Here is a 56,357-nt window from a genome sequence, read left to right as displayed (position 1 = left end):
CCGGAGGAGTTCTTGCCGTAGATCTCCGATGTGCTGGCGAGGATTACTCTGCGGCCATGGCGGTGAGCGGACCCGATGACCGTTTCTGTGCCTTTGGTGTTGATGGTGAAGGAATTCAGCGGTTGTTCGACGATGAGTTTCACGCCTACGGCTGCCGCCAGGTGCACTACGCAATCACAGTCACTCACCAACTCGTCGACGAGCGCCGCATCCAGCACGGATCCGTGGACGAATTGGAAGTTATCCTGCCCGCGCGCACTTGCCAGGTTCTCCAGGCGCCCGGTGCTGAGGTCATCGAGTACAACGACCGGCTCACCACGTGCCAGCAGTGCATCGACGAGATGGGAGCCGATGAAGCCAGCTCCTCCGGTGACCAGGTATTTCGGACGTTCCATCACGTCGTCACTCCATGTTTGCCGGTGGGGCGTTACCGGGGCATGTGGACCCGGCGACGCATGGCAACGATAGCCAGGGATAACGCAAATAGAATGAATGGAATCCTGCAATTAGCCCATTCGTGCCCCCTTGACGACTGACATGGCTCCATTCGCCTGATGAGTGTCACTCAAGAGATGGACGGGAAGCCGCGTCGAGCGAGTGTCAGGCATATTCCTCCGAAACATTCTGCTTGGCAAGCAGAGAGGAGTCACCGTGTCGGTGGCAACAAAGAAGGTGGTAGTGGTCGGCCAGGGGTACGTGGGCCTTCCACTCGCCGTTCGTGTGGCGGAAGCCGGGCACAACGTCGTGGGTCTCGATGTTGATGAGATGCGCGTCAAGCGTCTGGCCGCCGGCGAGTCGTTCGCCGAGGACGTGACATCCCTTCGCCTACTGGCAGCCCTCAACTCGGGCCGCTATTCCCTGAGTACCGATTACGCCGATGCCGCGGGCTTCGATGTCTGCGTCATCACGGTGCCGACTCCCCTGAAGGACGGTGTCCCCGACCTGAGTTTCGTGGAGACCGCCGCACAGGCAGTCGCCCAGCAACTCCGGCCGGACGCCACGGTGATCCTTGAGTCCACCACGTACCCGTGCACGACCGAGCACGTGGTATGCCCGATCCTGGAGGCGGGCAGCGGGCTCCGGGCGGGCAAGGACTTCTTCCTGGGATACAGCCCGGAACGAATTGACCCGGGAAACCCGACCTGGCGGCTGGAGAACACCCCCAAGGTGGTCTCCGGTTTGAACGACATCTCCCTGCGACATGTCGAGCAGTTCTACGACGACGTCGTGGACCGTACTGTCCCGGTGAGCTCACCGCGCACGGCCGAGCTGACCAAACTCCTGGAGAACACGTTCCGCCATGTCAACATCGCCCTCGTCAACGAGCTTGCGATGTTCTGCAAACCACTCGGCATCGACATTTGGGAAGTGATCGATGCGGCGGCGACCAAGCCTTTCGGCTTCATGCGCTTTCTGCCCGGGCCCGGCGTCGGAGGGCACTGCCTGCCCATTGATCCTTCCTATCTCTCGTGGCAGGTCAAGCAGACGCTTCGGCACGACTTCCGCTTCGTGACACTGGCCAACGACATCAACAGCCACATGCCCGACCATGTGGTGCTGCGCGTTGCCAGAGGGCTCAACGCCCGCCGCAAGCCGGTCAACGGCAGCCAAATCCTGGTCCTCGGGCTCGCCTACAAGAAGAATACCGGCGACATCCGGGAATCCCCTGCCGTTGCCGTGGCTCTCGGACTGAGGCAACTGGGCGCTCACGTCCTGGCGGTGGAACCGCATGTCGACGCTCTTCGGCTGCCCGAGGACATCCTGTGCGTCGAACTCACAGAGGAACAGATCGCGGCAGCCGATGCCGTGGTCATTGCAACTGACCACGACATCTTCGATTACGCAATGGTGGAGAAGGTCGCCGACTATGTGTTCGACGCCTGTAATCGCTGCCGCGCGGAAACCGTTGAGCGCCTCTGAAGGGCCGCCCATGCACTCCGTTGGGGTATGAAAAGGTGAGCATGCATGCCATGTGCCCTGAATCCCTCAGCGCGGCCCTAGGGTGACCGTTCACTCACTCACTTGCTCCGATCGGGGATGACCTTGGATTTGCGCGACTACCTTCGAGTCCTTTCCCGCCGGTGGCGCGTCATCGCCATTGTGGCTTTGCTGGGGACGGCCGCAGGCATCCTGACAAGTGTCGTCGCCACTCCTGAGTACCGGGCAACGACCACGCTGTTCGCTTCCCTCCAGAGTGGTGCCGACACCTCCCAGCTCATTCAGGGGAACTCATTCACCCAGGCGAGAGTCCAGTCCTACACCGACGTAGCGACCAGCCCGGCGGTGACCAAGCCGGTCGTGAAAGCCCTCCGGCTCGATATGACGCCGACCCAGCTGGCTGCGCGGATCTCGGCCGAGGCGCCGCTCAACACGGTGCTGGTCCGTCTGACCGTCACCGACACCCGTGCGGCACGAGCCGCCCGTATCAGCAATGCGGTCGCCACTCGCTTCGCCCAGGTGATCAGGGAGCTGGAACGTCCGGAGAAAAGCAAATCCCCGTCCCCGGTACGACTCACCGTCACCCAGCCTGCCGCGGTGCCGCCCGTGCCTTCGTCCCCGAACACCGCCCTCAATGTTGCGCTCGGTCTGGCGGTGGGCCTGCTTCTCGGGCTGGGGCTGGGCGTCGCAGTTGAGACAGTGGACACGTCGATGCGCGACTCCAAAGCCCTCGCCGAGTGCCTGGAAGGGGCTGGGGGGCCGGCCGTGCTGTCCAGCATCGTGCAGGATCCGCGAGCCGTACGGCAGCCGGTCTCCCTGCGCGACGACAGGCACGGCCTTCGTGCGGAGGGCTTCCGGAAGCTTCGTGTCAATCTGCAGTTCGCGGAAGTGGACCAGCGGCCGAAGGTGATCGCCGTCACCAGCCCGCTGCCCCGTGAGGGCAAGAGCAGCGTGTCGGTCAACCTGGCCGCCACACTGGCCGAAGAGGGGGCAAGGGTATGCCTGATCGACTGCGACCTGCGCCGCCCTTCGATCGCTCCCGCTCTCGGTCTGGTCAGGGACGCCGGGCTCACCACAGTGCTGGTGGGCCGGGCCGAACTGCATCAGGTACTGCAGTCGGCCGGGGCCTTCTCCGTGCTCACCAGTGGGATGATTCCTCCCAACCCGACCCAGCTCCTCGGAAGCACCCATTTCGGCGACTTGCTGCGCATTCTTGCCGAGCAATTCGACCATGTCGTGGTGGACACCCCTCCGGTGCTCCCCTTTGCCGACACCGCAGCGATGGCACCCGCCATTGACGGCTACCTGCTCGTGGCGCGCGCCGGGCGGACAAGCCGGAGCCAGGTCGTCGACGCCCTGCGCATCCTCCAACGCGTCAATGTCCCAGTGTTGGGGGCCGTCCTGAATGGCGCTCCGGCACGAGGGGAGGGCGAAGCATACGGCTATGCGTACAAGTACCGGCCGAAGCAGAGCGCGAAAGCCCGGCTTACCGCGCTCGTGTCGTCGCGCTCGGCGGCAGGGGTCCGCAGCCGAGGACCGGCTGCCAAGGGGCACGGGGCGCCAGTGCCGGTGCCGATGCCGGTCTCGGTCAAGACACGACCGTAGTCATGCGTCTTGCGGTGGTGGTCCCTGTCGCGGTCGTGGCCCTGGCCGGTGGGATGCTCGTCCATTCCTGTGAGAGGGGTGGCGGAGCCGGGGACCGCGGCGCGGGCACACATGCGCGGGCCGCGGCAGCGGCCGAGGTCAAGGTCGAGCAGTTGAGGGTCGAAGTCGTCGAGATCCTGCCCCATGACCCGACGGCCTTCACCCAGGGCCTGGAGATGAGCGGCAGCACGCTGTACGAGGGCACAGGCGTGGTCGGCCGGTCCTCGGTTCGGGCGGGGCCGCTCGGCAAGTCGCCCGCGGTCCGCGCCGAGTTGTCCCCGCCGCTGTTCGGCGAGGGAATCACCGTCATGGGGCCGACTCTGTGGCAGCTCACCTGGCAGAACGGCATCGCGGTCGAACGGGACGCAAGGACGCTGGCCGAGCTCCGCAGGGTCCCTTACCAGGACGAAGGCTGGGGAGTGTGCCACCAGCGGCATCGCGACCGGCTGGTGACGAGCAACGGCTCCTCCCGGCTCACTTTCCGGGACCCCAGAACACTCGCGAAGACGGGGGATGTTGCCGTCACCGCCCATGGGAAGCCTGTGGCGCGGCTGAATGAGCTGGAATGCGTCGGCGACACCGTGTACGCCAACGTCTGGCCTGCCGACCGGATTGTGCGTATCGACGCCAACACCGGCACGGTAACAGGAGACATCGACGCTCCGGCCCTCCTCAGCGCAGCCGAGAAGCAGCATGCGTACGTCATGAACGGTATTGCGGCCGTTCCCGGGACCGATCAGTTCCTGCTCACCGGCAAGTCGTGGCCCAAGATGTTCCGGGTCGCCTTCGTTCCCAAGTGACTCAGCATGCGGGCCGATGCGGCGCTGAGCGGGCATCAGTTGCTGTCGGCCTGTCGACCGGAGCCTGACTCAGTAGCGGACCTCGACCCGGCGACGGCCGGTTTCCGCAGCAGAAGCAGTGCCGCGTCATCGTGGAGCCGGCCGCCCACGTGCGCCAGCAGCTCGTCGTGCAGCGCGGCGACGGTACGGGACGGCTCATCCGACACGTGCCGCGCCACCCGCTCGGTGAGCGGGTAGAACTCACGACTGTGGTTGCGGGCCTCGGTGACGCCGTCGGTGTAGAGAAGCAACTGGTCGCCGTCGGTGAAAGGCAGCACCTGGAGGCTCGGGGTCTCACCGGTGAGGGCGCTCATCCCGAGAGGCGGAGCCGGATGGGTCGGTTCGACAGCCATGACGTCCGATCCGCGCACCAGCAGCGGAGGGGCGTGTCCGCAGTTGACCACCTCCATGCGCCCGGCCCCGGGGTACCCGGCGACCACGGCGGTGACGAAGTCGTCGGGACCGAGGTTGCGCGCCAGGCTCCGCTCGATCCTGCCGACGACATCCAGGAGGTCCGGCTCGTCATAGGCGGCCTCACGGAATACACCGAGCACCAGAGCAGCGGTGCTCACCGCGGGCAGCCCCTTGCCGCGCACATCACCGACGATCAACCTGATCCCGTAAGGGGTGGGCACGAGTGCGTAGAGGTCCCCGCCGATTCGGGCCTCCGCCGCGGCAGCGCTGTAGCGGACAGCCACCTGGAACTGGCCGACAGTGGCAGGCACGGGCTTGAGGAGGGCGTGCTGGGCAGCCTCGGCGACTGAGCGGACGGCTTCCAGTACCCGTTCGCGACGCCCGCGCAGCGCGCTGGCCAGGCTGCTCGCGAGAGTGACGGCGACCAGTGCGGACAGCACAATTGCCTGCTCACGGCCCGGCGCACCGGCACGGTCGCCGAGAACAGCGCCCAGTACCACGGCGATGAAGCCGATACGAAGGACCCCACACGGCCTGCTGGTGGCGGCGGCCAGCGTGGGCCCGACGGCGAGAAGCGGCAACCAAGTCGTCCCGGCTCCGCTGACGAGGGTGAGGAGCGCAACGGCAAAGACGAACAGTGCGGGCACAGCGGCGAGGAGGGCGGCAGTGCGTGGCTGGTCCAGCGTCGCCGTCCCCGAGGCCGGGGCCGCCCCCGGGCGGCCGTACGGCCGGGCCGGTGCCCCACAGGCCCCCCGCTTCGTAAGACTGCAGGTCAGTGGGCGCTCGCGCTGGTCGTCTCTGGCCTGACTCATATACCCGTCCGCAACTCCCTGATCCGTTCCCGACGCCTGAGCGCCCGTTTTGTCCAGGGAACAGTGGTTCGGAGTGAGCCACAAGGGCAGATTTTTCAGATAGTGAGTGAAAGGCCCCTGGTCACGCGGCTCGCTGTCGGGATCAGCCGGGCGAGGACTTGATCGATTCGGGAGAGCCGGTCTGCCGGGACGGAGACACCGAGCGACCCGAGCGTGTGCCCGCTGTATACGGGCACGGCGACGCAGACCGTACCGAGGGCGTACTCCTCCAGGTCCATGACGGCCGGGCCGGCGGACGACGAGTCCAGTCGCCGGAGCAGTTCGGAACGCTGGGTGATGGTGCGGGGCGTGAGCTCGGCGAGGGGGTGCCGGGAGAGGTAGTCGCCGCGGGAGTCGTCGTCCAGCTCGCGCAGGACGCTCTTACCCAGCGCCGTGGCGTGCCCGGCGTCCTCGAATCCCACCCAGGGGTCAACCCGAGGTGCCCGAGGCCCGTCGACGATCTCGGCGACCCGGATCTCGCCCTCCTCGTAAAAGGTCAGGTAGGCGGCGGCCGACAGTTCGTCCCGCAGAGCGACGAGCGTGGGACGGATACGGGTGAGCAGCGCCTGCCCGCGGCTTCCGACGTACAGCGTGTCCAGCTTGTCCCCGATGACGAACCCGCCGTCGTCCAGCTTCCGCAGGTACCCGTCGTGGACCAGCGTCCTCAGCAGGTGATATGCGGTGGCAAGGGGCAGCCCCGCCTCGCGTGCCAGCTGCTTCGCAGGGGCGCCGCCCTCGTGTGCCCCCGCGGCTTCCATCAAGCGGAAGGCTCGCTGCACGGAAGTGATGAGCGTAGGGCCATCCTGAGCACCCACAACACAAGATTGCGCCCGGCGCAGCGCAATCGCAAGATCCCTCGGCCGGCATGGCCGACGTGACAGCCGGGCGGTGTCTGCGGGGGTCATTTCGGCCGGTCTGCGCGGATACCCTCCACCAGCGAGGCCAAGTACTCCCCCGCGCCGAGGGATTCGTGCGTCAGCGCCGCCGCCTGACCGGCCCACAAGTTGACGTACTCCGCCCTTCCCTGGGCTCCGGCTGCCCGGCGGATCGGCTGCATTAGAGCGTTCTGCACCGGGTACGGGGGCACCTCGTCCTCGTAGGCGGCCATGTCGCGGACGAACCGGTTCGGGATCCCGCGTGCGGTCCGGCCCGAGAAGAGCCGGGTGAGCACTGTCCTTCGCGCCTCGGGCCCGCTCAATGCTTGCTTGTGGACGGCACTCGCACCAGATTCCCTGGTCGCCAGGAATCCGGTGCCTATCTGCACGGCGTCGGCGCCCAGGGCGAACGCGGCGGCGATACCTCGTGGGTCGGCGATACCGCCGGCCGCGATGACGGGGACCGACACCGCTTCGGCCACCTGCGGCACCAGCGAGAACGTCCCGACCAGGGACTCCCTCACGGGCCGCAGGAACGCGCCCCGGTGGCCCCCGGCGTCGCTTCCGGATGCCACGACTGCGTCGATTCCGGTCGCCTCCAGAGCGACAGCCTCGTCCACCGTGGTTGCCGTGCCGATCAGCACGATGCCTCGGCCCCTTGCCTCGTCGATCACGCGCTGGGGCGGAATTCCCATCACGAAGCTGATGGCCGGGGGATCCGCCGCCAGCAGGACGTCCACTTGATCATTGAAGTCCGGCCGGGCCCGGACGTCCTCGGCCGATGGTGCGGTGAGGCCGAGTTCGTCGTAGTACGGGCGCAGGCGTTCCGTGTGCCGGGCCAGCTCGGCGGCGTCCGGCCGCACCTCCTCCTCCCCTTCCAGCGGCACCCAGAGGTTCACCGCGAACGGCTGGTCCGTAGCGGCCTTCAGCTCCGCGACCAGGTCCGTGATGGCGTCCGGCGACAGGATGTGTGCCCCGTACGAACCCAGGCCGCCACCCTCGGAAACGGCCGCCGCCAGTGCTACGGAGGACAAACCGCCTCCGAACGGCCCCTGCACGATGGGGTGTTCAATACCCAGCAGGTCGCCGAGCCGTCCGGCACTCATGCCGTCACCGCCAGGGATCGGAACGGACATGGAAGTCCTCCATGATCGTCGGCGAGCCATTTCCCCGCCGCTGCAGGCGACACTAGACGACTGGTCAACTAAACGCCACCCGGTCGTTCGTAGTTGCGGGCCAGGCCGGGTGCGCCCCTTCACCCGCTCGCCGTTCAGGGCCCCCGATTGTGGCCCTCGGCAGCTGAACCGGAGCTGAACCCGGATGGGTGCCGGGCGCCGGGCCGAGGTGGTGCACCCGACGCCAGGGCCTCCCTTCGCGATCTACTTCAGGCCGAGGTCGTTACAGGCGGTCTTGTACTTGGGGGTGCAGATCTCCTGGACGGTGTAGACGCCGTCCAGGATGACGGTGTCCTTGATGTTGTCCCTGGTCAGCGAGATGACCGGGACCAGCACCGAGGGGATGCCCTTGTTGGTCGGACTGTCGACGTCCGCCTGAGCCATGGAGTTGAGCGACATACCCCTGGCGAGCAGGATGGCCATCTCGGCCGCGGCGTTGGCCTCCGGGGCGTACGGCTTGTAGACGCTCATGAACTGCTCACCGGCGACGATGCGCTGCACGGCGGCGAGCTCGGCGTCCTGGCCGGTGACCGGCGGCAGCGGGGAGATGCCGGCGGCCTTCAGGGCGGTGATGATGCCGCCCGCCATGCCGTCGTTGGCGGAGTAGACGCCGACGATCTTGTCCTTGCCGAGGGCCGAGATCGCCGCCTCCATGTTGGCGTTGGCGTTCTCCGGCTTCCACTCCTTCGTGTCGTACTCCTTGCCGACGTTCACCTTGCCGTCGAGCTCGGCGTGCGCGCCCTTCTTGAACTGCGCGGCGTTCGGGTCGGTGATCGCGCCGTTCATCATCACGATCTCGCCCGCCTTGGCGTCGGAGCCCAGCGCCTGCAGCAGCGCCGTGCCCTGGACGTGGCCGACCTCTTCGTTGTCGAACGAGGTGTAGGCGTCGATCGGGCCCTCGGCAAGACGGTCGAAGGCGACGACCGGGATGTTCGCTTCCTTGGCCTTCTTGACCGAGTCGGCGATGGCCTTGGAGTCGACCGCGTCCACGATCAGGGCGTCGACCTTGTCCTCGATCATGGTTTCTACCTGCTGCGTCTGCAGAGCTGCGTCCTGCTTCGCATTGGCGTAGAGGACCTTGCCCTTGCCGTTCGTCAGCTGTCTGATCTTCTCCTCGATGACCGGCTTGTCGAATTTTTCGTAGCGAGCAGCCTGGTTCTCCGGAAGGAGTAGACCGACAGTGATGTCGTCGCTCGTCTTCACTCCCGAGCCCTGGGCGCTGATACAGGCAGCGAGCGAGACGGCCATCGCAGAGGCAGCGACAGCAGCGGCGGCGCGACGCAGATATGCGTTCATCGGTGGAAATCAACCTCCCTGACTGGCCACGTAGTTGCGGCCGAGGTGGCTGGAAGTCAACTCTGCCCCGACAAAAGCGTCAAGAAGTACAATATTAACGAGATAGCAACGGGTCTTGTTCGTTAGTTAAGCGAGGCCGGCGCCGACCGGCAGAGTGTTCCGGGAACTGCTAAGCGGCAATGGCGGGTTGTCGTCGCCCCCTCACCGGCCACACCGACGTACGGGCCGAGCCGGCACCAGCGCACTGGTGTCGCCGAGCGCCGACAGCTCGAGGTGCGGCCTTCAGGTGAGCGGCTCCAGCGGCTGGCCGAAAGGGATGTCCTCGGCCCGCGGCCCGGTCTCAGTCATCGGTGCCGCCCCGCGGGACGCCCCGATGCGACGGCCAGAACGGCCGCCAGGGCGGAGCCCGCCGCGAGCGCGAGGAAGAGGCCACTGGAGCCGCCGAGCCGGCCGGCCAGTGCGGCCCCGGCCCAGGGGGCGAGGGCGGCCGCCACGGTGGCGGGAGCGGTGAGCAGTGCGGACAGGCGGCCGTAGTGGGCCGTTCCCCAGCGGTCGGTGACGGCGGTGGCGTGGAGGAGGGTGAGGTTGCCGCGTACGACTCCGGCGAGGACGGCGAGCAGGATCAGCAGCGGGATCGGGCCGGGGACGAGGGCCAGGGCCGCAGTGGTGGCGCCGCCTGCTGTGATCAGGACAGCCGTGCGGGTGGTGACGCCGGTTCGGCGGGCGAGGGTGGCGTAGAGCGTACGGCCCAGGGTCTGGCCCGCTCCGCCCAGTCCCAGTGCCCAGGCCGCGGTTGTGGGGTCGGCGCCGCGTTCGGTGAGCAGGGGGACCAGTCCGAAGACGACCGCGTACATGGCGAAACCGGAGAACGTGAAGGCGAGTGTGAGCAGGAGGAAGGGTCGGCTGCGGGCGATCGGCGTGCGGCTGGTCGTGGATGCGGCCGGTGGGGCAGGTGGCCAGGGGGCGCGCAGGGCTAGGGCGTGGGCCGGGACGGTGACGGCGGCGAGGATCGCGGCGAGCACGGCGTAGGTGGTGCGCCAGCCGAGGTGGTCGGCGAGCGTGGCGGTGAGGGGTGCGAAGAGCGTGCTGGCGAGGCCGCCTGCGAGCGTGACGATCGTCAGGGCGCGGACGCGGTCGGGGCCCCACCACCGGGTGACGGCCGCGAAAGCCGGCTGGTAGAAGGTGGCGGCCATGGCGGCACCGGCCGCGAGCCAGGCGGCGGTGAACACGTAGAGGTTCGGCGCAGCGGCAATCGCCAGTACGGAGACGACCGCGAGCACGGATCCGGTGGTCATCACGGCGCGGGGGCCTCGGCGGTCGAGGATGCGGCCGACGGGTATTGCGGCGAGGGCAGAGATCAGAAGGGCGCCGGAGAAGGCCGCGGTCGCGGCGCTCGTGGACCAGCCCGTGTCCGCGGTCAGGTGCGGGAGCAGGACGGGGAAGGCGTAGTAGACGATTCCCCAGCTGGTGATCTGGGTGGCGCACAGGGCGGGCAGAGCCGCGCGAGGCCGCGACCGGTCCCCTGTTCCGGTCGCGGCCTTGCTGATGCCGAGGCTGGGCACAGTGGTCAGCAGCCGCCGGACGGGACCGGAGCTCCGACGCCGATCTGGAGGGTGGACGGGGCGGCGCAGCAGCCGCCGCCTTCGCTGTCCGTCCTGGTGGCGTCGGACTCGTCGAACAGGCCCGCGCCGCCGCAGACTCCGGTCTCCGGGAGGGTCAACTCGACGCGTTCGGCTGCCTCTTGGTCTCCGGCGAGGGCTGCGGCGATGGAGCGGACCTGCTCGTAGCCGGTCATGGCGAGGAAGGTGGGGGCGCGGCCGTAGCTCTTCATGCCGACGAGATAGACGTCCTTCTCCGGGTGGGAGAGCTCGTTCACGCCGTGCGGGTAGACGGTGCCGCAGGAGTGGACGTTCGGGTCGATCAGCGGGGCGAGCTCGACCGGCGCCTGGAGGCGCTCGTCGAGGGCGAGGCGGAGCTCGGAGACGTACGACAGGTCGGGGCGGAAGCCGGTGAGGACGATGACCTCGTCGACCGGGTCGAGTCGGCGGCCGTCCTCGGACAGCAGCACCAGCCGGTCGCCGGTCTTCTCGATGGCGGACGTACGGAATCCGGTGACGGCGTCGGCGTATCCGTCGTCCACGGCTGCCTTGGCCGCGAGGCCCAGTTCCCCGCGGGCGGGGAGCTGGTCCGCCTCGCCGCCGCCGAAGGTGGAGCCGCTGATGCCGCGGCGCACGATCCACACCGCGTGGGTGCCCGGGGTTTCCTTCGCCAGGTCGGCCAGGTAGGCCAGGGCGGTGAAGGCGGAGGCGCCGGAGCCGATGACCGCGGTGCGCTTGCCCGCGTAACGGGCGCGTACGGCAGGGTCCTTGAGGTCCGGTACGCGGTAGGAGATACGGTCGGCGGCCGCGCGCTCGCCGAGGGCCGGGAGGCCGTCGCCGCCGATCGGGCCCGGGGTGGACCAGGTGCCGGAGGCGTCGATCACGGCGCGGGCGGCGAGGCGTTCCTCGGTCCCGTCGGCGTTTGTGACGTGCACGGTGAAGGGCTGCTCCGCACGGCCGGCATCCACGACCCGGTCGCGGCCGACGCGCGAGACGCCGGTGACGCCGGCGCCGAAGCGGACCCTGTCGCCCAGCACGTCGGCGAGCGGCTGGAGGTAGCGCTCGGCCCAGTCACCGCCGGACGGGTACGTCGCCCCGTCGGGCGCGGTCCAGCCGGTCGGGGCCAGCAGCTTCTCGGCGGCCGGGTCGACGAGCTCGGCCCAGGTGGAGAAGAGACGTACGTGGCTCCACTCGCGTACGGCACTGCCGGCGGCCGGTCCCGCTTCCAGGACCAGCGGCTCGATGCCGCGCTCGACGAGGTGGGCGGCGGCGGCCAGGCCTACCGGGCCGGCTCCGATCACCACGGTGGGCAGGGTGGCGATGGGCACATGGGCAATCGGCACGGTCACGATGACTCCCCTTTGTTTCGACATCTGTCGATGGCTTATGCCCTCAGCATCCCACCTGTTTCGATGGGCGTCAACATAGACATTTGTCGAATCAGGAGTGGGGCACGCCCCGCTCACCCCGAATACGACGGCACGACGGCTGATGTTCGTACGGATGTCGCCCATGGGCGCAGCGCATCGCCGAGCATGTTCCCGGGCGACAGGCGACTTAGGAGAACGAGAGTGCAGCGTCTACGCACGAAGGGACGCATCCCACTCGCTGCGGCGGCCGCGCTGACGAGCATGCTGCTGGCCGCCTGCGACACGGATGTCTCCCCCGCCATTGACACCTCGTCCTCCGACCCGGCCGCGGCCCGGATCGAGTGCGCCTCACAGGGTCAGCTACCCGGCTCGGGGTCAACAGCCCAGCAGAACGCCATGACGTACTGGATCGAGCAGTACCAACGCGCATGCACAGGAGTGCAGATCAAGTACAACCCCCTGGGCTCGGGCGCCGGCGTGGCCCAGTTCCTCCGGGGGGCGACCAGCTTCGGCGGCTCGGACGGCGCACTGAAGCCCGAAGAGGTCCAGTGGTCGAAGGACGTCTGCGCGGGCGGCAGGGCCATTGACCTTCCGATGGTCGGCGGCCCCATCGCGATCGGCTACAACCTTCAGGACGTGGACGATCTGGTGCTCGACGCCCCGACCCTGGCGAAGATCTTCGACGCGCGGATCACCTCCTGGGACCACCCCGACATCCGGCGGCTGAACCCGGACGTGAAGCTGCCGCCTATCCCCGTCCGCCCCGTGCACCGGTCGGACGACTCCGGCACCACCCAGAATCTCAATGCCTACCTGGCCGGCGCCGCAGGTGGTTCCTGGCCTCACCCGGTGAAGAAGTCCTGGCAGGGCAAGGGCGGTGAATCCGCGAGCGGATCCAGCGGAGTTGTGTCGCAGGTGCAGTCGCTCGACGGCTCGATCGGCTACTTCGAGCTGTCCTTCGCCGCTGCCGGCAAGATCAGTACGGTCAAGATCGACACGGGAGCCTCCCGGCCCGTCGCCCCCACGCCGAAGACCGCCTCCGCCGGCATGGCAGAAGCCAAAATCGCCGGCACGGGCAAGGACCTGACCTTGAAGTTCGACTACGGAACCTCCGCAGAAGGCGCGTATCCGATCGTCCAGGTCACCTACGAGATCGTGTGCGACACAGGGAACCAGCCCGAAACCCTTCCCGCCCTGAAATCCTTCCTGGCTTATACCGCCGGTGAAGAAGGGCAGAAGGCTCTCCCCGAAATCCACTACGCCCCGCTGCCGGACTCGGTCGCCGGCCAGGTGCGTGAGGTCATTCAAACGCTGTCCTGACCGGACGGGGCGTGTCCTGGTGCGCCACACTTATGCCGGTTCTTCTTCAACTGCGGCGCGGCCGGGCCTCCTCCGGACACTCCAGCCGGTACCCGAGCCCCCGCACCGTGTCGATGGTGCAGCAGCTGCCCTCCACCGCGCGGATCCGCTCCCGCAGCCGCTTGATGTGGACGGTCAGGGTGTTGGTGTCGGTGTGCTCCCCGCCCCACAGTTCGCGCAGGATCTGCTGGCGCGAGACGACCCGGTTGGTGTTCTGCATCAGATAGCGCAGCAGCTCGAACTCGCGCAGCGGCAGCCGCAGCACCTGCCCCCGTACGTAGACATGAAGCCCGGCGGGGTCGAGTTCGATGTCCCCGACCTTCAGCCGGGCGGCCGCCTCCGAGGTTGCCCGCGGCAGCAGCGGCAGTATCTCGCCGAGCCGGTAGGGGCGCGCCACCAGGGCGACTGCCCCCGCCGCCAGTGCCGCGGCAGCCTCCTCGGCCAGCTGTGGGCCGACCCCCACCACGACCGGAACCGGATTCAGCCGGCCCAGGAGCTCGGTGACCCGGGCCGCGTCGACCACCGGGAGGGGGGTGCCCAGCAGCACCAGGGCGGGGTGAATCAGACCGGTCTGCAGCAGTACTTCAGCGCCGTCCCGGCAGCCGATGACTTCTATCCCCGCCCTGATCAGGCCGTCGGTCACCTGATCCGCGACCGCCTCGTCGGCTTCTGCCAGCAGGATGGCCGGGGCACCGGGAAGTGCGAAGCGCCTTGCTTGTGGCACTCGTACCTCCTTAGCCGAAGCGACCGGTGATGTAGTCCTCGGTCCGCTGGTCGGCCGGGTTCTCGAAGATCTTCTCCGTGGTGTCGTACTCGACGAGCCGGCCGTGGCGCACACCCGCCTTGTCGACGTCCGCCGTGAAGAAGGCGGTGTAGTCGGAGATACGGGCCGCCTGCTGCATGTTGTGCGTGACGATGACGATCGTGAACTCCGAGGCCAGTTCGGCCATCAGGTCCTCGATCTTGGCGGTGGCGATCGGGTCGAGGGCCGAGCACGGCTCGTCCATCAGGATCACCTCCGGCTTCACCGCGATGGCACGGGCGATGCACAGCCGCTGCTGCTGCCCGCCGGACAGCGCCAGTGCGCCCGCCCTCAGTTTGTCCTTGACCTCGTCCCACAGCGCCGCCCCGGTCAGGGCCTCTTCGACGAGATCGTCGAGGTTGCCCTTCATCCCGTTCACCCTCGGCCCGTACGCGATGTTGTCGTAGATCGACTTCGGGAAGGGGTTGGGCTTCTGGAAGACCATGCCGATGCGGCGCCGGACCTCGATCGGGTCGACCTCGGCGTCGTACAGATTCTCGCCGTGGTACGCGACCTTGCCAGTGACCCTGGCCCCGGCGATCAGGTCGTTCATTCGGTTCAGGCAGCGGATCACGGTCGACTTGCCGCAGCCGGACGGGCCGATCATCGAGGTGATCTGGCGACGGCCGATGGTCAGCGTCACATCGCGTACGGCCTGGTGGTCGCCGTACCAGACGTCCAGGTCGGAGATGTGGAAGACCGGGTCGTCCAGGGAGGGCGCGGGCCGGCCGTGCCGGCGATCGCCGAGCGCGATCGAGAAGCCGTGGCCCTCGGGGGTCTGGTCTTTCGTCATGGTGGTCACCAGCGCTTGCTGTAGTGGTTGCGGAGCCAGATGGCCGTGGCGTTCATCGCGAGCAGGAGGCCCAGCAGGATCACGATGGCCGCGGCAGCCAGGTGGTGGAACTCCTCGCGGGACTGGCTGATCCAGCCGTAGATCTGCACGGGCAGCACGGTGTACGCGCTCTGCAGCCCTTCGGGGTTGAAGGCGACGTACGTGACCGCGCCGAGCATGATCACGGGTGCGGCCTCGCCGATCGCCCGGGACAGGGCGAGGATCGAACCGGTCGCGATGCCGGGGACGGCCGCGGGCAGAACCTGACGGCGTACGGTCTGCCAGCGCGTCGCCCCCAGGGCCAGCGAGGCCTGCCGGATGGACTGCGGTACGGCTCTGATGGCTTCCCGCGCCGAGATGATCACCACCGGCAGCACCAGCAGGGACAGAGTCAGTGACGCCGTCAACACCGTGGTGCCGAGGGCAAGTTGGCGGGCCAGAAGGCCAAGTCCCAGGATGCCGTAGATGATCGAGGGGACCGCGGCGAGGTTCTGGATGTTCAGCTCGATCAGCCGGTTGTACCAGCGGTTCGGATCGGCGTACTCCTCCAGATAGATCGCGGCCATGATCCCGGTGGGCAGGCAGAACAGCGCGGTGAAGGCGATCACCCAGATCGTGCCGAAGATCGCCGACTGGGCGCCGGCGTTCCCGGGACGGCGGATGGAGGGGAAGTTGTTCCACAGCCGGGAGTCCAGCCGCGGCCAGGCCTCCGCCAGGATGTAGATCATCAGCACCGCGAGGAACACGATGCCGGCGGCCAGACAGCAGAACAACAGCCAGCGGAACGCGCTCTCGCCGAGGCGGAAGCGCGGACCCGCGAGCCGGGGGCCCGGCGCCGGGGAGGGTGGTGCGACTCGGTCGCGTACGACGCTCATTCGTACACCTCGCGGTACTTGCGCACCAGGCGGATGCTGATCAGATTCATCACGAAGGTCACCACGAACAGCAGCGCGCCGACGGCGAAGATGGTCTTGTACTCGAAGGACGCCGTCGACACGTCGCCGGACGCCGCACCCGCGATGAAGGCGGTCATCGTCTGCATCTCGTGCAGCGGGTTGAGGGTCAGATCGGGCTTCGCGCCCGCGGCAATCAGCACGATCATTGTCTCGCCGAGCGCGCGGGAGACGCCGAGCACGAAGGCGGCAACGATGCCGGACAGCGCGGCGGGCATGACGACCCGTACGGAGACGGTGCGCTTGCCGGAGCCCAGCGCATAGGCGCCGTCGCGCAGCGCGTGCGGGACGGCCGACATCGCGTCCTCCGCGAGCGAGGCGATGGTCGGCACGATCATCACGCCCATCACCAGCCCTGCGGACAGGGCGTTCTTGACCTCCGGCGGATCGCCGAAGGGCCAGTAGTCCTGCAGCAGCGGGGTGATGAAGGCGAAGGCAAAGAAGCCGTAGACCACAGTGGGGATGCCGGCCAGGATCTCCAGCATCGGCTTGAAGATGCCCCGGCTGTGCCGGCTCGCGTACTCGCTGAGGTAGACGGCCGCGCCCAGCCCGATGGGGATCGCGACGACGAGCGCGATCCCGGTGATCAGGACCGTGGCCGTCAGAAGCGGCAGCACGCCGTACTCGGGACTGGAGAACAGCGCGGTCCACTCGGTGCCGGAGAGGAACTCCCACACCCCGACCTTCTTGAAGAATTCGGCGGTCGGCGGGATGAGCGCCGCCACAATCCCCACCGTCGTGCCGACCGAGACCAGGGCCGCCGTCAACAGCAGTGCCTTGATGGCCCCTTCGCCGTAGCGCGGGCGGGCCCGCCGCAGGGAGCGTGTCCCTGCGGGGGCCGACGGGGTCCACGTGGTCACTGTGCCGACTTCTTCAGGTTCTCGAGGGAGGCCTTGAGCTCCTTCTCCTGCTCGGGGTTGAGCGGGATGAACTTGGCGTCCTTGGCGATCTTCGCGTGGTTCTCGACGTAGTACTCGACGTACGCCTCGACCTCGGGCCGCTCCAGGGCCTTGGCGTTGGGGTAGATGAACAGCGGACGGGACAGCGGCTTGTACGTGCCGGTCTGCGCGGTCTCCACACCGGGCGCGACGCAGCCGTTGCCGCCGTCGATCTTCAGGGCCTTGAGCTTGCCCTGGTTCTCCTCGAAGTAGGAGAAGCCGAAGTAGCCGAGGCCGCCCTTGGAGCCCGAAACGCCCTGGACGGTGACGTTGTCGTCCTCGGTCGGGCTGTAGTCCGTGCGGGATGCCTTCTCTTCGCCGTTGATCTCCTTGGTGAAGTAGTCGAAGGTGCCGGAGTCGGTGCCCGCGCCGAACAGCTTGAGCGGCTCGTTCGGGAACTTCGGGTCGACCTCGTTCCAGTTCTTGACCTTGGAGCCCGGCTCCCAGATCTTCTTCAGCTGCGGGACAGTCAGACAGTCGACCCAGTCGGCGTCCTTGTTCACCACGACGGTCAGCGCGTCATTGGCGACGGTGAACTCCTCGTACTTGATGCCCTTCTTGTCGCAGGCGGCCTTCTCCTCGTCCTTGATGGCGCGGGAGGCGTCGGAGATGTCGGTCTCGCCGTTGCAGAACTTCTCGAAGCCACCGCCGGTGCCCGAAGTGCCCACGGTGACCTGGACCTTGGGCTGCTCCTCGGCGAAGAACTCGGCGGCGGCCGTGCTCAGCGGCGCGACCGTGCTGGAGCCGTCCACCTTGACCTTGCCCGACAGCTCCTTGCTGTCGCCGGAGCCCGAGCCGCTGTCGGCATCCCCGCCCCCGCAGGCGCTCAGTGTGAGGGCTGCGGCAAAGGCCAGCGCTGTCGGCCCGGCGAACCTTCTGGAACCACTGACTGCGTTCACTTTTCTCGATCCTTGAGGTCGGGCCGGTTAAGAAGGCCGGCATTCGAGGGGCCACTGCCAAGGCCCCCTCACACCCTTGGATCGAACTTTGGCTATATGAACTCACGGTGCACGCGCAGTGACGCGACCGAGAATCATAGCCGTGCATCTATATAGATGATCACCTCTATTTGCATGCCAGGCGCATGCAAGAGGGGGCGGAGGCTCATCGCCTCCGCCCCCTCAGGGGTGTCCCTGGGTAAAGCCGTCAGGTCAGCGCGCCGACGGGTGAGCGCAAGATGTCCTGCACCGCTTCCATTCCCTCCCGGTCGACCGAGTACCAGACCCAGGTGCCACGCTTCTCGCGCGTGAGCAGTCCAGCGGTGACCATGGTCTTCAGATGGTGACTGATGGTGGGCTGCCGCAGCCCGAGCTTCTCGGTCAGATTGCAGACGCAAGCCTCGCCGCCTGGCGCCGTCTGGATCAGATGCAGCAGTTGCAACCGGGTGGGGTCGGCGATCGCCTTCAGCACGCGGGCGATGCGCTCGACCTGGTCCCGCTCCACCAGGAGGGCGGTCAGGGAAGGCACACATCCGCCGGTGGGCTCCTCGCCCGATTCCGGGCCCGATGCAGAGACGGTCATCTATGCAGCATACGAAGCAGATTCGCCCGAATACCTGAGCGAAGGTCTCCAGTGCTACCTGTTCACTTGGAGTTCACCTTGCTCCGGACGCCACCGAGGGGCTGCCCAGAACATAGATGACAATCTATTCTTGCTCGTGCGGGCGGCACCAGCACCGGCACCGGGCCCGCCGCAAGGAGGCCCCCATGACCGCTGTCCCGCACGGCGCCGGCGTCCCGCCCCTGCACGACCCCCGCATCCTGCTGGCCCGCGCCGCCCGCCGGATGTCCCGCCGCTACGCCGGCACCTTCGGCACCGAGACGGTCGCGTCGTATCTGGAGGAGTGCCACATGCTGCTGGCCTCGCGCGCCGCCGTAACCGCGTACCTGCCGGTCCTTGCCGAGCGCTTCGCCATCCAGCGCCTCGACGCGATCGCCCGGACCACCGGGCCGGCCCCCAAGACCGCCCCCGAGGTCCTCTTCGTCTGCACGGAGAACGCCGGCCGTTCGCAGCTCGCGGCCGCGCTGCTGCGGCGTACGGCTACTCGTCCCGTACGCATCCACAGCGCGGGCACGCTGCCGGCGGCGTGGATCGACCCGGTGGCGCTGCGGCTGATGGCCGAGGCCGGACTCTCCCCGGGACGGGAGTTCCCCAAGCCACTGGCCCACGAGGTGGTCCACGCGGCGGACATCGTGGTCACCCTGGGCTGCGGCGACGCCTGCCCCGTGTTGCCCGACAGGCGGTACTACGACTGGGCTCTGCCGGACCTGAAGGGCCTGGACATCGAGAGTGCCCGCGCGGTGCGAAACGCCCTGACACAGCGCATTGACCGGCTCGTCTCAGACCTCAGCCTCAGCACATCCAGGTAGAGATATGCCCTGAATGGGACGATACTTCCTCTCCTCCTGGGCAGGGATCGGACCATGCCCATGCTTGTCGGAACCTCGGGATGGCAGTACAAGGACTGGCGCGGCGTTCTCTATCCGCCCAGGCAACCGCAGCGGCTGTGGCTGGAGGAGTACGCCCGGCACTTCGCCACCGTGGAGAACAACAACGCCTTCTACCGGCTTCCCACCACGGAGATCTTCGCCTCCTGGCGGGAGCGGACGCCGGAGGGGTTCGTCATGGCGGTGAAAGCCAGCCGCTATCTGACCCATATGAAGAGGCTGCGCGCCCCCGAGGAGCCGGTGCGCCGGCTGATGGATCACGCCGAGGGCCTGGGCGACCGGCTGGGGCCCGTTCTGCTGCAACTGCCTGCCCACTTCCGGGAGGACATCGAGGCTCTGGACGCCTGCCTGAGGTGCTTTCCCGGCACGGTTCGGGTGGCCGTCGAATTCCGGCACACGTCGTGGTGGGAGGCGGAGCGGGAACTCCGGGCGCTGCTGGAACGGCACGGCAGCGCCCTGTGCTGGGCGGATCGGGGGTCCCGCCCGGTGACGCCACTGTGGCGCACCGCGTCATGGGGGTACGTGCGATTCCACGGCGGCATCTCCGAGCCACCGCCGCGCTACGGCCGCCAAGCGCTGAAGTCCTGGGCCCGACGCATCGCCGACGCATGGCCGGACGAGAACGATGTGTTTGTGTACTTCAACAACGACCTGGGCGGTGCGGCCCTGCTGGACGCTGCGAAGTTCGCCCGGGCAGCGGCCGCGTTGGGCCGGACGGCGAGCCGTACGCCTCCGTCCCTGGCGGCGCGATCCACGTCCTGAGCGGGCCACAGCGAGGCGCCCTGCCGGGATGCAGTCGTGCTGGGGCAGGGCGACGATGGATGTACGGACACACAGCGCTGCGAATCCCTCGCACATCGCGCGATGCCGGCACACACACATGAGGTGGAACGCTCATGAGGGTATTGCTGACGGTCCAATTCGACACCGAGAAAGCAAACAAGGCGATCAAGGACCAGAGCCTGGGCACGACCATGAAGTCGGCCATCGAGCGGCTGAAGCCGGAAGCCGCCTACTTCGGGGCGCAGAACGGAGAACGCACCGGATTCTTTGTCTTCGACCTTCAGGAGCCTTCTCAGATCCCGGCAATCGCCGAGCCTTTCTTCCAGGAACTCGGCGCGAAGGTCACCTTCATACCGGTGATGAACTTCGACGACGTCCAGGCCGGTCTCCAGGCATACGGCTCCGGCTGAGCACACCCCTCTTCGGCACGTACGTGAAAGGCGGAGACCGATGTCGAAATACCTCTTCAGGGCCAAGTTGACGGTCGACGGACTGCAGGGCTTGCTCAAAGAAGGCGGCACTGCGCGCCGTGAGGTCGTCGAACGCATGGTCCAGAGCCTGGGTGGCCGGCTCGAATCAATGCACTGGGCATTCGGCGACGAAGACGTCTATGTCACGGTGGACCTGCCGAGCAATGCCCACGCCGCGGCCATGGGTCTGATCACGTCGGCGGCCGGTGGCGTTCGCACGAGCACGGTCGTGCTGCTGACGCCCGAGGAAATCGACGAAGCGGTCCGCCAGAAGGTGGACTACCGCGCACCCGGCGCCTGACGCGCCACCCCCGTTGAGGGTCTGGCGGCCCTGCGTGTCGTGCTCGTACGACACGCAGGGCCGCCTGCTGCTGCCTGCCGTTGCGGCGCGGCCCCGTCAGATGTGAAGCCCGCGGCAATACCCCAATGCCCCTGATTCTTCGTCATGCCCTGGGCTGACACCGCCTCCTCCGCCAGTCGCACTCACGCATGCCTCCGGGATGATCCCGGCGCCGGAAGGCAACGCACCGCGCGTCCCTGTCCTCTTCGGGCTCGGTAGCACCGAGCCTGAGGAAGGGACGCATCTTGAGTACGAGCCATGCGAGACACGCGGCACTGGCCATCACCGTGATCGGGGCCGTACTGGCGCCCGTGTCACCGGCGTTCGCAGCGGAGCCACCCCGGGTCGACCTCCGGGCGGACGTGAACCGGGACGGGCGGGTGGACGTCGACGGTACGACGGACACCAGCGGTGAGGACAGCTGGTCCCCCGCGAGGGGAGCGGTCTTCCTCCCCAATATCGACGACGACACCAAGCGGTGCGCGGTCAAAGGCCCGGGCGGCAAGCCGCTCCCGGATGCCAAGCTTGCCGCGTGCAACGACGCGGCTGACACCACGGTGAACGGCTCCGCCGACACGGCCGACCTGGCCCGGGTGCGTTCCGTGCCGATGGCGAACCTGCCCGCCACGGCTACGGGCGCCCTGAAGGTCGTGGCCGGCGCCAAGAACACCCGGATCTTCGTCAAACGCTCCACCGGCTGGACCTGGGTCACGGCCAAGACCCGCCTGTCCGCCGCCGAGCTCCGCGCAGGTGTGGAATTCGGGGTCGAGAGCACTGACGTGATACGCGACAACGCCCGCTGGGGCGGTCGCTCCGTGATCCGTCTGACCGTGGCCTCCGGCGGGAAGAGCACCTCCGACGAGGTCACCCTGCGGGTCGCCCCGCTGCTGACGCACCATCACCTGCAGAACGCGCAGCAGTTGCTGGTCACCAAGGTGCCTGGGAAGGACGAATACGCGCGTCGGCAGCAGGCGTTCGTCAAGGGCCTCGCGGCGGAGGTCAAGTCGGCCGGGATCGACAAGCCGTTGGCGACCTTCGACAAGTACGGGGACGTCTGGGCGCAGGACTTCGTCGAGCCCGGCTACGTGAGCATGACCGGCCCCGGTGGGCGCCGGCAGGTGATACGCGTGATGCTGCGGTCGGCGCAGGCGGACCGCCCGGCCGGCCGGGAGCTGTTCGAGAAGCTGCGCGGCAACGGCGTGGGCGTGGTGCAGGTGTCCGGGGTCCGCGACTCGGAGGAGTGGACCCTCAACTCGATGGGGAATCTGGAGACCATCCCTCCGTACGACCACGGCGGCCGGTCCTTCCCCGCCGGGCGCATCATCATGGGCGAGCGCAAGGACAACGGCTCGAAGCCCGCGCAGGTGATGCGGACGCTGCTGAAGTCCCAGGGCTTCCAGGACCCGCTGCTCCTGGACACCTCATGGCTGCATGTGGGGCACGTGGACGAGTTCGTCCAGTTCCTCCCCGCGGACACGCCGCGCGGCTGGAAGATTTCCATCGCCGATCCCGAAGCGGGGCTGCGGCTGCTGCGCGAGGCGCAGCAGGCCGGCCACGGCAAGACGCGGATGTTCTCCGTGCCGGGGAGCAAGGACTTGCCCGCCCCCAAGGAGACCATCGACCAGGCGCTCGCCTCCAAGTGGCTGGTGGCCGACAACACCATGGCCGCGAAGCGGATCGCGGCGAATCTGGAGGTGCTCAAGCGCGAGACGGGTGTGACGGACGCCGAGGTGGTACGGGTGCCCGCCCTGTACACGCGGGGTACGGGAGACGACGAGCGGGGCGACCGCATGCCGCGGCTGTCGCGGATGGGCGCCGGCAAGGTACCGGACGCGGTCCGCGAGTACGGGCAGCAGAAGGAGCTCTCGAGGCACGACGACCGCGCAGCGGGCCCGGAAGCCGTCATGACCAGCGCGTACGTTCCGGGTGCGGTCAACGGGATCCTGCTCGGCCGGGACCGCTACCTGGCCCCGCGGCAATGGGGTCCGGTCATCGGCGGCAAGGACATATTCACCTCCGCCGTGACTGCCGCGTACACCGGGGCGGGCATGAAGGTGTCGTACATCGACGACTGGCACACGTATCACGTCGGCATGGGCGAGGTGCACTGCGGCACGAACACTCTGCGCGATGCCTCTGCCGCATGGTGGAAGCCGTAGCAAGCCGGTAGGTCAGAGCGGTGAACGTCGAGTGCGCATGCCCGTCACGGCGGGCGTGCGCACCACCCCGGCCGGTCAGAGCTCGGCCGGTCAGGGCTCGCGCGGTGGCAGGACGACCTCGGCCCACACCTGCTTGCCGCCGCTGAGCGGCACGGAGCCGTACGACGCCGACACCGCCTCGACCAGCAGGATCCCCCGGCCGCCGGTCGCCTCCCAGTCCATACTCGCCGGTTTGACGGGCGCTCGCGGCGATGTGTCGCTCACCGCCACCCGTAGCCGGTCCCCGGCCAGCATGAGGTCGAGGCGCACCGGGCCCTGGGTGTGCACCAGGGCATTGGTGACCAGCTCGGAGACGGTCAGCAGGACCGTGTCCGACTGCTCCATCACGCGCTCGTCCGTCGCACGCCAGGAACGCAGGGTACGGGAGGTGAAACGGCGCGCGTGCGCGACCGCGTCGGGCAGCCTCCACACCGTCCAGGCCGCCCGGAGCGGCCGGACTCCCAGCCCGTCGTAGCGCAGGAGCAGCAGCGCCACGTCGTCGTCGCGCCGGTTGACCCCGCCGAGCAGCTCATCGGCCATCCGCCCGGCGTCGGAGGGGTCGGCGGTGGAGAGCGCGTCGCACACACGGCGCATGCCGTCATCCAGGTGAAGGCTCGATGACTCGACCAGGCCGTCCGTCAGCAGGGCGAGAACCGCGCCGGGAGCCAGCGCGACCGCGGTCATCGGGAACTGGGCCTCCGCGAGCACTCCCAGCGGAGGCCCGCCTTCGACCTCCACCTCCCGGGTGACGCCTTCCGGGGCACGCAGCAACGGCGGCAGGTGCCCGGCACGGACGCACCAGGCATTGCCCTCCTCCATGTCGATGGCGACATAGCAGCAGGTGGCGAAGAGGTCGGTCTCCATGCCGACGAGCAGGTGATTGGCGCGGGAGACGACCACGTCGGGCGGGTGGCCCTCCACGGCGTAGGCCCTGATCGCCGTACGCATCTGGCCCATGATCGTCGCGGCGACGGCGTTGTGCCCCTGTACGTCCCCGACGACCAGCGCCACATGGTTCTCGGACAGCGGGATCACGTCGTACCAGTCGCCACCCACCTCGAGTCCCACCGTCGCGGGCAGATAGCGGGCGACGGACACCGCGCCGGGCAGTCGCGGAAGCTTGCGCGGCAGCAGGCTGCGCTGAAGCGTCGTGGCGAGCTCGTGCTCGGCGTCGAACGCACGGGCGCGCACCAGGGCCTGCCCCACCATGCCCGCGGTCGCGGTGAGCATGGACCGTTCCTCGGGGCCGAACGCGTGCGGCTCGTCCCATCCGACCAGGCACCCGCCGACCACCCGGCCTTCGGCCGGGATCGGCAGGACGGCGAGGCCGCCGGGGCCGATGCCGAGGAGGCCCGGTTCGAGGTCGGAGCCCGCCGTCCACAGGCTCGCGCGGCCCTCGCGCAGCGCGGCCTCCAGCGTGGGCAGGGCGTAGGCGGGCGCATCGGGCCACTCGGACCGCCATTCGGACCGCCAGAGCTCGGGCCAGGCATCGGGTTCCGGCGGGTCGAGGACCGTGACCACCAGCCGGTCCCCCTCGAGTTCGGCGAGAGCCACCCGATCGGCTCCCAGCGGGTCGCGCAGGGCGGCGACCACGGCCCTGCTGACGTCCCGGACGGTCATCGCACCGGCCAGAGCGACGGACAGTTGCTGCACCCTGGAGACTTCGTCCGCGCTGGGCCGCAGATGCGAGGCGTCGGCGACCACGCCGAGCACCCGCTCCGGCTTGCCGGCGCCGTCCGCCAGCACGCGGCACCGCAGGCGCAGCCAGCGCAGCTCGCCGGTGGGGCGGCGGACACGGAATTCGAGGTCCCGGCCGCCGGATGTCATATGGCCCGGCTCGACGATGGACATGAGCGCGGGCAGGTCGTCAGGAACGGTGTGCGCCAGCAGGGTCTCGACACGTCCGTCGAACTCGCCCCTGGGGATGTCGACGAGGTCGAGCACCCGGTCGTCCGCTTCGATCTGCCCGCTGCTGAGCACCAGGGTGAAGGAACCGACACGGAGGCGGTCCAGGGCAGGGCCCAGTACCGGCCGGGGCCCCGTACGGCCGATGGCGTGACTGTTCGGTTCGCCGGTCGCTTCGAGCCATGCGGCAACCTGGTCGGCGTAGAGCTCCAGAAAGTTGCGCCGTTCGGCGTCGAAGCCATTGCCGACGTCGTCCACGATGACCAGGCAGCCCAGCGGAGTGCCGTTCGCTCCCAGCGGCAGTGCGCCCAGCGAGATGTCGGCGGGCAGCGTCTGCTCAGGGGCCTCGCCGGGGTCCTCGCCGTACGCGGCGAGCCCTTCCCCGTTCAACCACAGGGCGCGGCCGGTGCGGAAGGCTTCCACGACGGGTGCATGACCGGACAGGGGATAGCAGGACGACAGCCCGTACATGGCACCGGAGTCTCCGACCGATTCCACCAGGCGCAGACTGTCGTCCCTTTTGCCCAGCACATAGACAGCGGCCAGCACCGCCCCGCCGAATACCCGGATCTTCTCTCTCACGGCTCGCAGCGCCCCCGTAGCCGGGGGTGGGCACGGTCTGCCCGGGAGTGGGCACGGTCTGCTCGGATCACCGGGTGCAACCGTGGCTGGATAACGCCACGCCTCATCATCCCTCGCCTCCGACCAGTCTTCGCCGGCCGAGTCGCCCTCCGAGGTGGCCCACCCACCTCGTCATGCGTTTGGGACCAGTCGTATCCAGCGTAGGGAAGGCTGGGGCCGCGTGCTGGCTTCTACGGTGGTTCCGCTGATCTCGGCCGTCCGAGACGGGTGGAGACCGGGATCAACCGGTCCCGCCGGCAGGCCAGAACGTGACCGTGGCGGCGGTCGCTACGGCGACGGTCGCCAGACGCCGGTAGTCGATGGTGTCCGGGGTGTCGGTCGGCCGGTGGTAATTGCGGTTCCGGAAGTTCGCCGTGCTGGTGAGCATCAGGGCCGGAATCCCTGCGTTCCAGAAGGCCGCGTGGTCGCTTCGGTCCAGATGGCTCACCGGCGGCACCGCGAGGCCGACGAGCGCCCCCAGCGGGCCGTCCGGTCGCGGGTCGCGCAGGGTGACGACGGGCAGCGGGGGCTCGGCGGCGCCCGCTGCCCGGCGCCACAGGGAGGCCGCCGCCGCCGTCGAGCGCCGGTGGACAACGAGGGTGAAGTCGCCCCGTTGCCCGGCCGAGCGGACCGCGGCGGCCACGCGGGGGAAGGCCATGCCGAACCCGGCGGGCAGCAGCTGGGTTCCGGGCTCGTTCGCGAAGAAGCCGACGGACTCGAGGCAGATCATGCCCGCGACCTGCCGGGTACGGCCCGGCCGCCGGGCGGCGAACCGGGAACCGATCATCCCCAGCTCCTCCATGTCGAAGAACATGAGGGTGACCGCGGGCGGTCGCGGCAGCCCGCCGAGGAGGCGGGCGATCTCCAGCAGCGCGGCGACGCCGGAGGCGTTGTCGTCGGCGCCGGGGCAGCCGGCGACGGTGTCCAGGTGCGCTCCGACCACCACCGTCGGGCGGTCGTCGCCTCCCGGCAGCTCGGCCACGAGGTTCGCGCCGGTCAGCCGCCGGTGCACGCGGAGTGTGAGCGCGCGGGCCCGACGGCCGTGGCGGTCGGTGAGGCCCAGTCGCCACCGTACGTCGAAGGGCCGGCGCTCGGTCCGCCAGCCCGCGGCGGCCAGTTCACTCGTCACACGGGCCTCGGCGCGCAGCATGGCTTCGGGGGCGCGGGTGCGGCTGCGCGGGCGGTCGGCGAGGTACTCCACGTCATGGCGCAGGCGCAGGGGGTCGGCCCGCCGGGTCAGTTCACGTACAAGCGCGGGTACGTCGGGGGCGAGGTCCATGGCACGGGTTCACCGCCTTCGCCTTCGTCGGTGCAGAACAGCTCGGTGCACAGCAGCTCGGTGCACGGCAGCTCGGTGCACGGCAGCTCGGTGCACAGCAGCCGACTTCCGTTGAGGGCTCGGCCCACTGGGTGGCCGCCGCGCGGGCCGCGGCCACGGACCGCTGTGCCTGCGGACGGTCCACCCAGTCTGCCGCCATGGCAGACGTGGACGCGCCCGCACGCGCACCGGATCACTTCCTCATCCGCCTCGTCCACCTCGTCCACCTCCTCCGCGCGGGCGTCCGCGGCGTAACAATGGTGGTGAAGGGCACGCCTGCCGTTGCCGAGAGGCGGGACACTCCGGTGCCGTACATAGCAGTGACTGCGTTGAGCCATGTCGGGCTGGTCCGCGAGCACAACGAGGACAGCCTCGTCGTCGGACCGTGGACGCTGTGCGGCACCGTGACCGAGAATCCGCAGACGCTGCTGTTCCCTATCGGCACACCGCTCGTCGTCGCGGTCGCCGACGGACTCGGCGGGCAGCCCGCCGGTGAGGTGGCCAGTGCGCTGGTGGTCCGCCAACTCGCTTCGCTCGGCCCTTCGTTGGACGACGAGGAAGCCGTCAGTGACGCCCTGGACCTGTGCAATCACGCGGTGTACTCGGCCGCTCGCGACCATCCTGAGCTGGTCACCATGGGAACCACAGTCGCGGGTGCCGTCGTCCTGACGGAGTCGCTGCTGACGTTCAACGTCGGCGACAGCAAGGTGTTCGACGCGGCTCAGAACGGGCTTCGCCAGGTGAGCGTGGACGACAGCCCGCCCCTGCGGCCGGGACAGCGCACCACGTCAGCCGTCACACAGACGCTCGGCGGCAGCCACACGTTCAACGCGATCACGCCCCATGTGGCGGCCTCGGCGCTGTCCGTAGGCGATCGCTACTTGGTGTGCACCGACGGGCTGACCGACCCGGTGCCCGACGATGAGCTCGACGGGCTGCTGCGGGTGCACGACGACGGAAGGGCCGCGTTCGAGCTGTGGAAGGCGGCGATCGCGGCCGGAGGGCCGGACAACATCACGTTCGCGCTGGTACGCATCGGCGAATAGAGCCTCTACGTGTGGTCTCAGCAGGGACTCGGTCTACAGATCCGTCGTGGCGACGTGGCCCGTCCCGCCCAGCCCCGGCGCTCCCCACACCGGGAACCACCGGGCCAGGTCCGTCTCGATGCGCAGGTCGTCCGTGAGCAGCGCCCTCGCCTGGAGTTCCAGGGTGTTGTCGCGCTTCTCCGCCGTTCCGGGGAGCGGCGCGAAGGGGTAGAAGGTGCCGCGTTTGTAGAGGTAGACCAGCGCCAGCGCGCGATCTCCGGTGGCCTCGCGGAAGGCGATCAGGGAGCAGAGCAGCTGCGGGCCGAAACCGGCGTCCTCGAGGAGGGTGTTGACCGCGTGCAGGTCGTTGACCAGGGAGGCCGTGTCGCTGGCGGGTTGGCGGGCGAGGAGCCAGGTGTAGCCGTACGCGTCCTGGCTGAACTCGACCGGGATACCGCCGCGGCCGGTGTCCGCGTCAAGCAACTCCCTTACGTCCTCCTGGAGTTGGGCGAAGGCCCCGCCCTCGACGCTGGCGAAGCACACCGAGCCGACACCGGTCGGGGTGAATCCGGCGCCCGCCTGGAGGGTGATCGCCGCGGCGGGCAGACCGAAGAGCTGGTCGAGGTCGGGGCGTACCGGCTTGCTGCGGCCGAGGATGGTGTCGAGGAGTCCCACGAATGAACCTCAGTTCGTCGTCACGGGTCAGTTCGTCGTCACGGGCGGCCGAGCTGCGCCGAGATCCTGCCCAGCTGGTCCAGTCGCTGCTCCAGCGTCGGGTGCGAGGAGAGCAGCCTGCTCAGGCTCTCCTTGGAGGAGAAGGCCGGCGCGAACCAGAAGGCGTTGAACGGCTCAGCCTTGCGCAGGTCCCGCGTCGGTATCGCCGCCATCTCACCGGTCACCTTGGTGAGCGCGGAGGCGAGCGCGGAGGGGCGGCCGGTCAGCATCGCGGCGGCGCGGTCGGCGGAGAGCTCGCGGTAGCGGGAGAGCAGCCGGGTCAGCAGGAAGCTGAGCACGTACACGGCCGCGCTGACCACGGGTATCAGCAGCATGGCGATCGCGGCATTGGGATCGCGGCTGCTGTCCGGCCGGCCGAAGCCGCCCCAGACCGCGACACGGGTCATCACGCCCGCGAGGACGCCGAGGAACGACGCGATGGTCATCACGGCGACATCGCGATGTGCGACGTGCGACAGCTCGTGCGCGAGCACGCCCTCCAGCTCCTCCGGCTCCAGGCGGCGCAGCAGGCCGGTGGTGGCGCAGACCAGGGCGGTTTTCTCGTTACGGCCGACGGCGAAGGCGTTCGGCACATCACTGTCGGCGATCGCGACGCGCGGCTTGGGCATGTCGGCGAGGGCGCAGATACGGTCGACGGCGCCGTGCAGCTCGGGCGCCTGCTCCGGGGTGACCTCGCGGGCGCCCATGCTGAAGGCCGCGATGCGGTCGCTGAACCAGAACTGAACGATGAACAGCCCGCCCGCGATCACCAGGATGATCGGCCACGAGCCGCGCAGAACGGCCAGCAGCACACCCACGAAGACCACGTAGACCAGCCCGATCAGGAACATCGTCGTCACCATGCGGGTGGTGAGTCCCCGATCCGGGGCGTAGCGGGACCTGGGCCCCTTCCCCACCATCGTCCGACCGGCCATGTGATCACCCTCCAGACGGAACCCTGCCGCCGTGTTTCTCCCTTCAGTGTGCCCCTTTTCCGCCTATATACGGGATAAAGGGGCCTTGGCCGCCTCGTCCGGCAGGGCGTGCGCGATGTCTTGACATGGACCTGGCGCGGCGCTGAGATGTGGTGGCTTTCGTTCGTCCCCGTTTGTTTGTGCGCCAATCACCCCCCTCGGAGCCGCACATGCACGCCGAACGGCACACCCCCTTAAGCGCCCGTCTGGCCGCCGTCGCCACGACGCTCGCGCTCCTCACAGCCGGCGTGGCCGTCGCGGTCACCGGGCAGGTCGCCGCCGCTCCCCCCGCAGCCGCCACTCCTCCCGCCGCCGCCGTCGACAATGGGCTCGCGCGTACGCCCCAGATGGGGTTCAACAACTGGAACTCCACCCACTGCCGGGCCGAGTTCAACGAGGCCATGGTCAAGGGCATCGCCGACGTCTTCGTGTCCCAGGGACTCAAGGACGCCGGGTACACCTACGTCAACATCGACGACTGCTGGGCCCTGCCGCAGCGCGACGCGAACGGCAACCTCGTCCCCGATCCGGTCCGCTTCCCCCATGGGATCAAGGCAGTTGCGGACTATGTGCACTCCAAAGGCCTCAAGTTCGGCATCTACTCCAGTGCCGGGACCAAGACCTGCGACGTACAAGGCTTTCCGGGCGGCCTCGGGCATGAGCAGCAGGATGCCAACCTGTGGGCGTCCTGGGGCGTGGACTACCTGAAGTACGACAACTGCAACAACACCGGCGCCGACGCCAAGCAGCGCTACACCGCCATGGCCAACGCACTGAAGGCCACCGGGCGGCCGATTCTCTACAGCATCTGCGAATGGGGGGAGAACCAGCCCTGGAACTGGGCGGCGGACGTCGGCAACTCATGGCGTACGACCGGGGACATCAGCGATTCCTGGTCCAGCATGATCGGCATCGCGCACCAGAACCAGGGGCTCGCGCCGTACGCCAAGCCCGGGGCGTGGAACGACCCCGACATGCTCGAAGTCGGGAACGGCGGGATGACCGACACCGAGTACCGCACCCACTTCAGCCTCTGGGCGCAGATGGCCGCGCCGCTGCTGATCGGCAGTGATCTGCGCGGCGCCTCACCCGCGACCCTCGCGATCCTGAAGAACACCGACGTCATCGCGGTCGACCAGGACAGCCTGGGCAAGCAGGGCACGGTGGTGTCCAGCTCCGGCGGTCTTGTGGTGATGTCCAAGCCGCTGGCGGACGGCAGCCGTTCGGTGACGCTGACCAATGAGACGGCCTCGGCGAAGACGATCTCGACGACGGTCCAGGCGATCGGGATCGGCGGCGCCTCCTCGTACGCGCTCAAGGACCTGTGGTCCAAGCAGACCGGCACCACCACGGGCACGATCAGCGCCTCGGTGCCCGCCCACGGGACCGTGATGTACCGGGTGACGCCGGGCGCTCCGGTGCCGCCGCCCGCCGGGATCCAGCAGGTCAGCGATCTGCCGTGGACGTCGGCGATCAACGGCTGGGGGCCGGTGGAGCGCGACCGCAGCAACGGTGAGCAGACCGCGGGCGACGGCCGCACCCTCACCGTCAACGGCACCACCTACGCCAAGGGCCTCGGCACACACGCGGCGAGCGACATCACGTACCACCTGGGCGGCAGCTGCCGGTCGTTCACCGTCGACGTCGGCGTGGACGACGAGTCGACGGCGGGCGGATCGGTCGTCTTCCGGGTCTATCGCGACGCCGCCCTGGTCGCCGACAGCGGCGTGCGCACGGCGAACGATCCGCCCAGGCGCCTGAGCGCCGACCTCACCGGCGGTACGAAACTGAGGCTGGTCGTCACCGACGGCGGCGACGGCATCAACTACGACCACGCCGACTGGGCGGACGCCAAGCTGGTCTGCGGCAGCGGCCCGGCGGCCGGCAACCATGCGCTCAGCGACCTCGCATGGGCCTCGTCCGCGAACGGCTGGGGGCCGGTGGAGCGCGACCGCAGCAACGGTGAGAAGGCCGCGGGCGACGGCCGGACCCTGGCCCTCAACGGCACCACCTACGCCAAGGGCCTCGGCACACACGCGGCGAGCGACATCACGTACTACCTCGGCGGCAGCTGTACCAAGCTCACCGCCGCCGTCGGCATCGACGACGAGTCGGGCGGTACGAACGGGTCGGTGGTCTTCCAGATCTACCGGGACGCCACCAAGGTCGCCGACAGCGGCCGCCTGACCGGAGCCGACGCCACGAGGACGCTCACGGCGGATCTCACCGGCGGCCTGGAGCTGAGACTGGTCGTCACCGACAGCGGCGACGGCATCAACCACGACCACGCCGACTGGGCATCGCCCATCCTGACCTGCGGCTGAGCCCTGGGCAGCGGCGGACCGGGTCTACCGCTGCCCAGAACACGATCACTTCTCGGTGAGTGCCTTCAGTGCGCTGTTGAGCTTGAGGACGTACACCGTGGGCTCGCCCATGAAGCCGAGGATCCGGCCGTCGGTGTTCTCTCCGCAGGGCGGCGTACGGTGAACCGGCTCGTCTGTCTCCGGTCAGATGTACCGGTCGCTGGTCACCGGTCGGGCGGTGGCAAACTGGCGACTGGTTGTCCGAAGGAGCCAGCTGTGCCGATGATCCGCAATCTCCGCCGCGCCGTGCGCCGCGCCTACCGCAGGACCGTGGACCTGAGCCACCCGGCTCGCTCCCCGCTGGGCAGCACGGTGGTCAACTGCGTGGTCTACGAGGACGGCGTACGGCAGCCCGACACCGGCCCGGTGGACGAGGCGCTGCGGCGGGTCCGCAAGTCCGGCCGCGGCTTCGTCTGGATCGGGCTGCACGAGCCCTCCGAAACGGAGTTCGCCGGGGTTGCCGAGCTGTTCGGTCTGCATCCGCTGGCCGTCGAGGACGCGGTGGTCGCCCATCAACGGCCCAAGGTGGAGCGGTACGACGAGACCCTGTTCGCCGTCTTCAAGACCTGCGGCTACGTCGAGCACGAGGAGCTCACCGCCACCAGCGAGGTGGTGGACACCGGCGAGCTCATGATCTTCACCGGGCCCGACTTCGTGATCACCGTCCGGCACGGCAGGCACGGCTCGCTCGGCCCGCTCCGGGAGGCCCTGGAGGACACCCCCGAGCAGCTGGCCAAGGGCCCCGCCGCCGTACTGCACGCCATCGCCGATCATGTGGTCGACGACTACCTCGCCGTGGCGGACGCCGTGCAGAACGACATCGACGCCGTCGAGAGCACCGTCTTCGCCGAGCACGCGGGCCGCGGCGACGCGGGCCGCATCTACCAGCTCAAGCGCGAACTGCTGGAGCTCAGGCGCGCGGTGGCGCCGCTGGGCCGGCCGTTGCATGCCCTCGCCACCCAGCCGATGCCGCCGGTCGGCCCGGACATACAGCCGTACTTCCGTGACGTCGCCGACCATCTGGCCCGCGTCACCGAGCAGATCACGTCGTTCGACGCCCTGCTCGACTCGATCCTCCAGGCCCACCTCGCGCAGGTGACGGTCGCCCAGAACGAGGACATGCGGAAGATCACCGCATGGGCGGCGATCATCGCCGTGCCGACCATGGTCTGCGGTGTGTACGGCATGAACTTCGACCACATGCCGGAGCTGCGCTGGACCTACGGGTACCCCCTCGTTCTCGGTGTCATGGTCATCGCCTGCTTCGTCGTCCACCGCAGCTTCCGCCGCAACGGCTGGCTCTGACGCTCCGTTCCAGCGACGAACCCTTGGGTGGCTGGTTCGACATGTGTCAACATAGACGTATGTCGAATGTGAAGGCGTTGCCGCTGCTGGAGCCGGATGCCGACCTGGATGTCGAGCCGTGCTGCCCGCCGCTGACCGAGCGCCCCCTCTCGGCAGAGGAGGCGGTCCGCACCGCCGCCATGTTCAAGGCGCTCGGCGACCCGGTGCGCCTGCGGCTGTTCTCGGCGATCGCCTCCCACGAGGGCGGCGAGGCCTGCGTCTGCGACATATCCGATGTCGGCGTCTCGCAGCCGACCGTCTCCCACCATCTGAAAAAGCTCAGGGAGGCGGGCCTGCTCACCTCCGAGCGGCGCGGCACCTGGGTGTACTACCAGGTCGCGCCCTCCGTGCTTGCCGCGATGGGGAAGATGCTGGGGCAGCACGCCGGCTGACCTGGCCCCGATGCAGCCGAGTCACTCGTGCTCCAGCAGCCCGGGAAGGTCGGCGAACGAGTCGAGCACGTGGTCCGGTGTCCCGTCGGCCGCCCGGTGCGTCTCGGGCAGGTACTTGCCCGTCCTGACCAGTACGCCGCTGATTCCGCTGCGCTGCGCCGCCAGCACGTCGGATTCGATGTCGTCGCCGACCATCAGCGCTTCGGACGCGGTGGCGCCCAGGTGTGCCAGGGCGGTGGCGAAGAACGAAGCGGCGGGTTTGCCGGTGATCTCCGCCTCGACGCGGGCGGCTCGCTCCAGCCCCAGGAGGAAGGCCCCGGTGTCGAGGTCGAGCCCGTCCGCGGTACGCCAGTAGAGGTTGCGGTGCATGGCGATCAGCGCGGCGCCGCGCTGCACATGACGGAAGGCGGCATTGAGGGCCGCGTAACTGAACTCGCCGCCCGCGCCGCCGAAGACGACCACATCCGGGGGCGCATCCTCTCTCCCGTCTACGAGTGTCACGCCCTCGAGATCGTCACGGACGTCGCCGCTGCTGAGCAGCAGACAGCGGGCCCCCGGGTAGTGCTCCCGCAGGTACGCGGCGGTGACGGCGGGTGCGGTGAGGATGTCGTCGACGCCGACGGGAAAGCCCTCCCCCGCCAGCTTCGCGGCGATCGACGCGCGGGTCCGTGAGGTGGTGTTGGTGACGAGCGCCAGCGGAAGGCCGGCCGCGCGCAGCCGTCCCATCGCCTCGACGGTGCCGGGCAGCGGCTTCCAGGACACCGTGAGCACGCCGTCGATGTCGATCAGGACTGCTCCGATTCGTTCCATGCGACCGACCGTATCGCCGGCTCGACTCCCGCTTGCGAAACAGCCACACATGGGGTTATTACGAAAGGGATGGGAGTGAACCGCTGTGCTGTTCACCGATCGCATGGATGCGGGACGCCGACTTGCCGAAGCGCTACGGCACGTACGGGGGGAGAATCCCGTCGTCCTGGGCCTGCCGCGGGGCGGAGTCCCGGTCGCCTTCCAGGTGGCGCAGGCACTCGGCGCACCACTCGATGTGATCGTGGTCCGCAAGCTCGGGGTCCCGTACCACCGCGAGCTGGGGTACGGCGCGATCGGCGAGGGCGGGGTACGGGTCATCAGCGACGACATCGTCCGCCGCAGCGGAGTCGGCCGGGACGAACTCGAAACGGTCGAGCACGCCGAGGAGGCGGAGCTCGCACGGCAGGCGAAGCGGTTCCGCGCGGACCGGCCGCGGTCGGCCATCGGCGGCCGCACGGTGATCGTCGTGGACGACGGGATCGCGACCGGCTCGACGGCCGCGGCGGCGTGCGAGGTGGTACGGGCGCAGGGCGCCGCCCGTGTGGTGCTGGCCGTGCCGGTGGCGCCGCCGGACGCGGTCGCCTGGCTGCGCACCGAGGCGGACGAAGTGGTGTGCCTGTCCACGCCGAGGGCGTTCAGGGCAGTCGGCGAGTGGTACCAGGACTTCTCCCAGACCCCCGACGAGGAGGTCGTCGCCCTGCTCGCGCAGGCGGCCGCGCGGGGTGACGAGGACCGGGCCGGGGATGAGACCGAGGTCGCGGTGGACGCCGGCGGGGTCCGGCTGGCCGGGGACCTCACCCTGCCTCTGGGCACCGAGGAGATCGTGATGTTCGCCCACGGCTCCGGCAGCAGCAGGCACAGCCCGCGCAACCGGCTGGTGGCGGCCGCCCTGAACCGGGCGGGACTGGGCACCCTGCTCTTCGACCTGCTCACCCCGGCCGAGGAAGCCGACCGGGCGAACGTCTTCGACATCGAAACCCTGGCCGGGCGGCTGGCGGACGCCACCCGCTGGCTGCGGGAGCGCGAGTCGGCCCGGATCGGCTACTTCGGGGCGAGCACCGGAGCCGCGGCTGCGCTGCGGGCCGCCGCATCATTCGGCGCCTCTGCTTCTTCAGGTGGCGACACCGACACGGACATCGCCGCCGTGGTCTCCCGCGGCGGCCGTCCCGACCTTGCCGGGCCGCACCTCGCCGACGTACGCGCGCCCACGCTGCTGATCGTGGGCGGCCGCGACACGATGGTGCTCGACCTCAACCGCCAGGCCCAGGCGGAGTTGCGCTGCGAGAACCGGCTCGAGGTCGTCCCGGGCGCCACGCATCTCTTCGAGGAACCCGGCGCCCTGGACGAGGTCGCGGACCTGGCCCGGGACTGGTTCACCAGCCACTTGGCGGCGAGTCATCCCATGCGGTGACGATGGCGTCCCCACTGAATCCCCACTGACAGTCCGGCAGGCGTCCCCTCACGCCAGGGCGATGAACATGCCCAGTGTCAGCACGGCGATGCCACAGCCGTACAGCGCCAGCCTTACGGAGTGGGCCTCCGCGGACGGGTCGGTGCTGCCGACGGCGCGACAGAGGCCGAAGACAGACTTCAGCAGCAGGGCGAGCGCGGCCGCGGAGAAGGCGGCGATCAAGGAAACCGTCACGCCGCGACAATCTCACGGGCCGTCAGGTGTCGCATTTCGGCCTACTCCGTCCCGGCGGCGCCCGTCACTCCCGGCACGGAAGTCCGGCACCCGATACCCCGGTCGTCGACAGCCCCGGGCCTGAGGCCGGCCAGCGTCTCCGTCAGCCACTTCGTCCAGAACGTCTCCAGCTCGATCCCGCCCCGCAGCACCAGATGCCTCAGCCTGTCCTGCTCCGTCGACTGCCGCTCCGGCGGGAAGTCGCGCGCCTCGATCGCCTCGTACTGCGCCAACTGCCGCCGGTGCAGGGCCAGATGACGGCCGAGCTCCGCCTCCAGGCCCGCGCTGCCGACCACCCCTGCCGCGCGCAGCCGCAGCAGCAGCGGGTCGCGGACCGGCTTCGGGTCCTCGGAGCGCGCGACCCAGGCGGTCAGCTCCTCACGGCCCGCGGGCAGGACTTCGTACTCCTTCTTCTGCCCGCGGGTCGGCTGCGCGGACGGCAGCGCGCGGATCTGGCCCGCCTGCTCCAGCTTCCCCAGCTCGCGGTAGATCTGCTGATGCGTGGCCGACCAGAAGTAGCCGATCGACTTGTCGAAACGGCGGGTCAGCTCCAGCCCCGACGAGGGCTTTTCGAGCAGAGCCGTGAGGATCGCGTGCGGGAGGGACATGGCCCGCATCCTAGGCAGGAGGCGTCAGAGCGTCGCCGCGAGGCGCGTGCCCTGGTCGATCGCCCGCTTCGCGTCCAGTTCCGCCGCCACATCCGCCCCGCCGATCAGGTGCACCGGCAGGCCCGCGGCGCTCAGCTCCTCGTACAGCCCGCGATGCGGCTCCTGCCCGGTGCACAGCACGACCGTGTCGACGGGCAGGACCTGCTTCGTCCCGTCGACACTCACGTGCAGGCCCTCGTCGTCGATCCGCTCGTACGTCGCCCCGGCCGTCATCGCCACCCCGCGGTGCTTGAGCTCCGTACGGTGGATCCACCCCGTCGTCTTGCCGAGACCCGCGCCGACCTTGCTCGTCCTGCGCTGGAGAAGGTGGACGGTACGCGGCGGCTTCGGGCGCTCGGGGGCAGTCAGGCCGCCCGGGGCGCTGTAGTCCGTGTCGACGCCCCACTGCCGGAAGTACGTCCCCGCGTCCAGGCTCGCGCCCTCGCCACCGTCCGTCAGGAACTCCGCGACGTCGAAGCCGATGCCGCCCGCACCGATCACCGCGACGCGCTCCCCGACGGGCGCGCCGTCGCGCAGGACATCGAGGTAGCTGACGACGCTCGGGTGGTCGACGCCCGGGATCTCGGGGGTCCGTGGCGTGACCCCGGTGGCGACGACGATCTCGTCGTACGCGGCTGCCGAGAGGTCATCGGCGGTGACGCGGGCGCCAAGACGCACCTCGACGCCGTGCAGTTCGAGCTGCGTACGGAAGTAGCGCAGCGTCTCGTTGAACTCCTCCTTGCCCGGGATCCGCTTGGCGATGTTCAGCTGCCCGCCGATCTCGTCCGCCGCGTCGAAGAGCGTGACCTCGTGTCCGCGCTCGGCGGCCGAGACCGCGCAGGCGAGACCGGCGGGCCCCGCGCCGACCACCGCGACGCGCTTGCGCAGCCGGGTCCGCGAGAGGACCAGCTCGGTCTCGTGGCAGGCCCGCGGGTTGACCAGGCAGGAGGTGATCTTCCCGCTGAAGGTGTGGTCCAGGCAGGCCTGGTTGCAGCCGATGCAGGTGTTGATGGTCTCCGCGCGGTCCGCCTTCGCCTTGGCGACGAAGTCCGGGTCGGCGAGGAAGGGGCGGGCCAGCGACACCATGTCCGCGCGCCCCTCGGCGAGCAACTGCTCGGCGATCTCGGGGGTGTTGATGCGGTTGCTGGTCACCAGCGGCACGGACACGGAACCCATCAGCTTCTTCGTCACCCAGGTGTACGCGCCGCGCGGCACCGACGTCGCGATGGTCGGGATACGGGCCTCGTGCCAGCCGATCCCGGTGTTGATGATCGTCGCGCCGGCCGCCTCGATCTCCTTGGCGAGCGTGATCACCTCCTCCAGCGAGGAGCCGCCGGGCACCAGGTCCAGCATGGACAGCCGATAGATCAGGATGAAGTCCGGGCCGAGCCGCTCACGCGTACGGCGGACGATCTCCAGCGGGAGCCGTATCCGGTTCTCGTACGAGCCGCCCCAGCGGTCGGTGCGGTGATTGGTGGCGCTCGCGATGAACTCGTTGATGAAGTAGCCCTCGGAGCCCATGATCTCGACGCCGTCGTAGCCCGCGGACTTCGCCAGCTGCGCTGCCCGTACGAAGTCGTCGATGGTCTCCTCGACCTCGGCGTCGGTCAGGGCGTGCGGTACGAACGGGCTGATGGGGGCCTGGATGGCGCTCGGCGCGACGAGGTCCGCGTGGTACGCGTACCGGCCGAAGTGCAGGATCTGCATCGCGATCCGGCCGCCCTCGGCGTGCACGGCGGCGGTGACGGTCCGGTGGCTTTCCGCCTCGGCCTCGGTGGTGAGCTTGGCGCCGCCCTCGTACGGGCGGCCCCGGTCGTTGGGGGCGATGCCGCCCGTGACGATGAGGCCGACGCCGCCGCGGGCACGCGCGGCGTAGAAGGCGGCCATCCGCTCGAAACCGCGCTCCGCCTCTTCGAGGCCGACGTGCATGGAGCCCATGAGCACCCGGTTGGGCAGGGTGGTGAACCCGAGATCGAGCGGGCTCAGCAGATGCGGGTACGGGGTCGGGCTCATCGGGGCGCCTCCTCGCGCAGGGGTCGACAGTCCAGTTGTAGCCGCCCCACAGCGATTGTGCAACAAGGTGCAAAACCATTTCTCCAGCCTCTGCCGCCCACCTGTCCGACGAATGTGCTAATCAGTCGTACGGGTGATATTGGCCCTTCGCCCAGGTCACGCACCCTTAGCGTGCTCATGTGGCGGGATGGGAGCAGTTCAGCGCACTGGGGGTCGCGGCGATTCTCGGCTCGCAAGGGATCGGGGTCGGGGTCGGGGTCGGGGTCGGGGCACCGGCGTGCATGACCGTGTCCGTATCGGCGGTGTCCGTATCGCTGTCGGTTCATTTCGGGGACTGCCTGCCGACTCCGGCACCGGCCCCGAGACCGACTCCGCCGCCTACGCAGCCCGTGCCGCCGACTCCGGCACCGGCTCCCACACCGCCGACTCCCACACCGCCGGCTCCCAGTCCTCCCACGCCGGCCGCGCCACCCGCCGAACGGCCCCCGCCCCCCCGGGACGCCCCGGAGCCCCCTCCCGAGAAGGCCCCCGAGCAGGCTCCGGAGACGGCTCCCGCACCCGCCGCCCGTACGAAACCCGAGCGGCGGCACGTCGTCGCCGTACGCAACTACCGCCCCGCGACCGGGAAGCCGGAGGACTCCGGAACTCCCCTCGTGGTCCTGCTGCTGGTCACCACCACCCCGGCCGTTCTCGCCGCGGCGCTGCTGCGGCCCCGCTCACGGTCCGCCGGCGGGCGCGGCCGCGCCTGATCCACACCCTCGCCGCTCTCCCCGCACCCCATTCGGAGAACCTCATGTCGGAATGGCTGGTCCTGGCTGCCGCGATGGCCGCCGCCTGTGCCGTCGTCCTCGTCATCACCCTGCTCAGGCAGTACCGGCTGAACAAGGCCGGGGCCGCGGAGGACGACGACGCCCCCGAGACCCCCGACGTCCTCGAATACATGACGATGATGGTCGGCGTCGTATACGCGATCGTGCTCGGTCTGGCCATCGCCGGCGTCTGGGAGGCGCGCAGCGCCGCGCAGGACGACGTACGCCGCGAGGCACAGGCACTGCACGAGGTCACCCAGCGGGCCGCGGTCTACCCGGCCGGCGTCCAGGCGCAGCTCCGCGCGGACATCGACCGTTACGTCTCCCACGTCGTCCACCAGGAGTGGCCGAGGATGGTCGACCACAACGAGCTGTCCGGGCGGGGAGCGGAACTGCTCGGCGTCGTACGCGCGGACATCGCACGGCGGGCGCCGGTCAACGAACTCGAGACGCAGGCGTACCAGCCCATGCTCGACCAGGTCGCCGTCGCCGACGACGCGCGCAACGCGCGGGCGCAGAATGCCGGGGAGACGCTGCCGGGGGTCGTGTGGTTCGGCCTGATCACCGGGGCACTGGTGACGGTCGGCCTGATCTTCACGCTGCAGATCGGCCGCACTCCCAGAGAGCTGTTGCTGGCCGGTCTTTTCAGCGCCCTGATCGCCTTTCTGCTCTTCCTCGTGTGGGACTTCGACGCACCATTCGGGCGGTCGGGCACGGAGTCTGCGGACGCCTTCCGCCAGCTGTTCGCGAGCGCCGCGGGACCGAGCTGAGGCCTACTTCTGCGCGTGCTCGCCGACGTAGAAGAGCAGCCACACAAAACCGGCGAAGAGGTGGGTGGCGAAGACATACACGAAGACGCGCAGCATCACACCGCGCTCCTTCCAGCTCTCGCTCTCGCTCACGACAGGCCTCCAGCCGGTCCGTACAAACGTCAGTGGTCGGTCCCCCGCACCAGGGTACGAGGACCCGGAATAGGGGGGCCGGGGTCGCCGTTGTAGGGTTTGATTCAAGATTCAACCAACTAGAACTCGATCCCTACCCGAGAGGTGGCCTCCATGCAGTTCGGCATCTTCACGGTCGGCGATGTGACCGCCGATCCGACGACGGGCCGTACGCCGAGCGAGCACGAGCGGATCAAGGCGACAGTCGCCATCGCGCTCAAGGCCGAGGAGGTCGGACTCGATGTCTTCGCGACCGGCGAGCACCACAACCCGCCCTTCGTCCCGTCGTCCCCGACGACGCTCCTCGGGCACATCGCGGCGCGCACCGAGAATCTGATCCTGTCCACCTCGACGACGCTGATCACCACCAACGACCCGGTGAAGATCGCCGAGGACTACGCCGTCCTGCAGCACCTGGCGGAGGGCCGCGTCGACCTGATGATGGGCCGCGGCAACACCGGGCCGGTCTACCCCTGGTTCGGCAAGGACATCCGCCACGGCATCCCGCTCGCCATCGAGAACTACGCCCTGCTGCACAAGCTGTGGCGCGAGGAAGTCGTGGACTGGGAGGGCAAGTTCCGCACCCCGCTGCAGAGCTTCACCGCCACGCCGCGGCCGCTGGACGGCATACCGCCGTTCGTCTGGCACGGCTCCATCCGCTCCACCGAGATAGCCGAACAGGCCGCGTACTACGGCGACGGCTTCTTCCACAACAACATCTTCTGGCCCATGTCACACACCAGGAAGATGGTCGAGCTCTACCGCAAGCGCTACGCCCACTACGGCCACGGCACGCCCGAGCAGGCCATCGTCGGCCTCGGCGGGCAGGTGTTCATGCGCAAGAACTCCCAGGACGCGATTGCGGAGTTCCGGCCCTACTTCGACAACGCGCCCGTCTACGGACACGGCCCCTCCCTGGAGGACTTCACCGAGCAGACCCCGCTGACCGTGGGGTCCCCGCAGGAAGTCATCGAGCGCACCCTCGGCTTCCGCGAGGCCGTCGGCGACTACCAGCGCCAGCTCTTCCTGATGGACCACGCGGGACTGCCCCTGAAGACCGTGCTGGAGCAGCTCGACATCCTCGGTGAGGAAGTCGTGCCCGTCCTGCGCAAGGAGTTCGCCAACCTGCGGCCGGCCGGCGTGCCGGAGACCGCCCCGGTGCACCCTGCCCACACCGCCCGTACGAAGGAGGCATGACCATGCAGACGCTGAAGCTGGTGGCCGTATCGGCCGGGCTGAGCGTGCCGTCCTCGACAAGGCTGCTGGCCGACCGGCTGGCGGAGTCCGTACGCAGCCGGCTCGTCGAGCGGGCCGACGTCGACACGGACGTGCAGGTGCAGGTCGTCGAACTGCGCGAGCTCGCCGTGCAGATCGCCAACAACCTCGTGACCGGGTTTCCGGCGCCGGCGCTCGGCGAGGCGATCGAGGCGGTGACAGAGGCGGACGGCCTGATCGCGGTCACGCCGGTCTTCACGGCCTCGTACAGCGGGCTGTTCAAGTCGTACTTCGACCTGATCGAGCCCGACGCGCTCACCGGGAAGCCGGTGTTGATCGCGGCGACGGGCGGCACCGCCCGGCACTCGCTGGTGCTGGAGCACGCGCTGCGTCCGCTCTTCGCGTATCTGCGGGCGCTGGTCGTGCCGACGGCGGTGTACGCGGCGTCGGAGGACTGGGGCGGTACCGGTGACGCGCTCACCGACACACTGCCGACCCGGATCGAGCGCGCGGGCGGTGAGCTGGCCGGGCTGATGGCCGACGGGTCCGTCAGGGCCCGCGGCCAGGTGCCCGCGGCCCGTACCGCGTAGGGCACAGATCGATCACAGTCCTGTGCCGGATGTCCTTTGTCGGTGCCGCCTCCTATGGTTCTCGGCATGACCCCTGCACTCATCGGGCGTGACCACCCCGCAGGCGTCCTCCGGGCGGAGATCGGCCGGGCGACGGAGAGCCACGGGGGCCTGATGCTGGTCACGGGCGAGGCCGGCATCGGCAAGACCTCGCTCGTGACCGACGCCGCCGACGAGGCGCGGCGGCGCGGTGCGCTGGTGCTCAGCGGGTCCTGCTGGGACTCGGAGAGCGCGCCCGGGTACTGGCCCTGGGTCCAGGTGGTGCGCGGGCTGCGGCGCGGAGCGGACGACGACGAATGGGCCGACGCCGAGAAGGCCGCGGGCGGGCGGCTCGCGGTGCTGCTCGGCGAGGCCCCGAGCGAAGGGGACGGCGGCGAGAGCTTCCCGCTGTACGACGCGGTGACGACGGCCCTGGTCACCGTCTCGCAGAAACGGCCCCTCGTGGTCGTACTGGACGATCTGCACTGGGCGGACCCGGCCTCCCTCAAGCTCCTCGAATTCGCCGCGCAGCACGCCTGGTTCGAGCGGCTGCTGTTGATCGGGACGTACCGCGACGTCGAGGTGGAGGCAGCCGACCACCCCCTCCAGCAGCTCATCCTGCCGCTGGCCGCGCGGGCCACGACGACCCTGACCCTGACCGGGCTGCAGCGCGACGAGGTGGGCGCGCTCATGGCGCTGACCGCGGGAGTCGAGCCGGAGCCCGACCTTGTCGACGAGGTGCACCGGCGGACCGGCGGCAACCCCTTCTTCGTCGAGCAGACCGCCCGCATCTGGCACAGCGGCAGCCCCGTCACCACGGTCGCGCCGGGGGTACGAGAGGCGGTGCGGCGGCGGCTCGCGCTGTTGCCGGAGCCGGTGAGCGGGCTGCTGGTCACGGCGGCAGTGCTGGGCAGGGAGTTCCACCGCCAGGTGCTCGCGGCGGCCGCGTCGGCTCCGGTGCCGCATGTGGACCGGCTCCTCGAGCGGGCGGTCGCGGCGCGGCTGGTGACGGCGCGGACGGGCGGCCGGTTCGCCTTCGTCCACGATCTCGTACGGGAGACGCTGTACGAGGCGCTGGAGGAGGCGCAGGCGCGGACTCGGCACGCCGATGTCGTGCGGGCCCTGGACGGCTCACCGGCGCTCAGCGAGAAGAGCTTCCCCGCCGATCTGGCGCGCCACGCGTATCTGGCGGGCGAGGAGCTGGGGCGCGACCGCCGGGTGGAGCTGTTGCTTGCCGCCGCCCGGGACGCGGTCGGCAGGCTGGCCGGCGAGGAGGCCGTCGGCCACTACCGGCGGGCGCTGGAGGCCGCGGGCGACGATGCCCGCCGGGCCGCGCTGATCGCCCTGGACCTGGGCGTCGAGCTCCGCCACAGCGGCGAGGACGAGGAGGCGTGGCGGACCTTCGACCGGGCGGTGGCCCTCGCCCGCGATGTGCGCGAGCCCGAGCTCCTCGCCCGCGTCGCGATCACCCTCCAGCAGAACGGGCATGCGCCGGGCAACCGGACCCGGACGGCGGGTCTGCTGCGGGAGGCGCACCGGGCCCTGATCGGCGGCAGCGGCGAGGATCCGGCGGGGCTGTCCCCGGAGCGGATCGCGCAGGAACTGGCCGTGCGCAGCACGGCGTTGGCGCGGCGCGGTGAGGACGACGAGGCGCTCTCGTTCTCCCTGTGGGCGCGGCACGACGCGATCTGGGGCCTTGGGACCTCGGAGGAACGGCTCACGCTGACCGACGAGATGGCCGCGGTCGCCCGACGCACGCACGACCGCGACATGGAGCTGCACGCCACCGCGATGCGCTGGGTCACCCTGCTGGAGCGGGGCGACCCGCGCTACCTCGATCAGTTGCGCACCTTCGTAGCCCGCGCCGAGCGGACGGCGCAGCGCCGCTTCGAGCTGGGGATGGCTGTCGACCAGTCCCTGGTCGCCGCGCTGACCGGGCGGTTCACGGAGGCGCGTGACCATATGTCGAAGGTGGCGGAGCTGGGACCCGAGCTCGCCCCGTTCTCCTTCCTGGTGTCGCACATGCAGTGGGCGCTCTTCCTGGCCCAGGGGCGGCTCGACGAGGCGGAGACGGTGGTCGCCGGGCTGGCGGAAGCGGGCCATCCCTATCCCCGGCTCCTTGAGGGCATCACGGCCGCCGAGCGCGGCAACAGCGGCCTCGCGCTGCGCCTGTCGGACGAGCTCGCGGCCGAACCGGAGCCGATTCCACGGGCGTTCGCACCGCTGTGGATGCGGCTGCGGGCCCAGGTGGCGGCGGCGTCGGGTGACGCGGTACGGATCGAGGAGGCGGCGTCCGCGTTCACGCCGTATGCCGGGCAGTGGGTCGTCTCGCTGTACGGCTGCGACATCAGCGGCCCTGTCGACCTCTGGCTGGGCATGCTGGCGGCGGCCCGCGGCCACCGGGCCGAGGCCATCGCCGCGCTGACATCGGCGTACGAATCGGCGGACGGGCTCCAGGCAAGGCCGTGGTCGGTGCGGGCGAGGTCGGCGCTGGCGGAGGTGCTGGGGGAGCGCGCTGAGGGGGAGGGGCGGGGGGAACTGCTTGCGCGGACGCGGCGGGACGCGGTGGAGCTGGGGCTGACGCACTTCCTGGACGGGGTGGAGGTGGGTCTCCCCGGTGCACCCGCCCGCCCCGGCACCGAAGACCCCCGTACAACCGACGCCCCCGGCAGCGGAAACCCTCGTACGGCCGACGCCGTCGGCACTCGGGGCCCTGGCGCGGGCACCGGGCGTCAAGCCGCCCGCCCGGGCGGAAGCGGCCCCGCCGCCCAACCCCTCACCCCCCACGGTGAGTTCCGCCGGGACGGAGCAGTGTGGGCCCTCGCCTTCGCAGGGCGGGCCGTCCATGTGCCCGATGCCAAGGGGCTGCGGGATCTGCACACCCTGCTCAGGCACCCCGGCGACGATCTGCCCGCCGTGGTTCTGCTCGATCCCGCGGGCGGTGAAGCCGTCGTCGCCGCGGCCCGGTTCGGTGCGGATCCGGTGCTCGACGAGGAGGCCAAGGCCCGCTACCGGCGGCGGCTCGAGCGGCTGGACGTGGAGATAGACCGCGCGGGCGAGCTGGGCGACGACCGGCGGGCCGCGGAGTTCGACCGCGAACGCTCCGCGCTGCTCGACGAGTTGCGCACCGCCGCCGGGCTCGGCGGGCGCACCCGTCGGCTGGGGGACGAGGCCGAACGGGCCCGTAAGACCGTCACCGCCCGGATCCGCGACACCCTGCGCAAGCTGGACGCCCTCCACCCCGAACTGGCCGCGCATCTGCGGGAGTCCGTCGGCACGGGCTCGTCCTGCTGCTACCGCCCGCCGCGCGGCGTCGAGTGGCGGCTCTGACGCAGTGCGCCGGCGCCAGAACCCCACCGACGCCGGGGCTCCCCGGGGGAGAAGGAGGCAGACGGCGAGGAGCGCCCCCGGACCAGCCGGGGACGCCCCTGATCGCTCAGCCACACGCACCGCTCACTTGCGGTTGTAGAGCCGCATCGTCACCGCGCCGAAGACCACCACCAGCAGCCCGGCCCACCCCAGCGACCAGGCGATGTCGGCCGTCGGCCATTCGCCCTCCATCAACTCCCTCACCGCGGTGGCGACATGGGTCACCGGGCTGTTGTTGACGAAAGCCTGCAGCCAGCCCGGCATGGTCTTCGGGTCGACGAAGACATTGCTCAGGAAGGTCATCGGGAAGATCACCATCATGCTGACGCCCATCACCGACTTCTCGCTGCGCAGCAGCAGGCCGAACATCGTCCAGACCCAGGAGAAGGAGAAGGAGAAGACCATCAGCAGCGCAACTCCGAGGACCACGCCCAGCACTCCGCCGTGCGGGCGGTAGCCGATGATCAGGCCGACGCCCAGCATCACCACGGAGGCGATGACATAGCGGAACACATCGCCGAGCAGATAGCCGACCATCGGCGCCGGCCGCCAGATCGGCAGCGTACGGAACCGGTCGAAGACGCCCTTGGTGATGTCTGTGTTGACCGCGACGCCCGTGTACATCGTGATCATCACGACGCTCATGGTGAGGATGCCGGGAAGCAGGAACTGGATGTATTCCGAGGTCGAGCCTGCCAGCGCCCCTCCGAAGAGGTACGTGTACATCAGCACCATCATGATCGGGAACGCCGTCACATCGAAGAGCTGCTCCGGCACATGCTTGATCTTGAGCATGGCCCGCCAGCCGAAGGTGAAGGACGCGGAGAACGCGCTGGGCCGCGGCGGGCGGTCCTTGCTCACCAGCAGCGCTGCGAGATCCTCCGCCTTGGGCGCTTGGAGGTCGAGATCGTCGATGTCCTTGGTGGACTTGGTGGTGGTCGTGGTGCTCATGCCGCAGTCCCCTTCTTGTCGGTCAGGGCGAGGAAGACCTCGTCCAGGCTGGGCTGTCCCAGCGCGAAGTTGTCCACCGTGATTCCGGAGCGGGCCAGCTCGGCCAGCGCCCGCGCGGCCTGCTCGGCGGCGCCCTGCTCGGTGCCATGGCCGTTGACCCGGGCGGTGAGTGCGAGCGGATCGGCGTCCAGCTGCACCTCGACGCCGAGCACGGCTCCGAGCACTCGCTCGGCCTCCGGCCGCTGACCGGGGTCGCGCAGCCGCAGATGGACGGCGCCGGAACCGACCGAGGCCTTCAGATCGCCCTTGGTGCCCTCCGCGATCACCTTGCCGTGGTCGAGCACGGCGATACGGGACGCGAGTTGGTCGGCCTCGTCCAGATACTGCGTGGTCAGCAGCACCGTCGTGCCCTGCGCGACGACCGCGCGCACGATGTCCCAGACCTGGCTGCGGCTGCGCGGGTCGAGGCCGGTGGTCGGCTCGTCCAGGAAGAGTAGATCCGGGGTGTTGAGGATGGACGCGGCGATGTCGATGCGCCGCCGCATGCCGCCCGAGTAGTTCTTCACCTGCTTCTCGGCCGCCTCGGACAGCCCGAAGGCGTCCAGCAGCTGCACGGCACGCTCCCGCGCGGCCGGCTTGGAGTGGCCGAGCAGCCGGCCGAGCAGCACCAGGTTCTCGGCGCCGGTGAGGTCCTCGTCCACCGAGGCGTACTGACCGGTGAGGCTGACCCTGCTGCGAACGGCGTCGGCGTCCTTCTGCACGTCCTTGCCGAAGACCCTGGCCTGGCCGCCGTCCGGCCGCAGCAGGGTGGCGAGCATCCGTACCGTGGTCGTCTTTCCGGAGCCGTTCGGGCCGAGGACGCCGTAGACCGTGCCCGCGGGCACGGTGAGGTCGACGCCGTCGACGGCCCGGTTCTCACCGAAGACTTTCACCAGGCCCGTGGTCTCGATTGCCAGATCTGTACTCATCGTCAGTTCCTTCTGATCCTTCTGGGAGCTCTGCCGGACGGTGTAGGGAGTTGACTCGGGTCGTCGGGTGAAGTCATCGGCGGGGCCTGGGGTTCCCAAAGCTCCCAGGCCAACAGCCCTAGGAGACGTACGGGCGGGCGGCGCGGGCCTCCCGCAGGGCCAGGCCCCACCAGCCGAGCTGATCGAGCATCAGCCCCGCCGCGCGGTCCCGGCCTTCGGGCGCCTCGTCGAGGAGGTTGATGCTCACGCCATTGCGCAGGGTCACGGTGTGCAGCTCGGTGAAGACCGAGCGCAGCTGCTCGACGGCGTACAGCCCGCCGGAGCCGTGGCCGTAGCTGACGAAGGCGACCGGTTTGGTCTGCCACTCGTCGTAGGCGTAGTCGATGGCCTGCTTGAGGGAGGCGGGGAAGGAGCGGTTGTACTCGGGGGTGACGACCACGAAGGCGTCGGCGCGGCCGACCTCCGTGACGAACTCCCGCATCTGCTCGGTGGCCCGGTCCGGATAGCGGGCCGGGAAGTCGAAGTCGACGAGGTCGACGACCGCGAGCTCCATCTCGTCCCGCTCGGCGGCCAGCTCGGTGAACCAGCGGCCGACCTTCTCGCCGACGCGCCCCTCGCGCGTACTGCCGATGATGACCGTGACACGCAGTAGCGGTATGTCCTGGTCCCGCACGGGCGCCTCCTTTCGCCGGTCGACGGCCCTCCACCAGAGGGCGCGAGACGACGGCGCGCGGCCGCCAGATCTGATCTGGCGGCCGCGCGAGGAGGAGTCCGGCAGCCCTATTCCCTGGTGTGGAAGACGTAGAACGCGGATACGAGCATCGCCCCGGCGAGGACCAGCCCCATCACTGACGACTTGAGCACGCTCGCCCCGGTCTGGCTGAACAGATAACCCATGGCCCCGCCGAACAGCGTTGCGTACGCGGCGGCCCGGACCTCGTGGGACAGTGACTGCTGGATCCGGCCCAGCCCGTAGGCGAGAGCCGCGACGATGATGCCGCAGACGACGCCGAAGAGGACGTCGCCCCAGTTGACGTCCCGGCCGGTGCGGCGGAGGAACCCCGCGTAGAAGCCGTAGGCCACGCCCAGGGTGACGGGCAGCGCCCAGGCGAGAGAACCGTGGTGCCGTACGCGTACAGCTGCGTGTGCGGCCATGGCGGAGAGCTCCTTCCCTCGTCCCCCGTCTTTCAGGGCACACCCGCACCCGCCGACCGGCAAGTCGGAACACCGCCCTTTCAGGGCACGCCCGGTCGGCGGAGCACCGGTCGCGCCCGGCCTGCGGCCCACGTTCCCTTGAGGAGTGCGGAGCTTCCTCTCAGCGGTGTCGGCGGTGCTGATCGTCCTCGTGGCCATCCTGACGCCGCTGAGCGCGCTTGCGGTCTGGGCCGACCGGGAGATCGGCGACACGGACGGCTACGTCGCCGCGATGGCGCCGCTCGCGTCGGACCCCGCGGTGCAGAACGCGGTCGCCGTACGGGTCACCGACGAGGTCATGCAGAAGATCGACGTCGGTCCTTTCGACATCGGTCCTTTCGACCTCCGTCCTTTCCAGGAGGGCGTACGGAGTCTGCTCTACGAGGCCGTGATCTCCTTCTCCGGCACCGACTCCTACAAGACCGCGTGGAACACCGTCAACGAAGCCGCCCACACAGCGGTCGAGCAGGCGCTGACCAGCGACAGCGGCAATTCGGTCAGCATCGATCTGGCACCCGTGATCGAGCAGGTGAAGCAGCAGCTCAGCGCGGACGGGCTGCGGTTCGCGGACCAGATCCCGGTCGGGCGGACCCGGATCACGATCCTGGATTCCGACAAGCTCGGCGTCGCACGCCAGACCTTCGACGGCCTGCAGATCGCGGGAGTGTGGCTGCCGATCGCGACCCTGCTGCTGGCTGCGGCCGCGGTGCTCCTGGCCGTCCGCAGAGGCCGCGCCCTCATCGGCCTCTGCATCGCGCTCGTGGTGGGCGGTGTACTGCTCCGCATCGGAGTCACACTCGGCCACGGCCTCGCCCTCGACGACCTCCCTGCGGACGTGGACCGCCCGGCGGCGAGCGCGGTCTACGACGCCCTGACGGCGACGCTGCGCACGACGGCCTGGTGGGTGCTGGGGGCGGGCCTCGCCCTGGCGGCGGCCGCCTGGCCGGCGCAGCGACGGGGGCGGCCCGTGCGAGGGATTTCCTCCCCCGCACCCCGCCTCGACGTCACCGCAAAGGACGGACCCTTTCTTCGCTGAACTGGGCGAACTCGTGCGCGTCGTGCGACGAGAAGATCCGGATCAGCCTCGGGTCCGCCCGGCGCAGTTCCCGCAGTCGTTCCAGCTGCGTCAGCCGCTCGCCGTGGTTGTCCGCCACCAGGCGCTGGTGGAGCGCCACCGGGCGGGGGCAGCGGGGGCGGCGCAGGTCCATCTCGCCGTGGAAGAAGTACGCGTCGCCCGCGTGCAGCAGCCAGCGGTCCGGCTGTTGGACCGCCACCCCGCAGTGACCGCGGGTGTGGCCCGGCAGAGGGACCAGCAGGATGTCGGGGGAGCGCAGGACCCGGGCAGCGGCGAAGCCGTGCCAGTCGGAGTCCGCCGTGTCATGGACGATCCAGCGCGGGCCGTGGGCCCACTGCGCCGTGACATAACGGCTGGCGTCGAGGCGGGTGTCGCGGCGCATCGCCGCGCGGTACTCGTCCGCCATGACATGGACCCGCGCGTCCGGGAAGTCGGCCAGACCGCCCGCGTGGTCCAGGTCGAGGTGGGTGAGCACGATGTCCTGGACGTCGTAGGGGTCATAACCCAGCGCCCGGATCTGATGGACCGCCGTACGGGACAGATCCAGCGTCGGCCGCGCGGTCCGCCGGAAGAACGCCCCGAGCCGCCGCGGGTCGCGGACGTCCGCGGTGCCCAGGCCTGTGTCGACGAGGACGAGGCCGCTGCCCGTGACCACCAGCAGGCAGTGGGCGACCAGCGGGGCGCCGCCGACCGGGTGCATCGGGGCGCAGTCGAGATGATGAACGGTGGGCACAGACATGCCTGACTCCGCTTACGCGGGGAGGGGGAGGGGGAGGGACGGCGCGAAGCCGGGCTGGGCGAGGACGGTCCCGGTGTCGAAGTAGACGCGTTCGCCGACCAGTTGCAGGTCAAACCCGACGTGCCGGTTCTCGCTCGCCATGTGCTCGAGAACGAGAGCCTCGCGCGCTTCTTTCGTCATCGTCCGGGCCCTCCAGGCCAGTAAGTCCCATACTTACGCCGTAAGTAGGCGAAGTACGGGACCGAGGGAAGCACCTACGCTGTAAGCCGTCAAGGAATACGACAGGAGTCCGCGAAACCCCCCCAGGAGCACCCCGATGTCTGACGGAAGATCCCGTCAACACCCCACGGAGCACGGCACATCGGCCCACAGGGCGTCCTCCTGCGAGCCGTCGCCGAGCGAGCCGTCGCCGAGCGGGCCGGCATCCCGCGAACCGCTGTCCCGCGAGCGGATCATCGAGGCCGCACTCGGGATCATCGACGACGAGGGCGTGGACGCGCTCTCCATGCGCCGCCTCGCCGCCGCCCTCGGCGTCCAGGCGATGTCGCTCTACAACCATGTGGCCGGCAAGGCCGACGTCCTCGACGGGATCACTGAGTTCATCACCAGGGACATGCAGCTGCCCAGGCGTACCGAGGGCGGCTGGGAGGACGGCATCCGCTCGGTCGCGTACGGATTCCGGCAGTCTTCGCTGCGTCACCCACGCGCCTGCGAACTGGTCCTCACCCGCCAGCTCTCCTCCCCCGGCGCGCTCCCGGTCATCAACTGCTCCCTCACCGTCCTGCTCGACCATGGCTTCGACGAGGCCGCCGCCGTGCATGCCCTGCGGCTGCTCATCGCCTTCCAGGTCGGCTCCCTGCTACGGGAGTTCCACTCGCCCTGCTTCAAGGGGGAAGAGGAGTCGGCGGCACGGGAGCGCAAAGCGCATCTCGAGCGCTCGGGGCTCCCGGCGGTGGCGAAGCTCGCGCCGATGCTCGCGGTGATCGACCACGACGCGGAGTTCACCTTCGGCGTGGAGCTGCTGATCGACGCGCTCCGCACATACGCTCCGCAGACGCAACAGACTGGCCGAGACTGACGTCCTCATCACCGACGGACATCAGACGGACATCCAGCGACATCCCGCGGCTCGGAGGCCGGTATGGACAGCGCCATCTCGACGGCGGCCCCGGCCGCCGCGCAGGACGCCCCCTTCCGCCCCTCCGGCGGCCGCCGGGCCGCCGCCTGGCTGGCCGGCCTGCTGCTCATCACGCCCAGCGTGGTCGCGGCCTGCCGGGCTGCGGACACCGACGGCATCACGCCCGTGCCCCAGCTGCTCGCATTCCTGCCCTGGCTGCTGCTGCCCGCCGGGGCCGCCCTGCTGCTGGCCCTCCTCGCGCGGTGGCGCACCGGCACGGTCTGGGCCCTTGCCGTGCTCGCCGTCACCGGGTGGTTCGTCAAGCCGTACGACACCGGGCTCACCGACGATCCGCCCGGCCCGGTCGTCGCCCGCCTCGAAGTGCTCACATCGAACGTCGAGTTCGGCAACGCCACCAAGGGGCTGCTCGCCACCATCCGCCGCGAGCAGCCCGACCTGGTCTTCGTCCAGGAATGCGACCACACCTGCTCGGACGCGCTCGCGGCGGAGATCTCCCGCAGCGACTACCCGTACCGCAATGTCGTCGAGGGCTACTCGGCCTCCGGCTCGGCCATCCTCAGCAAACACCCGCTGCGCCCGGCCCCGGGGATCGACGCCACGCTCGCGATGCCGGGCTCGGTCGTCATGGTCGGCGACCGCCCGGTGAATCTGCAGCTCGCGCACCCCCTGCCGCCCATCCCCAGCGGGGTGGACGACTGGCAGCGGGAACTCGGCCTGGTGCGTACGTACGCCGCCGGAACCAAGGGGCGGCCGACAGTCATCGCCGGAGACTTCAACGCCACCCAGGACCACTCCGCCTTCCGCCGGCTGCTCGAAGCGGGCGATCTGCGCGACAGCGCCACCCTCGCGGGCGCGGCCCGCACCCCGTCCTGGCCTGCGACGGTCCGCCGGCCGCTGGGCGCCCAGATCGACCACGTACTGATCAGCCAGGACTTCTCGGTGCGCCGGTCACGCTTCCTGGAGCTGGCGGACACCGACCACCGGTCGCTCCTGGTCGAACTGGAACTGCACGACGTGCGATGACCGCCCGCCCGGGTAAGAGTGGGGTCGAGGTGGCCAGAGCAGGGGGGCCGTCCATCAGGAGGCATTCCGGATGCGCGCTGTCGCGGTCAAGGCGTTCAGGGCCGACCCCGAGCTGATCGAGATCCCCAAACCGGAGCCCGGCGAGGGCGAGGTGCTGGTGAAGGTCGAGTACGCGGCGCTCAACCCGTTCGACTGGCGAGCCGCCGACGGACTGCTCGAAGGCCGGGTCCCGCATGTGTTTCCGCTGGTCATGGACTCGGACTTCGCGGGCAGGGTGGATGTCGTCGGCCCCGGCGAAAACCGCTTCCGGGTGGGCGACCCGGTCTTCGGCCAGGCGGGCCGGCCGCCGGTCGGCACCGGCACATACGCCGAGTACGTGACGATGCCGCAGGACGCGGCGATCGCGTTCGTGCCCGACGGCCTCCCGCTGAAGACGGCGGCCCTGCTGCCCACGGCCGGGATGAGCGCCGCGCAGCTCCTGGACGCGGCGGGCGTACGCGTCGGGCAGTCGCTGCTGGTCATCGGCGCGGCGGGCGGTGTCGGCAGCTATCTGACCCAACTGGCAGCCGACCGTGGCTGCCACGTCCTGGCAGCGGTGCGCGGCGACGAAGAGCACCGGATGTCCGCGCTCGGGGCGGCGGTCACCCTCGACACCACGACGTGCGATCTGGCCTCCGCGGTACGGGACGCCTGCCCGGACGGCGTCGACGCCCTGGTCGACCTGGTCTCGCCCGACCCGGACTCCTTCACCGCGAACGCCACCCTGGTGCAGCCCGGCGGCCGCGCCCTCACCAGCCGCTCCGCGGTGGACCCGGCGCGGCTCCCCGCCGGGGTCGAAGGCGTCGACTTCCATCTCAAAGCCTCGTCCGCCCTGCTGGACACCCTGGCCGCGGCGGCCGCGGACGGCTCCCTCAATGCCCCGGTGGACGCCGCATACCCGCTGGAGAAGGCGCCGGACGCGCTTGCGCAGAACCGGGCGGGCGGGGCACGCGGCAAAACGGTCTTCGTACTCTGAATTGGTACGCCGCGTTCGTACGCCGCGTTCGTACGCCGCGTTCGTACTCCGAGAGCAGGTGTCATGGACAACGATCAGATACTCGGCAGCATCAACGATCTCGTCGCCGAGGAACGCGCCCTGCGGGAGCGGTCTTCCCAGCAGCACGGCCTCGACTCCGACGAACTCTCGCGGCTGCGCGCCCTCGAGGTCCAGCTCGACCAGTGCTGGGACCTGCTGCGCCGGAGGCGCGCCAAGGCGGAGTTCGGAGAGGACCCGGACACGGCGAGGGTGCAGCCCGCCGACGAAGTGGAGGGCTACCTCGGCTGACCGTCCCGCCCTGCCGCCCCGCAGGGGAGTTGCGCCGGAGGGCGACTTCGAGGTCTTTTGATGACCATGGGCAACGACACGGGCGGGGCTTCCTCCGGATCAGGGACACGAGCGGGACGGCTGTCCCCGCCCGAGTGGCTGCTCAAGGGCCTGCGGCCGCAGACCGCGCCCGTCCCCTGGGCGGCCTGCGCCCGCGCCGCCGTCGCCCTGGCCGCACCGCTCGCGGTCGGGCTCGCCGCCGGGCAGCCCATGTACGGCGCGCTCGTGTCGATGGGCGCGCTGTCGGGCGTCATCGGCGACACCGCCGACGCGTACCGCATGCGGATCTTCAATATCGCGGTGCCACAGCTCTTCGGTGCGGTCGGCGTCACGCTCGGCACGCTCGTGTACGGGGAAGGCTGGCTCGCGGTCGCCGCGCTGACCCTCGTCGCGCTGGTCTCCGGGATGATCTCGTCGATCGGCGCGGTGGCCTCCGTGGGCGGGCTGCTGCTCCTGCTCAACGCGGTGGTGGGCGCGGGGCTGCCGATGCCGGGGCCGTGGTGGAAGGCGCCGCTGCTGCTCACGCTCGGCGGGCTGTTCGTCCTCGTACTGACGCTGCTGGCCTGGCCGTTGCGCGGCCGGATGCCGGAGCGGACCGCGGTCGCCGAGACGTATCGCAGTGTCGCCGATCTGCTGGGGGCCGCGGGCACGACGGCGTACGACGAGAAACGCCAGGCCGTCACGGAGTCCCTCAACACCTCCTACGACCTGATCCTCGCCCGGCGGGCCCGCGACCACGGGCGGCGCAGCCCGCTCGTACGGCTGCTCTCGCAGCTCAACGTGCTCATCCCGCTCGTCGAGGCGGCCGCGGCTGCGCATCTGCACGGGCGGGCCTCGCGACGGCCCGAAATCGCCACGGCCGTACGGGACTTGGCGGACGCGGTCGACCGGGGCGGCCGCGGTGATGCGCCCGAACTGGTGCTGCCGGAGCCGGAGGGTCCCGCCGACCGCGCCGTGGAGAGCGCGCTGCGGCACGCCGCCGTCGTCGTGCACAAGGCCGACCCCGACCCCTACAACGTCGACGACCGGCTCGGCCGGCCCGCGGCCCTCCGCATACGCGCCCGGCGCGCGGCCCGCAGCGTGCTGCTCTCCGAGCCCTCCTGGCGCTACGGTCTGCGGCTCGCGCTGTGCATCGGCCTCGCACAGGCACTGGTGTCGCTGGTGCCGGTGTCACGCTCGTACTGGGTCGCGCTCACCGTCACCTTCGTCCTCAAGCCGGACTTCGGCTCGGTCTTCTCCCGCGCGGTGCTGCGGGCGCTGGGCACGGCGGCGGGGCTGGTCGTCGCGGCGGCGGTGCTCGCGCAGGTGCCGCGCGGCTGGTGGGACGTGCCGGTGATGATGCTCCTCGCGGCGCTCATCCCCGCGTTCTCCGCGAAGGGGTACGCCTTCCAGACTGCGGCGATCACCCCGGTGATCCTGCTGCTCTCCGACGTCCTCAACCACGAGGGCTTCGACCTGGTCCTGCCGCGCCTGGTGGACAGCCTCATCGGCTGCGCGATCGCGCTGGTCGCGGGCTATCTGCTCTGGCCGGAGAGCTGGCACACCCGGATCGGCGACCGGCTGGCGACGGCGGTGGAAGACGCGGCGCGCTACGTGGCGTGCTCGTTCGGCGCGGAGGCGGAGGACCAGGGGGAGCGGGTGCGCAGGCGGCGCCGGATCTACCGCGACCTGTCGTCGGTCCGGTCGGAGTTCCAGCGGGCCCTGACCGAACCGCCGCCGACGGGGGCGCGGGCGGCGGCGTGGTGGCCACTGGTCGTCGCCGTGGAACGCATCGTGGACGCGACGACGGCGGCGAGGGTCCGCGTCAACCACGGGGCGGAGCCGCCGACGCGGGCGGAGGTGGCGGCGGTCGAGCAACAGCTGCACGAGCTGGCGGAGGGGCTGAGGGCGAGCGAGGTGCTGGTGGAGGTACGGGCGGAGCTGGAGGGGGACGAGGAGGGGGTGCTGGGGGCGCTGCGCCAGGAGGTGAAGGCGGCGCGGGCGATCGCGTCACCGGAACGACCGGGGTGACCGGGGGCAGTCAGAGTGACCG

53 protein-coding genes (1 of these 53 cut by a window edge) are annotated in these 56,357 nt (G+C 69.8%); 25 read left to right on the top strand and 28 right to left on the bottom strand.

The window, feature by feature from the left end; genetic code table 11:
- On the bottom strand, positions 1-506 hold the start of the coding sequence (locus ACZ3H8_RS16230; RefSeq protein WP_467402100.1) for an NAD-dependent epimerase/dehydratase family protein. 676 nt of this gene lie to the left of the window's left edge; the window shows 506 of its 1,182 coding nt (coding positions 1-506); the start codon lies at positions 504-506; its stop codon lies beyond the left edge, outside the window.
- Positions 507-657: 151 nt separating this feature from the next.
- Here ACZ3H8_RS16230 and ACZ3H8_RS16225 point away from each other — a divergent pair, with 151 nt between their 5' ends.
- From ACZ3H8_RS16225 to ACZ3H8_RS16215, 3 genes are all read left to right on the top strand, one after another.
- Positions 658-1,920 (top strand): nucleotide sugar dehydrogenase, encoded by a 1,263-nt coding sequence (locus ACZ3H8_RS16225; protein WP_467402097.1) that lies wholly within the window; start codon positions 658-660, stop codon positions 1,918-1,920.
- 117 nt (positions 1,921-2,037) lie between these two features.
- The gene (locus ACZ3H8_RS16220; RefSeq protein WP_467402095.1) at positions 2,038-3,543 is read left to right on the top strand and encodes a tyrosine-protein kinase domain-containing protein; all 1,506 of its coding nucleotides are present in this window, start codon (positions 2,038-2,040) and stop codon (positions 3,541-3,543) included.
- A gap of 2 nt (positions 3,544-3,545) precedes the next feature.
- A complete protein-coding gene (locus ACZ3H8_RS16215) occupies positions 3,546-4,382 on the top strand; it encodes a glutaminyl-peptide cyclotransferase (protein ID WP_467402092.1) in 837 nt (278 codons plus the stop codon).
- A 35-nt stretch (positions 4,383-4,417) separates the two neighbouring features.
- Here ACZ3H8_RS16215 and ACZ3H8_RS16210 read toward each other — a convergent pair whose 3' ends face one another.
- The 6 genes from ACZ3H8_RS16210 to ACZ3H8_RS16185 form a co-directional block, all read right to left on the bottom strand.
- Positions 4,418-5,647, bottom strand: coding sequence for a PP2C family protein-serine/threonine phosphatase (locus ACZ3H8_RS16210; RefSeq protein WP_467402091.1), 1,230 nt, complete (start codon positions 5,645-5,647; stop codon positions 4,418-4,420).
- Positions 5,648-5,742: 95 nt separating this feature from the next.
- Positions 5,743-6,501 (bottom strand): IclR family transcriptional regulator, encoded by a 759-nt coding sequence (locus ACZ3H8_RS16205; protein ID WP_467402088.1) that lies wholly within the window; start codon positions 6,499-6,501, stop codon positions 5,743-5,745.
- A gap of 86 nt (positions 6,502-6,587) precedes the next feature.
- On the bottom strand, positions 6,588-7,697 hold the full coding sequence (locus tag ACZ3H8_RS16200) for an NAD(P)H-dependent flavin oxidoreductase (protein WP_467402086.1): 1,110 nt from the start codon (positions 7,695-7,697) through the stop codon (positions 6,588-6,590).
- Between the two features lie 243 nt (positions 7,698-7,940).
- Positions 7,941-9,032 carry a sugar ABC transporter substrate-binding protein gene (locus ACZ3H8_RS16195; RefSeq protein WP_467402083.1) on the bottom strand — a complete coding sequence of 364 codons (1,092 nt, stop codon included), beginning with the start codon at positions 9,030-9,032 and terminating at the stop codon, positions 7,941-7,943.
- Between the two features lie 344 nt (positions 9,033-9,376).
- The gene (locus ACZ3H8_RS16190; protein WP_467402313.1) at positions 9,377-10,603 is read right to left on the bottom strand and encodes an MFS transporter; all 1,227 of its coding nucleotides are present in this window, start codon (positions 10,601-10,603) and stop codon (positions 9,377-9,379) included.
- Positions 10,600-11,979, bottom strand: coding sequence for an NAD(P)-binding domain-containing protein (locus ACZ3H8_RS16185; RefSeq protein ID WP_467402081.1), 1,380 nt, complete (start codon positions 11,977-11,979; stop codon positions 10,600-10,602). Before ACZ3H8_RS16185 ends, ACZ3H8_RS16190 begins: the two co-directional genes overlap by 4 nt.
- A 222-nt stretch (positions 11,980-12,201) precedes the next feature.
- Here ACZ3H8_RS16185 and pstS point away from each other — a divergent pair, with 222 nt between their 5' ends.
- Complete coding sequence (pstS, locus tag ACZ3H8_RS16180) at positions 12,202-13,320, top strand: phosphate ABC transporter substrate-binding protein PstS (protein WP_467402078.1); 1,119 nt, start codon at positions 12,202-12,204, stop codon at positions 13,318-13,320.
- A gap of 46 nt (positions 13,321-13,366) precedes the next feature.
- Here pstS and ACZ3H8_RS16175 read toward each other — a convergent pair whose 3' ends face one another.
- From ACZ3H8_RS16175 to ACZ3H8_RS16150, 6 genes are all read right to left on the bottom strand, one after another.
- Entirely contained in the window at positions 13,367-14,083 is a 717-nt protein-coding gene (locus ACZ3H8_RS16175) for a winged helix-turn-helix transcriptional regulator (protein WP_467402076.1), read from the bottom strand.
- Between the two features lie 10 nt (positions 14,084-14,093).
- Positions 14,094-14,954, bottom strand: a complete 861-nt coding sequence (pstB, locus tag ACZ3H8_RS16170) for a phosphate ABC transporter ATP-binding protein PstB (RefSeq protein WP_467402074.1) — start codon at positions 14,952-14,954, stop codon at positions 14,094-14,096.
- A 5-nt stretch (positions 14,955-14,959) separates the two neighbouring features.
- Positions 14,960-15,868: a phosphate ABC transporter permease PstA gene (gene pstA / locus ACZ3H8_RS16165; protein ID WP_467402072.1), complete on the bottom strand. Its 909-nt coding sequence runs from the start codon at positions 15,866-15,868 to the stop codon at positions 14,960-14,962.
- A complete protein-coding gene (gene pstC, locus ACZ3H8_RS16160; protein WP_467402070.1) occupies positions 15,865-16,806 on the bottom strand; it encodes a phosphate ABC transporter permease subunit PstC in 942 nt (313 codons plus the stop codon). The genes pstA and pstC overlap by 4 nt, the downstream gene beginning before the upstream one ends.
- Positions 16,803-17,783: a PstS family phosphate ABC transporter substrate-binding protein gene (locus ACZ3H8_RS16155; RefSeq protein WP_467402067.1), complete on the bottom strand. Its 981-nt coding sequence runs from the start codon at positions 17,781-17,783 to the stop codon at positions 16,803-16,805. The genes pstC and ACZ3H8_RS16155 overlap by 4 nt, the downstream gene beginning before the upstream one ends.
- A 247-nt stretch (positions 17,784-18,030) precedes the next feature.
- Positions 18,031-18,405: an ArsR/SmtB family transcription factor gene (locus ACZ3H8_RS16150; RefSeq protein ID WP_467402066.1), complete on the bottom strand. Its 375-nt coding sequence runs from the start codon at positions 18,403-18,405 to the stop codon at positions 18,031-18,033.
- A 185-nt stretch (positions 18,406-18,590) separates the two neighbouring features.
- On the opposite strand from ACZ3H8_RS16150, the gene ACZ3H8_RS16145 reads away from it, so the two are divergent.
- The 5 genes from ACZ3H8_RS16145 to ACZ3H8_RS16125 all read left to right on the top strand — a co-directional run bounded on the left by ACZ3H8_RS16145 (position 18,591) and on the right by ACZ3H8_RS16125 (position 23,083).
- On the top strand, positions 18,591-19,253 hold the full coding sequence (locus ACZ3H8_RS16145) for an arsenate reductase/protein-tyrosine-phosphatase family protein (protein ID WP_467402064.1): 663 nt from the start codon (positions 18,591-18,593) through the stop codon (positions 19,251-19,253).
- Positions 19,254-19,307: 54 nt separating this feature from the next.
- Complete coding sequence (locus ACZ3H8_RS16140; RefSeq protein ID WP_467402061.1) at positions 19,308-20,093, top strand: DUF72 domain-containing protein; 786 nt, start codon at positions 19,308-19,310, stop codon at positions 20,091-20,093.
- Between the two features lie 134 nt (positions 20,094-20,227).
- Positions 20,228-20,524, top strand: coding sequence for a DUF3303 family protein (locus ACZ3H8_RS16135; protein WP_467402059.1), 297 nt, complete (start codon positions 20,228-20,230; stop codon positions 20,522-20,524).
- A 40-nt stretch (positions 20,525-20,564) separates the two neighbouring features.
- Complete coding sequence (locus ACZ3H8_RS16130) at positions 20,565-20,885, top strand: GYD domain-containing protein (RefSeq protein WP_467402056.1); 321 nt, start codon at positions 20,565-20,567, stop codon at positions 20,883-20,885.
- Between the two features lie 284 nt (positions 20,886-21,169).
- Positions 21,170-23,083 (top strand): protein-arginine deiminase domain-containing protein, encoded by a 1,914-nt coding sequence (locus ACZ3H8_RS16125; protein ID WP_467402054.1) that lies wholly within the window; start codon positions 21,170-21,172, stop codon positions 23,081-23,083.
- A 90-nt stretch (positions 23,084-23,173) separates the two neighbouring features.
- Here ACZ3H8_RS16125 and ACZ3H8_RS16120 read toward each other — a convergent pair whose 3' ends face one another.
- Both ACZ3H8_RS16120 and ACZ3H8_RS16115 read right to left on the bottom strand, forming a co-directional pair.
- On the bottom strand, positions 23,174-25,609 hold the full coding sequence (locus tag ACZ3H8_RS16120; protein WP_467402053.1) for a SpoIIE family protein phosphatase: 2,436 nt from the start codon (positions 25,607-25,609) through the stop codon (positions 23,174-23,176).
- 280 nt (positions 25,610-25,889) lie between these two features.
- Positions 25,890-26,927, bottom strand: a complete 1,038-nt coding sequence (locus ACZ3H8_RS16115) for a M28 family peptidase (protein ID WP_467402050.1) — start codon at positions 26,925-26,927, stop codon at positions 25,890-25,892.
- A 344-nt stretch (positions 26,928-27,271) separates the two neighbouring features.
- Between ACZ3H8_RS16115 and ACZ3H8_RS16110 the strand changes: the two genes are divergently transcribed.
- Positions 27,272-28,012 (top strand): PP2C family protein-serine/threonine phosphatase, encoded by a 741-nt coding sequence (locus ACZ3H8_RS16110; protein WP_398990125.1) that lies wholly within the window; start codon positions 27,272-27,274, stop codon positions 28,010-28,012.
- A gap of 33 nt (positions 28,013-28,045) precedes the next feature.
- Here ACZ3H8_RS16110 and pspAB read toward each other — a convergent pair whose 3' ends face one another.
- Together pspAB and htpX are read right to left on the bottom strand one after the other, a co-directional pair.
- Positions 28,046-28,666 carry a PspA-associated protein PspAB gene (pspAB, locus tag ACZ3H8_RS16105; RefSeq protein WP_467402048.1) on the bottom strand — a complete coding sequence of 207 codons (621 nt, stop codon included), beginning with the start codon at positions 28,664-28,666 and terminating at the stop codon, positions 28,046-28,048.
- Positions 28,667-28,704: 38 nt separating this feature from the next.
- The gene (gene htpX, locus ACZ3H8_RS16100) at positions 28,705-29,640 is read right to left on the bottom strand and encodes a zinc metalloprotease HtpX (RefSeq protein WP_467402046.1); all 936 of its coding nucleotides are present in this window, start codon (positions 29,638-29,640) and stop codon (positions 28,705-28,707) included.
- Positions 29,641-29,849: 209 nt separating this feature from the next.
- Here htpX and ACZ3H8_RS16095 point away from each other — a divergent pair, with 209 nt between their 5' ends.
- The 3 genes from ACZ3H8_RS16095 (at position 29,850) to ACZ3H8_RS16085 (ending at position 33,778) form a co-directional block, all read left to right on the top strand.
- On the top strand, positions 29,850-32,003 hold the full coding sequence (locus tag ACZ3H8_RS16095; RefSeq protein ID WP_467402044.1) for an NPCBM/NEW2 domain-containing protein: 2,154 nt from the start codon (positions 29,850-29,852) through the stop codon (positions 32,001-32,003).
- Between the two features lie 261 nt (positions 32,004-32,264).
- Complete coding sequence (locus ACZ3H8_RS16090) at positions 32,265-33,347, top strand: magnesium and cobalt transport protein CorA (RefSeq protein ID WP_467402042.1); 1,083 nt, start codon at positions 32,265-32,267, stop codon at positions 33,345-33,347.
- A gap of 59 nt (positions 33,348-33,406) precedes the next feature.
- Positions 33,407-33,778 carry an ArsR/SmtB family transcription factor gene (locus ACZ3H8_RS16085; RefSeq protein ID WP_467402039.1) on the top strand — a complete coding sequence of 124 codons (372 nt, stop codon included), beginning with the start codon at positions 33,407-33,409 and terminating at the stop codon, positions 33,776-33,778.
- Between the two features lie 21 nt (positions 33,779-33,799).
- On the opposite strand, the gene ACZ3H8_RS16080 is transcribed toward ACZ3H8_RS16085, so the two are convergent.
- Positions 33,800-34,588, bottom strand: a complete 789-nt coding sequence (locus ACZ3H8_RS16080; RefSeq protein ID WP_467402037.1) for an HAD-IIA family hydrolase — start codon at positions 34,586-34,588, stop codon at positions 33,800-33,802.
- Positions 34,589-34,673: 85 nt separating this feature from the next.
- Between ACZ3H8_RS16080 and ACZ3H8_RS16075 the strand changes: the two genes are divergently transcribed.
- Complete coding sequence (locus ACZ3H8_RS16075) at positions 34,674-35,999, top strand: phosphoribosyltransferase family protein (RefSeq protein ID WP_467402034.1); 1,326 nt, start codon at positions 34,674-34,676, stop codon at positions 35,997-35,999.
- A gap of 48 nt (positions 36,000-36,047) precedes the next feature.
- Here the strand turns inward: ACZ3H8_RS16075 and ACZ3H8_RS16070 are convergent, their stop codons facing one another.
- From ACZ3H8_RS16070 to ACZ3H8_RS16060, 3 genes are read right to left on the bottom strand one after another with little or no spacing between them, the layout of a single operon-like run.
- Positions 36,048-36,233 (bottom strand): hypothetical protein, encoded by a 186-nt coding sequence (locus ACZ3H8_RS16070; RefSeq protein ID WP_398990133.1) that lies wholly within the window; start codon positions 36,231-36,233, stop codon positions 36,048-36,050.
- A gap of 41 nt (positions 36,234-36,274) precedes the next feature.
- A complete protein-coding gene (locus ACZ3H8_RS16065; RefSeq protein WP_467402033.1) occupies positions 36,275-36,880 on the bottom strand; it encodes a PadR family transcriptional regulator in 606 nt (201 codons plus the stop codon).
- 24 nt (positions 36,881-36,904) lie between these two features.
- A complete protein-coding gene (locus ACZ3H8_RS16060) occupies positions 36,905-38,932 on the bottom strand; it encodes an FAD-dependent oxidoreductase (protein WP_467402030.1) in 2,028 nt (675 codons plus the stop codon).
- Between the two features lie 179 nt (positions 38,933-39,111).
- Between ACZ3H8_RS16060 and ACZ3H8_RS16055 the strand changes: the two genes are divergently transcribed.
- Positions 39,112-39,681, top strand: coding sequence for a hypothetical protein (locus ACZ3H8_RS16055; protein ID WP_467402028.1), 570 nt, complete (start codon positions 39,112-39,114; stop codon positions 39,679-39,681).
- A gap of 44 nt (positions 39,682-39,725) precedes the next feature.
- Positions 39,726-40,511 (top strand): bestrophin-like domain, encoded by a 786-nt coding sequence (locus tag ACZ3H8_RS16050; protein ID WP_467402026.1) that lies wholly within the window; start codon positions 39,726-39,728, stop codon positions 40,509-40,511.
- A gap of 3 nt (positions 40,512-40,514) precedes the next feature.
- Here ACZ3H8_RS16050 and ACZ3H8_RS16045 read toward each other — a convergent pair whose 3' ends face one another.
- The gene (locus tag ACZ3H8_RS16045; protein WP_307662210.1) at positions 40,515-40,643 is read right to left on the bottom strand and encodes a DUF6126 family protein; all 129 of its coding nucleotides are present in this window, start codon (positions 40,641-40,643) and stop codon (positions 40,515-40,517) included.
- 153 nt (positions 40,644-40,796) lie between these two features.
- Between ACZ3H8_RS16045 and ACZ3H8_RS16040 the strand changes: the two genes are divergently transcribed.
- From ACZ3H8_RS16040 to ACZ3H8_RS16030, 3 genes are all read left to right on the top strand, one after another.
- Complete coding sequence (locus ACZ3H8_RS16040) at positions 40,797-41,879, top strand: LLM class flavin-dependent oxidoreductase (protein ID WP_467402023.1); 1,083 nt, start codon at positions 40,797-40,799, stop codon at positions 41,877-41,879.
- Positions 41,880-41,881: 2 nt separating this feature from the next.
- On the top strand, positions 41,882-42,487 hold the full coding sequence (locus tag ACZ3H8_RS16035) for an FMN reductase (protein WP_467402309.1): 606 nt from the start codon (positions 41,882-41,884) through the stop codon (positions 42,485-42,487).
- 66 nt (positions 42,488-42,553) lie between these two features.
- Positions 42,554-45,835 (top strand): ATP-binding protein, encoded by a 3,282-nt coding sequence (locus ACZ3H8_RS16030; protein WP_467402021.1) that lies wholly within the window; start codon positions 42,554-42,556, stop codon positions 45,833-45,835.
- Between the two features lie 123 nt (positions 45,836-45,958).
- Here the strand turns inward: ACZ3H8_RS16030 and ACZ3H8_RS16025 are convergent, their stop codons facing one another.
- From ACZ3H8_RS16025 to ACZ3H8_RS16010, 4 genes are all read right to left on the bottom strand, one after another.
- Positions 45,959-46,825 (bottom strand): ABC transporter permease, encoded by an 867-nt coding sequence (locus tag ACZ3H8_RS16025; RefSeq protein ID WP_467402018.1) that lies wholly within the window; start codon positions 46,823-46,825, stop codon positions 45,959-45,961.
- Entirely contained in the window at positions 46,822-47,793 is a 972-nt protein-coding gene (locus tag ACZ3H8_RS16020) for an ATP-binding cassette domain-containing protein (RefSeq protein WP_467402016.1), read from the bottom strand. Before ACZ3H8_RS16020 ends, ACZ3H8_RS16025 begins: the two co-directional genes overlap by 4 nt.
- A 118-nt stretch (positions 47,794-47,911) precedes the next feature.
- Positions 47,912-48,466, bottom strand: a complete 555-nt coding sequence (locus ACZ3H8_RS16015; protein ID WP_398990142.1) for an NADPH-dependent FMN reductase — start codon at positions 48,464-48,466, stop codon at positions 47,912-47,914.
- A gap of 107 nt (positions 48,467-48,573) precedes the next feature.
- Complete coding sequence (locus ACZ3H8_RS16010; protein WP_398990143.1) at positions 48,574-48,948, bottom strand: hypothetical protein; 375 nt, start codon at positions 48,946-48,948, stop codon at positions 48,574-48,576.
- A 145-nt stretch (positions 48,949-49,093) separates the two neighbouring features.
- Between ACZ3H8_RS16010 and ACZ3H8_RS16005 the strand changes: the two genes are divergently transcribed.
- Positions 49,094-50,023 carry a hypothetical protein gene (locus tag ACZ3H8_RS16005; protein ID WP_467402013.1) on the top strand — a complete coding sequence of 310 codons (930 nt, stop codon included), beginning with the start codon at positions 49,094-49,096 and terminating at the stop codon, positions 50,021-50,023.
- Here ACZ3H8_RS16005 and ACZ3H8_RS16000 read toward each other — a convergent pair.
- A complete protein-coding gene (locus tag ACZ3H8_RS16000) occupies positions 49,992-50,801 on the bottom strand; it encodes an MBL fold metallo-hydrolase (RefSeq protein WP_467402012.1) in 810 nt (269 codons plus the stop codon). The genes ACZ3H8_RS16005 and ACZ3H8_RS16000 overlap by 32 nt on opposite strands.
- Positions 50,802-50,813: 12 nt before the next feature.
- Positions 50,814-50,981 (bottom strand): hypothetical protein, encoded by a 168-nt coding sequence (locus ACZ3H8_RS15995; protein ID WP_467402010.1) that lies wholly within the window; start codon positions 50,979-50,981, stop codon positions 50,814-50,816.
- Between the two features lie 136 nt (positions 50,982-51,117).
- On the opposite strand from ACZ3H8_RS15995, the gene ACZ3H8_RS15990 reads away from it, so the two are divergent.
- The 5 genes from ACZ3H8_RS15990 to ACZ3H8_RS15970 all read left to right on the top strand — a co-directional run bounded on the left by ACZ3H8_RS15990 (position 51,118) and on the right by ACZ3H8_RS15970 (position 56,335).
- A complete protein-coding gene (locus ACZ3H8_RS15990) occupies positions 51,118-51,879 on the top strand; it encodes a TetR/AcrR family transcriptional regulator C-terminal domain-containing protein (RefSeq protein WP_467402007.1) in 762 nt (253 codons plus the stop codon).
- Positions 51,880-51,942: 63 nt separating this feature from the next.
- Positions 51,943-52,962: an endonuclease/exonuclease/phosphatase family protein gene (locus ACZ3H8_RS15985; protein WP_467402004.1), complete on the top strand. Its 1,020-nt coding sequence runs from the start codon at positions 51,943-51,945 to the stop codon at positions 52,960-52,962.
- Between the two features lie 70 nt (positions 52,963-53,032).
- A complete protein-coding gene (locus ACZ3H8_RS15980; RefSeq protein ID WP_467402002.1) occupies positions 53,033-53,977 on the top strand; it encodes an NADP-dependent oxidoreductase in 945 nt (314 codons plus the stop codon).
- Between the two features lie 63 nt (positions 53,978-54,040).
- On the top strand, positions 54,041-54,286 hold the full coding sequence (locus ACZ3H8_RS15975; RefSeq protein WP_307662224.1) for a DUF2630 family protein: 246 nt from the start codon (positions 54,041-54,043) through the stop codon (positions 54,284-54,286).
- A 66-nt stretch (positions 54,287-54,352) separates the two neighbouring features.
- Complete coding sequence (locus ACZ3H8_RS15970) at positions 54,353-56,335, top strand: FUSC family protein (RefSeq protein ID WP_467402306.1); 1,983 nt, start codon at positions 54,353-54,355, stop codon at positions 56,333-56,335.
- Positions 56,336-56,357: the final 22 nt, after the last annotated feature.

This window comes from Streptomyces sp. NPDC002868, assembly GCF_055563295.1.
The sequence above is the reverse complement of the archived record's forward strand: the minus strand, read 5'-3'. Positions and strand labels throughout refer to the sequence as shown.

Coding starts and splice junctions, on each gene's coding strand:
- ACZ3H8_RS16145 (WP_467402064.1), top strand. CDS start 18,591: ATGACCGCTGTCCCGCACGGCGCCGGCGTCCCGCCCCTGCACGACCCC.
- ACZ3H8_RS16215 (WP_467402092.1), top strand. CDS start 3,546: ATGCGTCTTGCGGTGGTGGTCCCTGTCGCGGTCGTGGCCCTGGCCGGT.
- ACZ3H8_RS16140 (WP_467402061.1), top strand. CDS start 19,308: ATGCCCATGCTTGTCGGAACCTCGGGATGGCAGTACAAGGACTGGCGC.
- ACZ3H8_RS15975 (WP_307662224.1), top strand. CDS start 54,041: ATGGACAACGATCAGATACTCGGCAGCATCAACGATCTCGTCGCCGAG.
- ACZ3H8_RS16025 (WP_467402018.1), bottom strand. CDS start 46,825: ATGAGCACCACGACCACCACCAAGTCCACCAAGGACATCGACGATCTC.
- ACZ3H8_RS16210 (WP_467402091.1), bottom strand. CDS start 5,647: ATGAGTCAGGCCAGAGACGACCAGCGCGAGCGCCCACTGACCTGCAGT.
- ACZ3H8_RS16085 (WP_467402039.1), top strand. CDS start 33,407: ATGTCGAATGTGAAGGCGTTGCCGCTGCTGGAGCCGGATGCCGACCTG.
- ACZ3H8_RS16030 (WP_467402021.1), top strand. CDS start 42,554: ATGACCCCTGCACTCATCGGGCGTGACCACCCCGCAGGCGTCCTCCGG.
- ACZ3H8_RS16040 (WP_467402023.1), top strand. CDS start 40,797: ATGCAGTTCGGCATCTTCACGGTCGGCGATGTGACCGCCGATCCGACG.
- ACZ3H8_RS16220 (WP_467402095.1), top strand. CDS start 2,038: ATGACCTTGGATTTGCGCGACTACCTTCGAGTCCTTTCCCGCCGGTGG.
- ACZ3H8_RS15985 (WP_467402004.1), top strand. CDS start 51,943: ATGGACAGCGCCATCTCGACGGCGGCCCCGGCCGCCGCGCAGGACGCC.
- ACZ3H8_RS15970 (WP_467402306.1), top strand. CDS start 54,353: ATGGGCAACGACACGGGCGGGGCTTCCTCCGGATCAGGGACACGAGCG.
- ACZ3H8_RS16150 (WP_467402066.1), bottom strand. CDS start 18,405: ATGACCGTCTCTGCATCGGGCCCGGAATCGGGCGAGGAGCCCACCGGC.
- pstB (WP_467402074.1), bottom strand. CDS start 14,954: ATGACGAAAGACCAGACCCCCGAGGGCCACGGCTTCTCGATCGCGCTC.
- ACZ3H8_RS15980 (WP_467402002.1), top strand. CDS start 53,033: ATGCGCGCTGTCGCGGTCAAGGCGTTCAGGGCCGACCCCGAGCTGATC.
- ACZ3H8_RS16130 (WP_467402056.1), top strand. CDS start 20,565: ATGTCGAAATACCTCTTCAGGGCCAAGTTGACGGTCGACGGACTGCAG.
- ACZ3H8_RS16095 (WP_467402044.1), top strand. CDS start 29,850: ATGCACGCCGAACGGCACACCCCCTTAAGCGCCCGTCTGGCCGCCGTC.
- ACZ3H8_RS16135 (WP_467402059.1), top strand. CDS start 20,228: ATGAGGGTATTGCTGACGGTCCAATTCGACACCGAGAAAGCAAACAAG.
- ACZ3H8_RS16065 (WP_467402033.1), bottom strand. CDS start 36,880: ATGTCCCTCCCGCACGCGATCCTCACGGCTCTGCTCGAAAAGCCCTCG.
- ACZ3H8_RS15995 (WP_467402010.1), bottom strand. CDS start 50,981: ATGACGAAAGAAGCGCGCGAGGCTCTCGTTCTCGAGCACATGGCGAGC.
- ACZ3H8_RS16200 (WP_467402086.1), bottom strand. CDS start 7,697: ATGTCCGTTCCGATCCCTGGCGGTGACGGCATGAGTGCCGGACGGCTC.
- ACZ3H8_RS16195 (WP_467402083.1), bottom strand. CDS start 9,032: ATGAACGCATATCTGCGTCGCGCCGCCGCTGCTGTCGCTGCCTCTGCG.
- ACZ3H8_RS15990 (WP_467402007.1), top strand. CDS start 51,118: ATGTCTGACGGAAGATCCCGTCAACACCCCACGGAGCACGGCACATCG.
- ACZ3H8_RS16020 (WP_467402016.1), bottom strand. CDS start 47,793: ATGAGTACAGATCTGGCAATCGAGACCACGGGCCTGGTGAAAGTCTTC.
- pstA (WP_467402072.1), bottom strand. CDS start 15,868: ATGAGCGTCGTACGCGACCGAGTCGCACCACCCTCCCCGGCGCCGGGC.
- ACZ3H8_RS16035 (WP_467402309.1), top strand. CDS start 41,882: ATGCAGACGCTGAAGCTGGTGGCCGTATCGGCCGGGCTGAGCGTGCCG.
- htpX (WP_467402046.1), bottom strand. CDS start 29,640: ATGGCCGGTCGGACGATGGTGGGGAAGGGGCCCAGGTCCCGCTACGCC.
- ACZ3H8_RS16090 (WP_467402042.1), top strand. CDS start 32,265: ATGATCCGCAATCTCCGCCGCGCCGTGCGCCGCGCCTACCGCAGGACC.
- ACZ3H8_RS16010 (WP_398990143.1), bottom strand. CDS start 48,948: ATGGCCGCACACGCAGCTGTACGCGTACGGCACCACGGTTCTCTCGCC.
- ACZ3H8_RS16050 (WP_467402026.1), top strand. CDS start 39,726: ATGTCGGAATGGCTGGTCCTGGCTGCCGCGATGGCCGCCGCCTGTGCC.
- ACZ3H8_RS16000 (WP_467402012.1), bottom strand. CDS start 50,801: ATGTCTGTGCCCACCGTTCATCATCTCGACTGCGCCCCGATGCACCCG.
- ACZ3H8_RS16080 (WP_467402037.1), bottom strand. CDS start 34,588: ATGGAACGAATCGGAGCAGTCCTGATCGACATCGACGGCGTGCTCACG.
- ACZ3H8_RS16060 (WP_467402030.1), bottom strand. CDS start 38,932: ATGAGCCCGACCCCGTACCCGCATCTGCTGAGCCCGCTCGATCTCGGG.
- ACZ3H8_RS16115 (WP_467402050.1), bottom strand. CDS start 26,927: ATGGACCTCGCCCCCGACGTACCCGCGCTTGTACGTGAACTGACCCGG.